The organism is Exiguobacterium sp. S22-S28, assembly GCF_043359615.1.
Lineage (GTDB): Bacteria > Bacillota > Bacilli > Exiguobacteriales > Exiguobacteriaceae > Exiguobacterium_A.
Window position 1 is genome coordinate 1 of record NZ_JBHFFC010000008.1, and the last position, 54,624, is coordinate 54,624.

At 46.7% G+C, this 54,624-nt stretch carries 70 protein-coding genes, 1 rRNA gene and 2 other annotated features (1 of these 73 only partly in view); of the genes, 1 reads left to right on the forward strand and 70 read right to left on the reverse strand.

Translation table 11 applies throughout. The features are described 5' to 3' along the window. The 4 genes from ACHA8N_RS02350 to ACHA8N_RS02365 form a co-directional block, all read right to left on the reverse strand. Positions 1-229: ribosomal RNA gene (locus tag ACHA8N_RS02350) — 16S ribosomal RNA — on the reverse strand; the annotation flags it as partial. Positions 230-569: 340 nt separating this feature from the next. After that, positions 570-1,175 carry a KinB-signaling pathway activation protein gene (locus ACHA8N_RS02355; protein WP_147512538.1) on the reverse strand — a complete coding sequence of 202 codons (606 nt, stop codon included), beginning with the start codon at positions 1,173-1,175 and terminating at the stop codon, positions 570-572. A 3-nt stretch (positions 1,176-1,178) separates the two neighbouring features. After that, the gene (locus ACHA8N_RS02360) at positions 1,179-2,210 is read right to left on the reverse strand and encodes a P-loop NTPase (protein WP_147512539.1); all 1,032 of its coding nucleotides are present in this window, start codon (positions 2,208-2,210) and stop codon (positions 1,179-1,181) included. A 167-nt stretch (positions 2,211-2,377) separates the two neighbouring features. Further along, on the reverse strand, positions 2,378-3,010 hold the full coding sequence (locus ACHA8N_RS02365; protein ID WP_393964595.1) for a M15 family metallopeptidase: 633 nt from the start codon (positions 3,008-3,010) through the stop codon (positions 2,378-2,380). A gap of 100 nt (positions 3,011-3,110) precedes the next feature. Here ACHA8N_RS02365 and ACHA8N_RS02370 point away from each other — a divergent pair, with 100 nt between their 5' ends. Then, positions 3,111-3,401, forward strand: a complete 291-nt coding sequence (locus ACHA8N_RS02370; RefSeq protein ID WP_393964596.1) for a hypothetical protein — start codon at positions 3,111-3,113, stop codon at positions 3,399-3,401. A gap of 165 nt (positions 3,402-3,566) precedes the next feature. Here the strand turns inward: ACHA8N_RS02370 and ACHA8N_RS02375 are convergent, their stop codons facing one another. The 66 genes from ACHA8N_RS02375 to clpC all read right to left on the reverse strand — a co-directional run. Then, positions 3,567-4,691 carry a hypothetical protein gene (locus ACHA8N_RS02375; RefSeq protein WP_393964597.1) on the reverse strand — a complete coding sequence of 375 codons (1,125 nt, stop codon included), beginning with the start codon at positions 4,689-4,691 and terminating at the stop codon, positions 3,567-3,569. Positions 4,692-4,703: 12 nt separating this feature from the next. Beyond that, positions 4,704-5,417, reverse strand: a complete 714-nt coding sequence (locus tag ACHA8N_RS02380; protein ID WP_393964598.1) for a hypothetical protein — start codon at positions 5,415-5,417, stop codon at positions 4,704-4,706. Then, the gene (locus ACHA8N_RS02385) at positions 5,414-5,977 is read right to left on the reverse strand and encodes a hypothetical protein (protein WP_393964599.1); all 564 of its coding nucleotides are present in this window, start codon (positions 5,975-5,977) and stop codon (positions 5,414-5,416) included. Before ACHA8N_RS02385 ends, ACHA8N_RS02380 begins: the two co-directional genes overlap by 4 nt. Positions 5,978-6,148: 171 nt before the next feature. Further along, positions 6,149-6,541 (reverse strand): 30S ribosomal protein S9, encoded by a 393-nt coding sequence (gene rpsI / locus ACHA8N_RS02390; protein ID WP_012369042.1) that lies wholly within the window; start codon positions 6,539-6,541, stop codon positions 6,149-6,151. A 24-nt stretch (positions 6,542-6,565) separates the two neighbouring features. Next, entirely contained in the window at positions 6,566-7,003 is a 438-nt protein-coding gene (gene rplM, locus ACHA8N_RS02395; protein WP_012369041.1) for a 50S ribosomal protein L13, read from the reverse strand. Between the two features lie 155 nt (positions 7,004-7,158). Then, positions 7,159-7,908 (reverse strand): tRNA pseudouridine(38-40) synthase TruA, encoded by a 750-nt coding sequence (gene truA / locus ACHA8N_RS02400; protein ID WP_393964600.1) that lies wholly within the window; start codon positions 7,906-7,908, stop codon positions 7,159-7,161. Next, the gene (locus ACHA8N_RS02405; protein WP_147512544.1) at positions 7,908-8,699 is read right to left on the reverse strand and encodes an energy-coupling factor transporter transmembrane component T family protein; all 792 of its coding nucleotides are present in this window, start codon (positions 8,697-8,699) and stop codon (positions 7,908-7,910) included. The genes truA and ACHA8N_RS02405 overlap by 1 nt, the downstream gene beginning before the upstream one ends. Beyond that, positions 8,696-9,553 (reverse strand): energy-coupling factor transporter ATPase, encoded by an 858-nt coding sequence (locus ACHA8N_RS02410; protein WP_393964601.1) that lies wholly within the window; start codon positions 9,551-9,553, stop codon positions 8,696-8,698. Before ACHA8N_RS02410 ends, ACHA8N_RS02405 begins: the two co-directional genes overlap by 4 nt. Continuing rightward, positions 9,541-10,371, reverse strand: a complete 831-nt coding sequence (locus ACHA8N_RS02415; RefSeq protein ID WP_147512546.1) for an energy-coupling factor ABC transporter ATP-binding protein — start codon at positions 10,369-10,371, stop codon at positions 9,541-9,543. Before ACHA8N_RS02415 ends, ACHA8N_RS02410 begins: the two co-directional genes overlap by 13 nt. A gap of 95 nt (positions 10,372-10,466) precedes the next feature. Next, positions 10,467-10,838, reverse strand: coding sequence for a 50S ribosomal protein L17 (gene rplQ / locus ACHA8N_RS02420; protein WP_012369036.1), 372 nt, complete (start codon positions 10,836-10,838; stop codon positions 10,467-10,469). Between the two features lie 33 nt (positions 10,839-10,871). Continuing rightward, positions 10,872-11,816, reverse strand: a complete 945-nt coding sequence (locus tag ACHA8N_RS02425) for a DNA-directed RNA polymerase subunit alpha (protein WP_012369035.1) — start codon at positions 11,814-11,816, stop codon at positions 10,872-10,874. 137 nt (positions 11,817-11,953) lie between these two features. Beyond that, entirely contained in the window at positions 11,954-12,349 is a 396-nt protein-coding gene (gene rpsK, locus ACHA8N_RS02430; RefSeq protein WP_012369034.1) for a 30S ribosomal protein S11, read from the reverse strand. A 16-nt stretch (positions 12,350-12,365) separates the two neighbouring features. Beyond that, positions 12,366-12,731: a 30S ribosomal protein S13 gene (gene rpsM, locus ACHA8N_RS02435; protein ID WP_012369033.1), complete on the reverse strand. Its 366-nt coding sequence runs from the start codon at positions 12,729-12,731 to the stop codon at positions 12,366-12,368. Positions 12,732-12,751: 20 nt separating this feature from the next. Then, positions 12,752-12,865 carry a 50S ribosomal protein L36 gene (rpmJ, locus tag ACHA8N_RS02440; protein ID WP_003156543.1) on the reverse strand — a complete coding sequence of 38 codons (114 nt, stop codon included), beginning with the start codon at positions 12,863-12,865 and terminating at the stop codon, positions 12,752-12,754. A gap of 33 nt (positions 12,866-12,898) precedes the next feature. Next, positions 12,899-13,117 (reverse strand): translation initiation factor IF-1, encoded by a 219-nt coding sequence (gene infA / locus ACHA8N_RS02445; protein WP_012369032.1) that lies wholly within the window; start codon positions 13,115-13,117, stop codon positions 12,899-12,901. Positions 13,118-13,267: 150 nt separating this feature from the next. Then, positions 13,268-14,020, reverse strand: a complete 753-nt coding sequence (gene map / locus ACHA8N_RS02450; protein ID WP_026834296.1) for a type I methionyl aminopeptidase — start codon at positions 14,018-14,020, stop codon at positions 13,268-13,270. Next, positions 14,020-14,667, reverse strand: a complete 648-nt coding sequence (locus ACHA8N_RS02455) for an adenylate kinase (protein ID WP_026834297.1) — start codon at positions 14,665-14,667, stop codon at positions 14,020-14,022. The genes map and ACHA8N_RS02455 overlap by 1 nt, the downstream gene beginning before the upstream one ends. A 72-nt stretch (positions 14,668-14,739) precedes the next feature. Beyond that, entirely contained in the window at positions 14,740-16,029 is a 1,290-nt protein-coding gene (gene secY / locus ACHA8N_RS02460) for a preprotein translocase subunit SecY (protein WP_147512547.1), read from the reverse strand. Further along, entirely contained in the window at positions 16,029-16,469 is a 441-nt protein-coding gene (gene rplO, locus ACHA8N_RS02465) for a 50S ribosomal protein L15 (RefSeq protein ID WP_147512548.1), read from the reverse strand. Before rplO ends, secY begins: the two co-directional genes overlap by 1 nt. 35 nt (positions 16,470-16,504) lie before the next feature. Beyond that, on the reverse strand, positions 16,505-16,690 hold the full coding sequence (gene rpmD, locus ACHA8N_RS02470) for a 50S ribosomal protein L30 (protein ID WP_012369027.1): 186 nt from the start codon (positions 16,688-16,690) through the stop codon (positions 16,505-16,507). 18 nt (positions 16,691-16,708) lie between these two features. After that, complete coding sequence (gene rpsE, locus ACHA8N_RS02475) at positions 16,709-17,209, reverse strand: 30S ribosomal protein S5 (RefSeq protein WP_012369026.1); 501 nt, start codon at positions 17,207-17,209, stop codon at positions 16,709-16,711. 22 nt (positions 17,210-17,231) lie between these two features. Then, on the reverse strand, positions 17,232-17,582 hold the full coding sequence (gene rplR, locus ACHA8N_RS02480) for a 50S ribosomal protein L18 (protein WP_012369025.1): 351 nt from the start codon (positions 17,580-17,582) through the stop codon (positions 17,232-17,234). A gap of 37 nt (positions 17,583-17,619) precedes the next feature. Then, positions 17,620-18,156 (reverse strand): 50S ribosomal protein L6, encoded by a 537-nt coding sequence (gene rplF, locus ACHA8N_RS02485; RefSeq protein ID WP_026826919.1) that lies wholly within the window; start codon positions 18,154-18,156, stop codon positions 17,620-17,622. Positions 18,157-18,187: 31 nt separating this feature from the next. Continuing rightward, positions 18,188-18,586 carry a 30S ribosomal protein S8 gene (gene rpsH, locus ACHA8N_RS02490; protein ID WP_012369023.1) on the reverse strand — a complete coding sequence of 133 codons (399 nt, stop codon included), beginning with the start codon at positions 18,584-18,586 and terminating at the stop codon, positions 18,188-18,190. 31 nt (positions 18,587-18,617) lie between these two features. Next, positions 18,618-18,887, reverse strand: a complete 270-nt coding sequence (rpsN, locus tag ACHA8N_RS02495; RefSeq protein ID WP_012369022.1) for a 30S ribosomal protein S14 — start codon at positions 18,885-18,887, stop codon at positions 18,618-18,620. A 14-nt stretch (positions 18,888-18,901) separates the two neighbouring features. After that, positions 18,902-19,441 (reverse strand): 50S ribosomal protein L5, encoded by a 540-nt coding sequence (gene rplE / locus ACHA8N_RS02500; protein WP_012369021.1) that lies wholly within the window; start codon positions 19,439-19,441, stop codon positions 18,902-18,904. Positions 19,442-19,472: 31 nt separating this feature from the next. Continuing rightward, complete coding sequence (gene rplX / locus ACHA8N_RS02505) at positions 19,473-19,784, reverse strand: 50S ribosomal protein L24 (RefSeq protein WP_012369020.1); 312 nt, start codon at positions 19,782-19,784, stop codon at positions 19,473-19,475. A gap of 34 nt (positions 19,785-19,818) precedes the next feature. Continuing rightward, complete coding sequence (gene rplN, locus ACHA8N_RS02510; RefSeq protein ID WP_012369019.1) at positions 19,819-20,187, reverse strand: 50S ribosomal protein L14; 369 nt, start codon at positions 20,185-20,187, stop codon at positions 19,819-19,821. 48 nt (positions 20,188-20,235) lie between these two features. Further along, positions 20,236-20,499: a 30S ribosomal protein S17 gene (gene rpsQ, locus ACHA8N_RS02515; protein ID WP_012369018.1), complete on the reverse strand. Its 264-nt coding sequence runs from the start codon at positions 20,497-20,499 to the stop codon at positions 20,236-20,238. Between the two features lie 31 nt (positions 20,500-20,530). Continuing rightward, complete coding sequence (gene rpmC, locus ACHA8N_RS02520) at positions 20,531-20,734, reverse strand: 50S ribosomal protein L29 (RefSeq protein ID WP_012369017.1); 204 nt, start codon at positions 20,732-20,734, stop codon at positions 20,531-20,533. After that, entirely contained in the window at positions 20,721-21,158 is a 438-nt protein-coding gene (gene rplP, locus ACHA8N_RS02525; protein ID WP_012369016.1) for a 50S ribosomal protein L16, read from the reverse strand. Before rplP ends, rpmC begins: the two co-directional genes overlap by 14 nt. Positions 21,159-21,191: 33 nt before the next feature. Beyond that, on the reverse strand, positions 21,192-21,848 hold the full coding sequence (gene rpsC, locus ACHA8N_RS02530; protein ID WP_012369015.1) for a 30S ribosomal protein S3: 657 nt from the start codon (positions 21,846-21,848) through the stop codon (positions 21,192-21,194). 12 nt (positions 21,849-21,860) lie between these two features. Next, entirely contained in the window at positions 21,861-22,193 is a 333-nt protein-coding gene (gene rplV, locus ACHA8N_RS02535; protein WP_012369014.1) for a 50S ribosomal protein L22, read from the reverse strand. A gap of 20 nt (positions 22,194-22,213) precedes the next feature. Further along, on the reverse strand, positions 22,214-22,492 hold the full coding sequence (gene rpsS / locus ACHA8N_RS02540; protein WP_012369013.1) for a 30S ribosomal protein S19: 279 nt from the start codon (positions 22,490-22,492) through the stop codon (positions 22,214-22,216). 63 nt (positions 22,493-22,555) lie between these two features. After that, positions 22,556-23,386, reverse strand: a complete 831-nt coding sequence (gene rplB, locus ACHA8N_RS02545) for a 50S ribosomal protein L2 (protein WP_147512549.1) — start codon at positions 23,384-23,386, stop codon at positions 22,556-22,558. Positions 23,387-23,418: 32 nt separating this feature from the next. Then, positions 23,419-23,703 (reverse strand): 50S ribosomal protein L23, encoded by a 285-nt coding sequence (gene rplW, locus ACHA8N_RS02550; protein WP_147512550.1) that lies wholly within the window; start codon positions 23,701-23,703, stop codon positions 23,419-23,421. After that, complete coding sequence (gene rplD, locus ACHA8N_RS02555; protein ID WP_012369010.1) at positions 23,703-24,326, reverse strand: 50S ribosomal protein L4; 624 nt, start codon at positions 24,324-24,326, stop codon at positions 23,703-23,705. Before rplD ends, rplW begins: the two co-directional genes overlap by 1 nt. Before the next feature lie 29 nt (positions 24,327-24,355). Continuing rightward, positions 24,356-24,982 carry a 50S ribosomal protein L3 gene (gene rplC, locus ACHA8N_RS02560; protein ID WP_012369009.1) on the reverse strand — a complete coding sequence of 209 codons (627 nt, stop codon included), beginning with the start codon at positions 24,980-24,982 and terminating at the stop codon, positions 24,356-24,358. A 68-nt stretch (positions 24,983-25,050) separates the two neighbouring features. Beyond that, complete coding sequence (gene rpsJ, locus ACHA8N_RS02565; protein WP_012369008.1) at positions 25,051-25,359, reverse strand: 30S ribosomal protein S10; 309 nt, start codon at positions 25,357-25,359, stop codon at positions 25,051-25,053. 318 nt (positions 25,360-25,677) lie between these two features. Beyond that, entirely contained in the window at positions 25,678-26,865 is a 1,188-nt protein-coding gene (tuf, locus tag ACHA8N_RS02570; RefSeq protein WP_026834301.1) for an elongation factor Tu, read from the reverse strand. A 117-nt stretch (positions 26,866-26,982) separates the two neighbouring features. Beyond that, positions 26,983-29,061, reverse strand: a complete 2,079-nt coding sequence (gene fusA / locus ACHA8N_RS02575; protein ID WP_147512551.1) for an elongation factor G — start codon at positions 29,059-29,061, stop codon at positions 26,983-26,985. A gap of 124 nt (positions 29,062-29,185) precedes the next feature. Next, positions 29,186-29,656: a 30S ribosomal protein S7 gene (gene rpsG / locus ACHA8N_RS02580; protein WP_026834303.1), complete on the reverse strand. Its 471-nt coding sequence runs from the start codon at positions 29,654-29,656 to the stop codon at positions 29,186-29,188. Positions 29,657-29,705: 49 nt separating this feature from the next. Beyond that, entirely contained in the window at positions 29,706-30,128 is a 423-nt protein-coding gene (gene rpsL / locus ACHA8N_RS02585; protein ID WP_012369004.1) for a 30S ribosomal protein S12, read from the reverse strand. A gap of 125 nt (positions 30,129-30,253) precedes the next feature. Next, a complete protein-coding gene (locus ACHA8N_RS02590; protein WP_012369003.1) occupies positions 30,254-30,505 on the reverse strand; it encodes a ribosomal L7Ae/L30e/S12e/Gadd45 family protein in 252 nt (83 codons plus the stop codon). Between the two features lie 80 nt (positions 30,506-30,585). Further along, the gene (gene rpoC / locus ACHA8N_RS02595; RefSeq protein ID WP_026834305.1) at positions 30,586-34,185 is read right to left on the reverse strand and encodes a DNA-directed RNA polymerase subunit beta'; all 3,600 of its coding nucleotides are present in this window, start codon (positions 34,183-34,185) and stop codon (positions 30,586-30,588) included. Positions 34,186-34,205: 20 nt separating this feature from the next. Then, positions 34,206-37,763, reverse strand: a complete 3,558-nt coding sequence (gene rpoB, locus ACHA8N_RS02600; RefSeq protein WP_147512552.1) for a DNA-directed RNA polymerase subunit beta — start codon at positions 37,761-37,763, stop codon at positions 34,206-34,208. A 230-nt stretch (positions 37,764-37,993) separates the two neighbouring features. Further along, complete coding sequence (locus ACHA8N_RS02605; protein WP_393964602.1) at positions 37,994-38,590, reverse strand: class I SAM-dependent methyltransferase; 597 nt, start codon at positions 38,588-38,590, stop codon at positions 37,994-37,996. 81 nt (positions 38,591-38,671) lie between these two features. Continuing rightward, positions 38,672-39,037, reverse strand: coding sequence for a 50S ribosomal protein L7/L12 (rplL, locus tag ACHA8N_RS02610; protein WP_026834308.1), 366 nt, complete (start codon positions 39,035-39,037; stop codon positions 38,672-38,674). A 76-nt stretch (positions 39,038-39,113) separates the two neighbouring features. Further along, positions 39,114-39,620 (reverse strand): 50S ribosomal protein L10, encoded by a 507-nt coding sequence (gene rplJ, locus ACHA8N_RS02615; protein ID WP_012368998.1) that lies wholly within the window; start codon positions 39,618-39,620, stop codon positions 39,114-39,116. 50 nt (positions 39,621-39,670) lie between these two features. Beyond that, positions 39,671-39,825 (reverse strand) — a sequence feature (ribosomal protein L10 leader region). 54 nt (positions 39,826-39,879) lie between these two features. Next, positions 39,880-40,566 (reverse strand): 50S ribosomal protein L1, encoded by a 687-nt coding sequence (gene rplA, locus ACHA8N_RS02620; RefSeq protein WP_147512554.1) that lies wholly within the window; start codon positions 40,564-40,566, stop codon positions 39,880-39,882. Positions 40,567-40,682: 116 nt separating this feature from the next. Beyond that, positions 40,683-41,108, reverse strand: coding sequence for a 50S ribosomal protein L11 (gene rplK / locus ACHA8N_RS02625; protein WP_012368996.1), 426 nt, complete (start codon positions 41,106-41,108; stop codon positions 40,683-40,685). A gap of 149 nt (positions 41,109-41,257) precedes the next feature. After that, positions 41,258-41,809: a transcription termination/antitermination protein NusG gene (gene nusG / locus ACHA8N_RS02630; RefSeq protein ID WP_014969139.1), complete on the reverse strand. Its 552-nt coding sequence runs from the start codon at positions 41,807-41,809 to the stop codon at positions 41,258-41,260. Between the two features lie 19 nt (positions 41,810-41,828). Continuing rightward, positions 41,829-41,999, reverse strand: a complete 171-nt coding sequence (secE, locus tag ACHA8N_RS02635; protein ID WP_012368994.1) for a preprotein translocase subunit SecE — start codon at positions 41,997-41,999, stop codon at positions 41,829-41,831. 44 nt (positions 42,000-42,043) lie between these two features. Continuing rightward, positions 42,044-42,190: a 50S ribosomal protein L33 gene (gene rpmG, locus ACHA8N_RS02640; protein WP_147512555.1), complete on the reverse strand. Its 147-nt coding sequence runs from the start codon at positions 42,188-42,190 to the stop codon at positions 42,044-42,046. 156 nt (positions 42,191-42,346) lie between these two features. Then, on the reverse strand, positions 42,347-42,988 hold the full coding sequence (gene sigH, locus ACHA8N_RS02645) for an RNA polymerase sporulation sigma factor SigH (protein ID WP_026826908.1): 642 nt from the start codon (positions 42,986-42,988) through the stop codon (positions 42,347-42,349). Between the two features lie 189 nt (positions 42,989-43,177). Continuing rightward, positions 43,178-43,708 carry an NYN domain-containing protein gene (locus ACHA8N_RS02650; RefSeq protein WP_147512557.1) on the reverse strand — a complete coding sequence of 177 codons (531 nt, stop codon included), beginning with the start codon at positions 43,706-43,708 and terminating at the stop codon, positions 43,178-43,180. Next, positions 43,705-44,496 carry a 23S rRNA (guanosine(2251)-2'-O)-methyltransferase RlmB gene (gene rlmB / locus ACHA8N_RS02655; RefSeq protein ID WP_393964606.1) on the reverse strand — a complete coding sequence of 264 codons (792 nt, stop codon included), beginning with the start codon at positions 44,494-44,496 and terminating at the stop codon, positions 43,705-43,707. The genes ACHA8N_RS02650 and rlmB overlap by 4 nt, the downstream gene beginning before the upstream one ends. A gap of 67 nt (positions 44,497-44,563) precedes the next feature. Next, positions 44,564-44,968, reverse strand: a complete 405-nt coding sequence (locus tag ACHA8N_RS02660) for a Mini-ribonuclease 3 (protein WP_012368989.1) — start codon at positions 44,966-44,968, stop codon at positions 44,564-44,566. Beyond that, complete coding sequence (cysS, locus tag ACHA8N_RS02665; protein WP_393964603.1) at positions 44,965-46,362, reverse strand: cysteine--tRNA ligase; 1,398 nt, start codon at positions 46,360-46,362, stop codon at positions 44,965-44,967. Before cysS ends, ACHA8N_RS02660 begins: the two co-directional genes overlap by 4 nt. After that, a complete protein-coding gene (epsC, locus tag ACHA8N_RS02670; RefSeq protein WP_147512560.1) occupies positions 46,316-46,999 on the reverse strand; it encodes a serine O-acetyltransferase EpsC in 684 nt (227 codons plus the stop codon). Before epsC ends, cysS begins: the two co-directional genes overlap by 47 nt. 45 nt (positions 47,000-47,044) lie before the next feature. Next, positions 47,045-47,261 (reverse strand) — a binding site (T-box leader). Beyond that, complete coding sequence (gene gltX, locus ACHA8N_RS02675) at positions 47,262-48,707, reverse strand: glutamate--tRNA ligase (protein ID WP_147512561.1); 1,446 nt, start codon at positions 48,705-48,707, stop codon at positions 47,262-47,264. A 45-nt stretch (positions 48,708-48,752) separates the two neighbouring features. Further along, positions 48,753-49,235 (reverse strand): 2-C-methyl-D-erythritol 2,4-cyclodiphosphate synthase, encoded by a 483-nt coding sequence (gene ispF, locus ACHA8N_RS02680; RefSeq protein ID WP_041261398.1) that lies wholly within the window; start codon positions 49,233-49,235, stop codon positions 48,753-48,755. A gap of 2 nt (positions 49,236-49,237) precedes the next feature. Then, positions 49,238-49,921 (reverse strand): 2-C-methyl-D-erythritol 4-phosphate cytidylyltransferase, encoded by a 684-nt coding sequence (gene ispD / locus ACHA8N_RS02685; RefSeq protein ID WP_393964604.1) that lies wholly within the window; start codon positions 49,919-49,921, stop codon positions 49,238-49,240. Positions 49,922-49,980: 59 nt separating this feature from the next. Then, positions 49,981-51,069: a PIN/TRAM domain-containing protein gene (locus ACHA8N_RS02690; protein WP_147512563.1), complete on the reverse strand. Its 1,089-nt coding sequence runs from the start codon at positions 51,067-51,069 to the stop codon at positions 49,981-49,983. A gap of 131 nt (positions 51,070-51,200) precedes the next feature. After that, positions 51,201-52,577: a DNA repair protein RadA gene (gene radA / locus ACHA8N_RS02695; protein ID WP_393964605.1), complete on the reverse strand. Its 1,377-nt coding sequence runs from the start codon at positions 52,575-52,577 to the stop codon at positions 51,201-51,203. An 80-nt stretch (positions 52,578-52,657) separates the two neighbouring features. Beyond that, positions 52,658-54,624 carry the 3' portion of an ATP-dependent protease ATP-binding subunit ClpC gene (clpC, locus tag ACHA8N_RS02700; protein WP_147512565.1) on the reverse strand. Its footprint extends 481 nt past the window's final position, so the window shows 1,967 of its 2,448 coding nt (coding positions 482-2,448); its start codon lies off the right edge, out of view; it ends in the stop codon at positions 52,658-52,660.

A 54,624-nucleotide genomic window follows, 5' to 3' on the forward strand; every position in this document is an offset into this window, starting at 1 on the left:
AGCGCCTTTCATCATCAGACCATGCGGTCTGAAGAACTATTCGGTATTAGCTCCGATTTCTCGGAGTTATCCCAATCCTTGGGGCAGGTTCCTTACGTGTTACTCACCCGTCCGCCGCTCATTCCCTTCACTTCCCTCCGAAGAGTTCCGTGAGCTTCCTGCGCTCGACTTGCATGTATTAGGCACGCCGCCAGCGTTCGTCCTGAGCCAGGATCAAACTCTCCATAAAGTGTTTGACTTGCTCGTTGTGTGACCGAGGTCACGTTGACGAAGCTTGCGCTTCATTCATTGTTTGTATCCGAAGATACGTTTTTTGCCTCATCGTTCAGTTTTCAAAGTCCGATATGCCGTTTGACGACTTTTAAATCTTACAGTAAAGTGCTAACTGATGTCAACAACTTTTTTATAAGTTATTTTCGTGTTTGGCGTGTCTGTGTGGCGTATGCCTCAGCGACATGTATTAATATATCAACTCTTCTTTTTCCCGTCAACTGTTTTTCTAAAAAAACATTAAAAAAAGATCGACGCTGTTCTTCCCCGTAAAAACCGGTAGAACAGCGTCGTGTTCTTTAAGCTCTTTTCCCTGAAGTTGCCTTTGTTACAGCAGGTTTTTCCTGCAGGCGGTGTAACATCAAAATCTGGTAGGCATTACATACGAGAAGTGTCGCAAGTGCTGCCCACAACATCCGCTTATCTTGTGTTGCCTGGAGAGCCGGAACCCACTCGATCAATGTAATGACTGTCATTAAAAAGAGAGTCGGTACGAATGCCGTGAAGTTCGTTTCCCGTGCTTTCGTCCGGGCGACAAAAAAGGCGATGAGCAACAGGACAAGCATTTCTACAATGTACAAGTTTGTCTTTTCGAATCCAAATGCAAGTCCCCGAAGGTAAATACCGTCAAATAGCGCAAACGCGATTAAGACGATTTGGACCCGGTCCCACAGCTTAGCTCCCCGGAAAATATCGAGCCCGACCCGGTGAAGGATCAAATACGAAAAGAATCCCATCAAACTGATAGCTGTCCATGTACTGCTGTAAGCCAAGGCCGTGACATATCCGCTGATCGATTGGTTACGGACATATCCCGGTTCCGCGACAAGGTTAAACACGAAGCCGGCGAGCGTTCCGATTAGGAGCGTCATCCAAAACAGCTTCAAAAATCCTCTAGTCTTCATTCATTATCCCTCTACTTTTTCGATGACACGCGCTGCGAGTTCATTATAATGTGTTTCAAATGGATGGTCGTCACGATAAATCGACGGTGCAAAGTCCGTGTCATTCGCATACGGCTGTCCAAGTGGAATCTTAGCTAGAATATCTGTTTTTAATGCTTCTGACAACTTCTCTCCGCCGCCTGAACCAAACACATACTCTTTTTCGCCGGTCGTCTTGCTTTCGAAATACGCCATATTCTCGATGATTCCGAGCAAGCGGTGGTTTGTTTTGATGGCCATTGCCCCCGCGCGTGCAGCGACGAATGCCGCAGTCGCATGCGGTGTCGTGACGATCAGTTCCTGACAACTTGGTAACATTGAATGAATATCGAGTGCCACATCTCCTGTACCCGGTGGTAAATCAAGCAATAAATAATCCAATTCACCCCACTCGACATCCGAAAAGAAATTATTTAACATCTTTCCGAGCATCGGACCACGCCAAATGACAGGTGCATTGTCTTCGACGAAGAAGCCCATTGAGATGACTTTGACGCCAAAACGTTCAGGCGGCACAATCCGGTCATTGACGACGGTCGGACGGGTTTCGATTCCCATCATATCCGGTACGCTGAATCCATAGATGTCTGCGTCAATCAATCCAACCTTTTTCCCCGCTCGCGCAAGTGCAACCGCCAAGTTGACGGAAACCGTCGATTTTCCGACGCCGCCTTTACCGGAAGCAATCGCGATGAAGGTCGTGCCCGACTCCGGTTTTAGAATCGACGGCGTCGTGGCCGCTTGGATCCCGTGATCACCAAGTGCTTCAAAGCGTAAGCCGACCGTCTTGAATCCTTTTTCTTTCAACTCTTTGACGATCTGTTGCTGTAACGTCAACTGTTCACCGGAACCCGCTTGGGCGAGGGCGATTTTCAGACTGACATAATCCCCCTTGATGCGGACATCCCGAATCCCGTTCGTATCTGAAAGCGAGCGTTCAATCGTCGGATCGATCAATTGCCCGACTACCTCGCGAATTTCTTGTTCATTCAACATAGTGCCTTCCCCCTGAGAACGTTCGATTTAATCCATTTCAGTATAACAAAAATAAGATAGCGCTTGCACATTTCGGCTCATAAAGCATGACATTTCCTTGTCTATCCGGATGAACGGCAAAAAAGAGATCGCCTTCTCGCTACCGCCAAAAGGAATCTCCCGACCTGTTAAAACATTCGATTCCAGGTCGCCGGTCCGACGACACCGTCAACCGCTAATCCTTGACGTGCTTGGTAGGCACGGACCTTTTCAACCGTCTCCGCATCAAATCGTTTCGTGACGGTTGCTTTGACCGCCCGTTGAATCCGCTCGATATCACGGCTGTTCATCTGAATGGCACCTCGATAGAGTGGCTGTCCCGGATAAGGCACTAAGACATCCGTCGTCACTTTATTTAATTCAAAGTGCGGATAATCCTTAAAACCGCTCCAGTCCCCGCCCCAGGAAAACCCTTGCCGTTTCATAGCCTGAACGATTTGCCGAAAGTTGGCATCGGTATTAAAGATCGCTTCCGTTCCGTCCATGGAGTATTGAAACAGATCAACGGCAATCCCCCGGTTATGATTGGATTGTCCCCCACGGGCGTTCGTGACAATCGCCCCCGGCGTCGTCCGTCCTTGCGCATATAGGTTCTCCTGCTCGGCATAGGAACGGAATCCTTGGGCCACCCCGATATAAATTCCTTTGACATGGAGCTCCCGGATGACTTGACGTGTCTTTCGGGCAACTTCCGGCGAGAGTCCTGGAACATTTAGTTTCCGATTGGCCCGTTCGAGCAACCAACTGACTGATAGTGTCATCTTTCACCACACTCCTTTCTCCTCTGTTCCCGAAAACAGAATCCGGTATACTTGATGATGGACTTATCCTCACCAAGTATTCGGAAAAAGGAGTTTTTTGATGAAAAAAATGTTCGCCTTCGCAGGCATCTTGACCGTTCTCTTACATACCGGTTATGCGTTCTACTTTTATACAACGTATGAAGCGAACGCGACTTATCAGCCTGCTCTCCCTGAAAACAGCACCGTGTTAAGTCAGGAAACATCATTTGTTGGAAAGGTCGGTCCGCAAACTGCGTTTGATCCGGCTGCTTTTTTACAGGACCTGTTCCTCTGGAGCATCCCACTGACGTTTGTTGCTCTCACAGCACTCTTATTCCTCATCCGAACAATACGACGACGTACGTTTTGAACGGCAGACCGTTGCTTGACCGCTTTTTTTTAATTAGAGAGCGGTCTTTTGGCATAAAAAAAATCTCCCCCCCGTAAGGATGAGAGATAAAACGATTAACGTTTTGAGAACTGAGGTGCACGACGTGCTGCTTTAAGATTATATATTTCATCCAAAAACTAGTTTTTATCTCTTGTCAGCATCATCTAGTAAATTCTTATCAGATTCTTCGCTTTCATCATCTATTGGTAGAATTTCTTCGTCATCTATTAGTTCTCTAACATCGTCTAAAGCTAGTTCTGATTGAGTATGCTTTAATTCACCAAAATCTACTGGCGGATTTTCTGGTACTTTTTCAATTCTATCCAAGACACTAGCGACTTCACGAGTTATACGTTCTCCAAGTCTTTTAATAAAATCAATCTTTAAATGCTTTGACCACGTTTCATTTTTTAAATTTTCATGATAACTTCGAACTAATAATGGAATAATGACTAAATTTACATAGAGAGCAAGCATTAGTTCTTTTCTTTTACCCTCTTGCTGTCTGTATTCTCGACCTCTATAAGAATTTCCCCACAATTTAAAAGTACCTGTCAAACCGATTTCAATAAGTAATTTTTCGTTACCATATTGTATTGTAGGTCTGATTGATTTTAATTCCTCGTTGTTAAACAGAAAGGCTAACGTACCTAAAATTACAGATATACCGTCTCCTTCACCTCTCATTGCATTCACTTTATCTCTAGTTTTTCCTACATAACTTTCTAAAGATGTTACATGAAGTTGTTCATCGTTTAATAAGGATTCTGCTGGAGTATCTATAAATCTTTTAAATATCCAATATAGAATGTCTTCGGAAATCTTAAAATCTTCAGTTATCATTTCATCTGATTGTAACTCAAAAGCATCTTTTAAAAGTGCTTTTACTCGATTAATACCAGCTGATCCTAAAGCATAAACATTACTATTCAATTCATAAATAATAAAATCAGCCTGAAAAGAATTAATTAAATCAATATTTGCTTTTAGTTGCCCGGTAGATTGTAGCCAATATTCAGGTCTTTTCGCTCTTTCTGTATAGATAGAAACTCCAGTACAACTTATAGGATTTCCATCCACTTGCAAATTCTCTGTCATACCGATATTGAAACCTTCAATCCCGAACAGGTTTGTAGCAAGATCCACTTTGTACGTTGCCTCACCGATAGTGCTAGTGGTTTCAGACGTTTTATTTGGACTTTCTCTAATAATTGTTAAGATACTTTCTAAACTACTAACACCTTCAATTTTCACAACTGCAAAGTTCACAATTAATCCCCCTTAGTTACTTCTCATTTCTATTTCATAGTCCTCGATTTTAGTATCAAAGAAAAGTGCAAAAAGAATTAAAACTAATTTTGATTCGACTAAGGTCAATACGATATTATCTTTTTCTGGATAAGACGAATTAGCTATTAATACGTAATGAATGTAAAATTCTTTTTTACTTTTAGATTCTTGCTCAAATAGATGATTCAAAGAAATTTTGTGGATTTTACTTTGCGGATAATCTATATATCTCAATACTGAAGGTTCATTGTCAATAGAAATATCTACCCAATCCGGATACTTAATTTGGATTTTTAAATTTGTGAAATTCAAAAACATCCATTTAATGATAATTGATTTAAACTCAATAGAACCATCTAAGTGAATTGAATGACTTCTATGCATAGCATCAGCGTCAAAGTGATGATTATTTTTCCTATTGTTATTAATCATTTTTATTTTTAAAACTCCAGGGGATTTAAAAATATTAATAAATATGTTACCTAATACAGTTAATAGAACTGTATTTAAAGTCAAAAGTAATCGGGGATTAGCAACAATCTTACTTTTAGTTTCTGGAGAAAACGATGTTAAGAAACTTATTAGATCAATATTAAATATAAAAACAAGTAATGCAATAATAGCTGGATTTAGAATCAATAACCATTTAGATAAGAATTTTCTAATCTCTTGAATAGCCGTAAAGAAGTCGTTGTTATAATTCAATTTGATGACCTCGTATTTTTTAATAATTTACTAAGAATCAAAACATCTTTTCGCGAAGCTAATACAGCAACTCCATTATTATATATTGATAATCTTTGATAAAGTCTAGTTTCTTGTGATTGATAATCAAACGAAATAGATTCTATATCTATACAACCATCTACGGCTAACCATTCTATTTCTGCTAACAAATTAGATAAATACTTATCAATTAAATTTTGTTTTTCATCAGCTGCATATATGCCCTCTATTTGTTTACTAACAAATTCTTTGCTGTCGTCTTTTAGTGGGTATACAAAATTAATTTTTTCCAAAGTAAATCTCTCTTTGACGAGATAGTTTATTGTTCCTAAAAACTTTTTAGACGTAAACAAGAATTGAGAGAGACCCACGCTTTTCGCAGTTTTAAGAATATCTATATATTCATGACTATCACCAAAATATTCAATTCCGATAAGATTTTCACTTAGTTCAAAAAATGTATCTTCTTTAAATTTTAATTTAAGTTCTGGTATAGAATACTTTGAATTTTCTGTGGAAAAAATCTTTAAATTCAGCATGAGTCTCCCTCCTTTTTATTTTTCATCCAATCAATTCTACTACTATTAATACCCATTTGGAAGAATTTTTATTTCTTTAATCTGATTTAAGTATATCTAAACTTAATAGCTTTATTTAAATTAGTAATAAACAAAAAAATCTCCCACCCGTAAGGATGAGAGATAAAACGATTAACGTTTTGAGAACTGAGGTGCACGACGTGCTGCTTTAAGACCGTATTTTTTACGTTCTTTCATACGAGCATCGCGTGTGAGGAAACCTTTAGCTTTAAGTGTGCCACGGAAGTCTGGATCCGCTTGAAGAAGAGCACGTGAGATACCGTGACGGATTGCGCCTGCTTGACCAGTGAAGCCGCCGCCTTTGACCGTTACCATGATATCGTATTTGCCTTCTGTTTCTGTGAGTACAAGTGGTTCTTTTGCAGTCATGATTAAAGTTTCATAACCGAAGTATTCGCTGATATCGCGCCCGTTAACTGTGACTTTACCGTCTCCAGCAACGAGGAAAACGCGAGCTGCCGCGTGTTTACGGCGACCAGTGCCGTAGTAACGTACATCTGCCATCGTGTAGTTCCTCCTAAATTCGTATTAACCGCGAAGTTCGTAAACTTCTGGTTGTTGTGCTTCTTGCTTATGAGTATCTCCAGCGTAAACGTGGAGTTTGTTGAACATTTGACGACCGAGGCTACCTTTTGGAAGCATCCCTTTGATCGCGAGTTCAAGCATACGCTCAGGTTTGTTAGCGAGTAAGTCGCGTGCGACAGTCTGCTTCAAGCCGCCTGGATGACCAGAGTGACGGTAGTAGACCTTTTTGTCGAGTTTGTTACCAGTTAAAACGATTTTCTCAACGTTGATGAGGATAACGTGATCCCCACAGTCAACGTGTGGTGTGAACGTAGGTTTGTGCTTACCGCGGAGAAGTGAAGCCACTTCGCTCGAAAGACGACCGAGTGTTTTGCCTTCTGCGTCGATAAGGAGCCATTTGCGTTCTACATCAGTAGCTTTCGCCATGAAAGTTGTGCGCATGTAAAATACCTCCTAAGGAATTTAAAAATTTCTTTTTTGATTTTTCATTTATTCACTGTTTGAATCTATCAGAATCTTAGGTGTACGGGGCTAAGATTGTGGTTTCATAATAAATGAAATGCCAATAAACATTGTATGTTTTTTAGCGGCTAATGTCAAATGCCTTTTTTAGACTCTGGGTAGAAAACTTCCCAAAGGTATAACCCGTGCGGTGGTGCCGTCACACCAGCGACGTTTCGATCCTTCGCTTCGAGCATCCGTTTGATGTCTTCCGGTGCAAAACGTCCGCGTCCGACATCAAGCAAGGTGCCGACCATGATCCGAATCTGATTGTAGAGAAAACCGCTTCCCTGAAAACGAAAAATCAGTTCTGCTCCTTGTTCGATCAGTTCGGCTTCATAGATCGTTCGAACACGATTGTCCGTCTCTGTCTTCGCGACACAGAACGAACTGAAGTCATGAGTCCCGACTAAATGCGCTAATCCCAGACGAACTTGCGCCACATCGAGCGAATACGGAATCAGCACGGATTGATGACGCCGAAACGCATCTTCCGTCTGACGCACGAAGTACCGGTATTCTTTCCCTACTACATCATACCTTGCTTCGAAGTCAGAAGCGACCTCTTTACAGTCCCGAACCCGAATATCGTCCGGTAATAACGTATTTAACGCTTTTACCATGCTTGCAGGCGCAATCGACAGCTCCGTGTCAAAATGGATCACCTGCCCCTGTGCGTGCACACGGGCGTCTGTACGACCGGAGCCGATGATCTTGACCGGGTGCTTATGCATCCGCTCCAGCGTCTTCTCGAGGACTTCCTGAATCGTCAGACCGTTTGGCTGCACTTGATACCCGGAATAGTCCGTTCCGTCATACTGAATCGTACATTTAAAGCGTCGCATCAAAATCCTCCCCGTAAATACACTAGAAGCAGTCCGAGTACGACAAGAAGTAGCATCAGTCCCGTATCCCGTCCTGTCCATTTGGACTCCCGGAGCCGTGTCCGCCCTTCACCGCCCCGGTATCCCCGGGCTTCCATCGCTGTTGCGAGATCCTCCGCCCGTTTAAAGGCCGAGATGAAGAGTGGAATCAACAGCGGAATGATTGCCCGCAACCGTTCTTTGATCGGACCTGCCGACAAATCGACGCCGCGTGCCTGTTGCGCCTTCATGATCTTTTCCGTCTCTTCTGCCAATGTCGGCAGGAAACGGAGTGAAATCGACAGCATCAAGGCAATCTCATGCGTCGGTACCCGGACGACCTTAAACGGTTTGAGTAATAATTCAATCGCGTCTGTCAGCTCAATCGGCGACGTCGTTAACGTGACGAGTGTCGTAATCGATACCAAATAAAAGAACCGAAGTGAGACGATGATGGCGAGACGCAATCCTTCTTCATAAATCTTGAACCAGCCAAATTCAAACAGAACGGCTCCTTCACGCGTAAACAACAGTTGAATGATAAACGTAAAGACGATTAAGAATAAGATCGGTCGCAGCCCCTTTAAGACGTAACGGATCGGTAATTTACTACTGGCTAACGCGAAAAACGTAAACAGAAGTAAAAAAATATTCGTTGTTGCATTGTTGGCCAAAAACACAAGGGGAATAAAACAAAAGGCAAAAATGATTTTCGCGACGGCAGACGAGCGGTGTAAATACGAAGTCCCTGGTATATGTTGTCCTACGATCATCGTCTATCCTCCCGTACACGCAAAATCCATTCAATCAATTCCGTTTCCGTCTGAAGCGACGGACGTGGTTGGTTCAACTGATCGGCCATGTTCCAGGCGAACGCCAAGACATGGGGTAAATCGAGATGGAATTGACGCAACAGCGTTTCTTGACGGAATAGACCCATTGGTTCTCCGTCATAGGCGACTTGTCCCTCTTCCATCACGACGACCCGGTTCGTATACTCAAGCACTTGGTCCATATCGTGTGTAATCAACAGCAAGGTCATCCCGGATTGCGCATGCAACTCAGCAAAGAGACGAAGCATCTGCTTTCGTCCTTGCGGATCGAGTCCTGCTGTTGGTTCATCGACGATCAACACGTCTGGTTGACTAGCGAGTACGCCCGCAATCGCAACACGCCTCATTTGCCCACCAGACAGGTCAAACGGAGAACGTGACCAAAAGACTTCATCGAGTCCTACGGTACGTAAGGCATCTTTCGCTAACCGTTCTGCCTCTGCCGGTGCATGACCGAAGTTCATCGGACCAAACATGACATCTTTCAAGACGGTTTCTTCGAACAATTGATATTCCGGATACTGAAAGACAAGACCAACCCGTTTACGCAACGCTTTTAAATCTTGTTTTCGTTTTGGTTCGATGATAATGTCATCGACCTGTACTTTACCGGCAGTCGGCTTCAACAAGCCATTGATATGTTGCACAAGCGTGGACTTCCCGGAACCGGTATGCCCCACAAACGCAACAAGCGCCCCTGACGGAATCTCAAGATTCACATCACGCAGCGCGACTCGTTCAAACGGACTATTGAGTTGGTACGTATAGTTTAATTCCTGGATTAAGATTGGCATAAGCGGTTCACCAAGTCTCTTTCATCTAGTATCGTGTCCTCATAAGTAAGACCACGTGCCGAAAGTTGCTCCTGCACCCGGACGACAAACGGAACATCTAGTCCAATCTGCTCAAGAAACGCGGATTGTGCAAACACCTCTTGCGGTGTTCCTTCTAATACGATTTGACCCGCATCCATGACAATGACACGACTGGCCCGTAAGACTTCATCGAGTTCATGTGTAATGGCAACGACGGCCATCGGATGTTGTTCATATAACTCTTGGACGGTCGACATAACCTCAGTTCGTGCAATCGGATCAAGCATCGATGTCGCTTCATCGAGCACGAGAACATCAGGGCGCATCGCAAGCGCCGAGGCGATTGCGACACGCTGCTTCTGTCCGCCGGATAGTTGATGGGGTTCCCGATCAACAAAATCCGTAAGGCCAACGCGCGCTAGACTGTCGTCGATACGACGAACCATTTCCTCGCGTGGCACACCCCAGTTTTCAAGGGCAAATGCCACGTCGTCGCGCACGGTCGTGCCAACGAATTGATTATCCGGATTTTGAAAGACGATACCGATTGCGCGGCGCATCTCCCACAGTTGCTCCGGCACTGCACTCGAGAAAGTCTCGTTGACAGTGACCTTTCCTTGTTCAGGAAGCAACAATCCGTTAAACAACTTCGTCAGCGTTGATTTTCCAGAGCCGTTGTGTCCAACGATCGCGACCCATTCCTGCGAATGAATCGAAAGAGAGACATTTTGCAAGGCTGGTTGTTCTTGTTCCGGGTAACGGTACGTCACCTGTTCCAACTCAATCAGCTTTGTCATGTCTGCTCCTCCTTCATCAAATCAAAATAATTTCATTTGTAACAAAAGGGCAGAAGCGAGTTACGCACTGCCCTTTTATTCGAATCATTTAAAAATTAAACGAGTTCGATGATGACCATTTCTGCGCCGTCACCACGACGTGGTCCCATTTTCATGATACGTGTGTAACCACCTTGACGCTCAGCAAAACGTGGAGCAACATCAGCAAACAATTTTTGGATTGCATCTTGTGTTTTACCAGCTTCGTTTTGACCAGCAGCTTCGCGACGAACGAACGATGCAACTTGACGACGAGCGTGGAGATCACCGCGTTTACCTAAAGTGATGAGTTTCTCAACGACTGGACGAAGTTCCTTCGCTTTTTGTTCTGTAGTTTGGATACGCTCATTGATGATGAGATCAGTCGCAAGGTCACGCAAAAGTGCCTTACGTTGTGAGCTTGTACGGCCTAATTTCGAGTATGCCATGGATGGATTCCCTCCTTCGTGCAATTAATAGTTTTAGTCTTCTTTACGTAGGCCCAATCCGAGTTCATCGAGTTTCGCTTGAACTTCTTCGAGTGATTTACGTCCGAGGTTACGAACTTTCATCATCTCGTCTTCGCTCTTGTTCGCGAGTTCTTGAACCGTATTGATGCCGGCACGTTTCAAACAGTTGTACGAACGAACTGAAAGATCGAGTTCTTCGATCGTCATTTCAAGTACTTTTTCTTTTTGATCTTCTTCCTTTTCGACCATGATTTCGGCATGGAGCGCTTCGTCCGTAAGACCAACAAAGATGTTTAAGTGTTCAGTCATGATTTTTGCACCGAGTGACACTGCTTCTTCAGGGCGGATTGAACCGTCCGTCCAAACATCAAGCGTCAATTTATCGAAGCTCGCATCTTGACCAACACGTGTTTTTTCAACTTGATAGTTTACACGTTGAATTGGCGTGTAAATCGAATCAATTGGGATAACGCCGATTGGCATATCGTCCCGTTTGTTATCTTCAGCCTGAACGTAACCACGGCCACGACGAGCTGTCAGACGCATATGAAGTGATGCACCTTCTGCAAGTGTTGCGATGTGCAGTTCCGGGTTGAGGATTTCGACGTCGCTGTCATGCGTAATGTTCGCAGCAGTAACAACGCCGGCGCCTTGAATATCGATCTCAAGTGTTTTCTCTTCTTCCGAGTAAACTTTGAGGGCGAGTTTCTTGAGGTTCAAGATGATTTGGGTAACGTCTTCTACAACGCCATCAATCGTCGAGAACTCATGAAGAACGCCATCGATTTGGACTGCAGTGACTGCAGCACCCGGAAGTGAAGATAATAGGATACGACGCAATGAGTTACCAAGCGTTGTACCGAATCCACGCTCAAGCGGTTCTACCACGAATTTACCAAACGTAGCGTTGTCGCTTAATTCGACCGTTTCAATCTTCGGCTTTTCGATTTCGATCATCTGAACCCCTCCTTGAATATCGTCATGTTGGCCATCGCGTTCAATCGCCAACCGTCTTGTGTACGTTTCTACTGCCTTGCTTGGTCAAACGATCAACGAAAGTCTACTCGAATTCCCGCTTTGCAGTACAAGACGGGTTACACGCGACGACGTTTTGGAGGGCGGCAACCGTTGTGTGGAACTGGAGTTACGTCACGGATCGCTGTTACTTCAAGACCGATTGCTTGAAGCGCACGGATTGCAGCTTCACGACCTGCACCAGGACCTTTAACGTTAACTTCTACAGTACGCATACCGTTATCCATTGCTGTTTTCGCAGCAGTTTCTGAAGCGAGTTGCGCAGCAAATGGAGTCGATTTACGTGAGCCTTTGAAGCCCATGTTACCTGCAGTTGCCCAAGAGATTGCATTCCCTTGCATGTCAGTGATCGTAACGATTGTGTTGTTGAATGTTGAACGGATATGCACGATACCAGATTCAATATTCTTTTTGACTTTACGTTTACTACGAACATTCTGTTTACGTTTTGCCATCTTAGTTTACCCTCCCTTACTTCTTCTTGTTCGCTACTGTACGGCGTGGGCCTTTACGAGTACGCGAGTTGTTTTTAGTGTTTTGACCACGAACTGGAAGACCACGACGGTGACGAACACCACGGTAGCAACCGATTTCGATCAAACGTTTGATGTTGAGTGAGATTTCACGACGAAGGTCACCCTCAACTTTTACTTTATCTAATCCATCACGGAGTTGGTTGAGTTGTTCTTCAGTCAATTCACGAGTACGAGTATCTTCAGAGATACCAGCTTCTTTCAAGACTTTCTGAGCAGTCGTTTTACCAACACCATAGATGTAAGTGAGTGAGATAACGATGCGTTTCTCACGTGGAATATCTACACCAGCAATACGTGCCATGTGTGCACCTCCTTGTTTAATTACCCTTGTTTTTGTTTATGCTTAGGGTTTTCGCAAATAACCATTACTTTGCCTTTACGGCGGATAACTTTACATTTTTCACAGATCGGTTTAACCGAAGGTCTTACTTTCATTGTGAATACCTCCTCCTGAAAAAATCGGAGTTTTTATTTGAAACGGTATGTGATCCGTCCGCGAGTCAAGTCGTATGGTGACAACTCAACCGTTACTTTATCTCCTGGTAAGATCCGAATGAAGTGCATCCGAATTTTTCCTGAGACGTGCGCGAGGACCGTGTGGCCGTTTTCTAACTCCACCTTAAACATCGCGTTTGGAAGCGGTTCGATAACCGTACCTTCCACTTCGATTACATCTTGTTTCGCCATCAATTATACCCCTTTCTCTATAAAGTTGATTGGGAGCCCAGACGATTTGTAGCGCTTAGGGGCTTTCTACAGTAGCCGTGAGAGAATCATCGGTCACAAACACGAGTGGATAGCGGCTTATAGAAAGGTGACACCAATAACGCGCACAGCTCACTCTGCATCGACCGTTAAGATCTCGTAGCCTTCGTCTGTGATGGCGATGGTGTGCTCAAAGTGGGCGCACATGCTACCGTCCACTGTCACTACCGTCCAATTGTCGGATAGCGTGCGAACATAGCGTTTTCCGACATTGACCATTGGCTCAATCGCCAAAGTCATGCCGGTTTTCAGGCGCGGCCCTTTCCCCGGTGGTCCATAATGTGGAATTTGCGGATCTTCATGCAAATTTTGTCCCACGCCGTGGCCCACATATTCGCGGACTACAGAAAAATTCGCTGCTTCAACATGTGACTGAATCGCATGCGAAATATCTGTCAGGTGCACGCCGGCTTTGGCGCGCTCCAATCCTTTATACAGAGATTCTTCAGTTACGTCAAGTAACCGCTTCGTCTCTTCAGAGATTGTACCTACCGGATATGTCCAGGCTGAATCTCCGTGATATCCGTTATACTCCGCCCCGATATCAATCGAGATGATGTCTCCATCGTGGAGTACGCGGTCACCCGGAATACCATGGACAAGTTCTTCATTTACTGACGCGCAGATGCTGCCAGTAAACCCATTATAACCTTTAAACGATGGTGTTGCCCCTTGACTTCGAATATACCGTTCAGCAATCGCATCGAGTTGCCCCGTTGTGATCCCTGGACGAATATGAGCTTTCAACTCTTTATGCGTCCGGGCGACGATTTGTCCCGCCTTCCGCATAATATCGATTTCACGCGGCGCTTTCGTAATGATCATTACTGACCACCAAGAAGTGCTTGAACATCGGAATAAACTTCATTAATCGGACGATCACCGTCCAAATTACGAAGATACCCTTTTTCAGCGTAAAAGTCAATCAAAGGTTGCGCTTGCGCGACGTTGACTTCAAGACGACGGCGAACCGTTTCCTCTTGGTCATCTTCACGTTGAACAAGTGCTGATCCGTCGATATCACAGACACCTTCCACTTTTGGCGGATTGTAGATGACGTGATACGTTGCTCCACATGTCGGGCAAATCCGTCGGCCTGTCAAACGAGGGACAAGTTTCTCCGGGTTCACACCGATGTGAATGACGTGATCGATTTGTTTGTTCAGATCCGCAAGCAATGCTTCAAGAGCGTCCGCTTGTTTCACTGTGCGTGGGAAACCGTCAAGAAGAAAACCATTTGCACAGTCTTCTTTGGCGAGACGTTCGCGTACGATGCCGATTGTGACTTCATCCGGAACGAGTTCCCCTTTATCCATGTACGATTTCGCTTCCTGCCCGAGCGGTGTTTGATCTTTGATCGCCGCACGGAACATGTCGCCTGTCGAGATGTGTGGAATGGCGTAGTCTTCGATAATTTTCGCAGCCTGCGTTCCTTTTCCAGCACCCGGCAAGCCCATCAATACAAGATTCATGTCGGTAGCCTCCACTTCTATAGACTCTATAGACACAACAGAAAGGAAAGGGATGGTCCCCTTCCTCCCGCCTTATCGGATAAAGCCTTTGTAGTGTCGTTTAACCAGTTGACTTTCAATCTGTTTCATCGTCTCAAGACCTACACCGATGACGATCAACAAGCTTGTTCCACCAATCTGCACCGAGTTCGGTAAACCAGCGAACTTAATAAAGAACGTTGGCGTCACCGCGATGACAGCGAGGAAGAGTGAGCCGAAGAATGTCAGACGATACAGGATCTTCGTGATGTACTGTTCCGTTTGCTTACCAGGACGAATACCAGGAATGTATCCGCCTTGTTTTTGAAGGTTCTCTGCCATTTGTTCGGGATTGACCTGAACGAATGTGTAGAAGTACGAAAACGCGATGATCAGTGCCACATAGATCGACATACCGATTGGACTCGTATAGTCAAAAATGTCACGGATCTTCGTCGCATTCTCCGGACTTGCAAAGAAACTTGCAACCGTTGGTGGCGTCACCATGAACGATACAGCGAAGATAACTGGGATAACACCAGCAGCATTCAGTTTAATCGGCAAGTGTGTCGATTGACCGCCTACTGGTGCACGGTTCACCGTACGCTTGGCGTACTGAATCGGAATCTTCCGGGCAGCTTGCTGCACATAGATGACACCGACGATGACCGCAATGATGATTAAAAGCAACAGTACGATATAAAGCACATTGACGAACAAAGCATCCCCTGCATTTTGGAGCTTTGTTTCATAGATCTGACGGAACGCGTTCGGGAAGCCTGCGACAATCCCAGCGAAGATGATCATTGATATCCCGTTACCAATGCCCTTCTCCGTGATGAGTTCACCGAGGAACATCAAGAATGCGGTACCCGCCGTCAAAACAAGTGCAATCATCACGTACGTCCAGGTGCCAAAATCTTCATTGACAAGACCTGGGTAGATACGGTTAAATCCAAGCGCGATTCCAAACGCTTGGACTAAGCCGAGTACGATCGTTCCATAGCGCGTTACCGTTGCTAACTTCTTACGGCCCGCCTCTCCTTGTTTTGCCCATTCGGCAAACTTTGGAACAACGTCCATCTGTAAGAGTTGGACAACGATCGAGGCCGTGATATACGGCATGATTCCCATCGCAAAGAGTGAGAAATTCTGCAAAGCATTCCCGCCGAAGGAGTTCAAGAAACCAAGAATACCATTCTGATCGATCTTGAATACTTCAGTGTTTACCATTGGGACTGGGATATGTGCACCGATACGGAACACAATAATCAGGGCCAAGGTAAAGAGAATGCGCCGACGGATGTCGGCTACGCGCCACATATTGGAGATCGCTTGAAACATTAGATCACCTCAACCGTACCGCCGGCAGCTTCGATCGCTTGCTTCGCAGCTTCGGAGAACTTGTGAGCTTTTACTGTCAGTTTCTTTTCAATCTTACCGTTAGAAAGGATCTTCACGCCATCCTTCATACCTTTGACTGCGCGAGTCTCGATAAGAAGTTCTGGTGTTACTTCCGTTCCGTCTTCAAAACGGTTAAGTGTGTCAAGGTTGATAACCGCGAACTCTTTACGAGTCGGGTTGTTGAAGCCGCGTTTTGGTAAACGACGGAAAAGTGGGTTTTGTCCACCTTCGAAACCTGGACGAACACCACCGCCTGAACGAGCTTTTTGACCTTTGTGACCACGGCCAGAAGTCTTACCGTTACCAGAAGACATACCGCGACCTACACGGTTGCGTTCTGAACGTGAACCAGTAGCTGGTTTCAATTCATGGAGTTTCATAGTGGGGCACCTCCTCATAAAATTATATCGAACTATTACTCTTGAATTTCTTTAACTGTCAATAAGTGTGACACGTGGTTAATCATCCCACGCATAGCAGCGTTGTCAGGTACGACAACCGTTTGGTGCATCTTACGGAGACCAAGCGTACGAGTAGTAACGCGTTGGTTCTCCGGACGACCGATCATGCTGCGTGTGAGGGTAACTGCGAGTTTCGCCATCTGTATTCCCTCCCTTTCTTAACCGCGAAGTTCTTCGACGGTTTTACCGCGGAGTTTCGCAACGTCTTCAGCACGTTTAAGTGAAGTGAGACCTTTAACAGTCGCACGAACCATGTTGATTGGAGTGCTTGATCCAAGTGATTTCGAAAGAATGTCGTTGATTCCCGCTAATTCGAGAACCGCACGAACTGGGCCACCAGCGATGACTCCAGTACCTTCAGAAGCAGGTTTCAAGAAGACGTGACCTGCACCGAAAATTCCGTTGATTTCGTGTGGAATTGTAGTGTTAACGATTGGAACGTTAACCATGTTTTTCTTTGCATCTTCGATTGCTTTACGGATCGCTTCAGGCACTTCCTGAGCTTTACCCGTACCGAAACCTACGTGACCATTCTTGTCACCTACGACGACGAGTGCAGCAAAACGGAAGCGACGGCCACCTTTTACTACTTTCGCGACGCGGTTTACAGTAACAACGCGTTCTTCGAGTTGATCCATGTTAATTTCTAACTGGCGCATGTAGAGGTTCCCTCCTTTTCTATTAGAATTTGAGACCAGCTTCACGAGCTGCTTCAGCTACTGCTTTAATACGTCCATGATAGAGATATCCTCCACGGTCGAAAACGACTGTTTCAATACCTTTTTCAAGAGCGCGTTCAGCTGCAAGCTTACCAACTGCTGATGCAGCGTCAGTCGTGTTGCCTTTTTCAAGGTCGAGTGATGATGCAGATGCGAGTGTTGCATGTGTTGCATCGTCAATGACTTGTACGTAAATGTTCTTGTTCGAACGGAATACATTCAAGCGTGGACGAGCTGCAGTCCCGATGATTGTACGACGTACACGACCATGACGCTTTTTACGCGTAGCATTTTTGTTTGCCTTTGAGATCATTTATGCCACTCCTTTCCGGTCAATTCGTATCAACGAATTACTTACCTGTTTTACCTTCTTTACGACGAACGACTTCATCACTGTAACGAATTCCTTTACCTTTGTACGGCTCAGGCTGACGGTACGAACGGATCAATGCAGCAACGTGTCCAACACGCTCTTTGTTGATTCCGCGGACGATGATTTGCGTATTCGTAGGAACTTCGACTTCAATGCCTTGTTCCGGAGTGTACTCGATTGGGTGTGAATAACCGAGGTTGAGTACGATTTTGTTACCTTGCTTTTGAGCACGGTAACCAACACCTTGGATATCGAGTGTCTTAGCGAAACCGTTGTTTACACCTTCGACCATGTTCGCGATAAGCGCACGAGTCGTTCCGTGGATTGTACGGTTAGCTTTCTCGTCGTTTGGACGAGTGACAGTCAATTCATTACCTTCTACGTTGATAGCCATAGTCGGGTTGAACTCACGAGTAAGTTCACCTTTAGGACCTTTTACTGTAACTGTGCTGTTTTCAACTGTTACTGTAACGCCTGCTGGGATAACGACTGGCTTTTTACCAATACGTGACATTTAAGACACCTCCGTTCTTTTTATGCGTGAATTACCAGATGTATGCGATCACTTCGCCGCCGACTTTTTGTTGGCGAGCTTCTTTGTCTGTCATAACACCTTTAGATGTTGAAACGATAGCGATTCCGAGACCACCGAGTACTTTCGGGATTTCATCAGCTTTCGCGTAAACGCGAAGACCTGGTTTCGAGATACGTTTGAGTCCAGTGATGACGCGTTCGTTGCTTGCGCCGTACTTAAGGAATACGCGGAGCGTACCTTGTTTGCTGTCCTCGAGATATTCAACATCGCGGATGAAACCTTCACGTTTGAGGATTTCAGCGACTTCACGTTTGATTGTAGAAGCTGGCATTTCCAACTTCTCATGGCGAACCATGTTTGCATTACGAATGCGTGTAAGCATATCTGCAATCGGATCTGTCATAACCATGCGATGTACCTCCTTTCACAACTTTAATGAATTACCAGCTTGCTTTTTTAACACCAGGGATTTGACCTTTATGAGCAAGATCACGGAACTTAATACGGCTGATACCGAATTTACCAATGTAACCGTGTGGACGGCCAGTGATACTGCAACGGTTGTGTAAACGAACCGCTGAAGAGTTACGTGGGAGTTTGCTCAAGCCGATGTAGTCGCCTTGTGCTTTCAATTCTGCGCGTTGTTCAGCGTAGCGCTCTACGAGTGCTTGGCGTTTTACTTCACGTGCGATCATTGATTTCTTAGCCATGTGTGCGGCCTCCCTTATTTTTGGAATGGCATGCCGAGTGCAGTGAGAAGCTCACGTGACTCTTCATCCGTATTAGCAGTTGTAACGATAACGATGTCCATACCACGGACTTTCGATACGCGATCGTAGTCGATCTCTGGGAAGATCAATTGTTCCTTCACGCCTAGCGTGTAGTTACCACGGCCATCGAATGATTTCTTCGATACACCACGGAAGTCACGTACACGTGGAAGTGACACGTTGATCAACTTGTCGAGGAACTCATACATGCGCTCTCCACGAAGTGTTACCTTCGCGCCGATTGGCATACCTTCACGAAGTTTGAAACCAGCGATTGATTTCTTAGCTTTCGTGATGAGTGGCTTCTGACCAGTGAGGAGCTGAAGCTCTTCGACTGCCATGTCAAGTGCTTTCGTGTTCGTAACAGCGTCACCAACACCCATGTTGATTACGATCTTATCGACTTTCGGCGCTTGCATTACAGAAGTATAGTTGAATTTCTCCATCATTACTTTGACGATTTCGTCTTGGTATTTAGCTTTTAAACGGTTCATCAGAAAGTGGACCTCCTTTCTTTAAATCTTCTTATTTATCTAAAGCTTCGCCCGATTTTTTAGCGATACGTACTTTCTTGCCGTCAACCACAGTGAAGCCAACGCGTGTTGGGTTTCCTGTCTTAGGGTCGATGAGCATAACGTTCGATACGTGAATCGGTGCTTCTTTCTCGACAATTCCGCCTTGCGGGTTGAGTTGAGAAGGTTTTGAGTGTTTTTTGATCATGTTAACGCCTTCGACGATAACGCGATCTTTTTTAGGCATAGCAGTAAGGACAACACCTTGTTTGCCTTTATCTTTACCAGTCATAACCTGAACTTTATCACCTTTTTTGACATGCATCGTTAGAGCACCTCCTTGTAGGAATTCTTTGGAATTAAAGTACTTCCGGTGCCAACGAGACGATCTTCATGAAGTCTTTTTCACGAAGTTCGCGTGCGACTGGTCCGAAGATACGTGTGCCACGTGGGCTTTTATCATCTTTGATGATGACTGCTGCATTTTCGTCAAAACGGATGTACGAACCGTCTTTACGACGAACGCCACGTTTAGTACGAACGACTACTGCGCGTACAACTTCACCTTTTTTGACAACGCCACCTGGTGTTGCTTGTTTAACTGTGCAAACAATTACGTCACCGATGTTAGCAGTTTTGCGACCAGATCCACCGAGGACTTTGATCGTCAAGACTTCACGAGCTCCTGAGTTGTCTGCTACTTTCAAGCGAGATTCTTGTTGAATCATACGATTGTACCTCCCTCCGGATGTTTATTCATCCGAACTAATTAGAGTTTAGATGATTACTGCTTTTTCGACGACTTCTACGAGACGGAAACGTTTGTCCTTAGAAAGTGGACGTGTTTCTTGAATGCGTACAACATCACCGATTTTAGCTGTGTTGTTTTCATCATGCGTTTTGTACTTCTTAGAGTAGTTTACGCGTTTGCCGTAGAGCTTATGCTTTACTTTAGTCTCAACTGTAACTACGATCGTTTTATCCATTTTGTCAGATACGACGCGTCCAGTTAACACTTTGCGGTTGTTAGTGCGTTCCATTGAGTGTTCCTCCTCTCAGAATCCGAGTGAATTATGCGTTGTTGATGCCGAGTTCGCGTTCACGAAGAACGGTTTTCGCGCGTGCAATCGACTTGCGCACTTCACGGATACGAGCAGGGTTCTCAAGCTGACCAGTCGCAAGTTGGAAACGAAGGTTGAACAACTCTTCTTTCCACGAACCGACTTTACCGTTGAGCTCTTCTGTAGTTTGCTGACGGAGATCAGTTGCTTTCATTCGTATCACCACCATTTTCTTCACGTTTTACGAACTTACATTTTACTGGAAGTTTGTGTGATGCAAGACGGAGAGCTTCGCGTGCGATCTCTTCCGATACTCCTGCGATTTCAAACATTACTTTCCCCGGTTTAACGACTGCAACCCAGCCCTCCGGAGCACCTTTACCTGAACCCATTCGGACTTCAAGAGGTTTTTTAGTGTATGGTTTGTGTGGGAAGATCTTGATCCACACTTTACCACCACGTTTCATATAACGAGTCATCGCGATACGCGCTGATTCGATTTGACGGCTAGTGATCCAGCTAGCTTCTTGAGCTTGGATACCGAACTCGCCGAAGTGTACTGTAGTACCACGTTTCGCTTTACCACGCATGTTGCCGCGGTGAACACGACGATATTTTACACGTTTTGGTAACAACATGTTGTGTTGCCTCCTTCCCTAGACGGATGTGGATTATTGTTCGTTAGATGCTGCTTTTTTCGTAGGAAGCACTTCACCGTGGTGGAGCCATACTTTTACGCCAATTTTGCCGTAAGTTGTATCAGCTTCAGCAGTACCGTAATCGATGTCTGCACGGAGTGTATGAAGTGGAACTGTTCCTTCTGAATACTTCTCTGAACGAGCGATATCAGCGCCGCCAAGACGACCAGAAACTTCAGTCTTGATTCCTTTGATACCTGAACGCATAGAGCGTTGGATTGATTGCTTCATTGCACGACGGAACGATACACGGCCTTCAAGTTGGCGTGCGATGTTCTCAGCGACAAGTTTAGCAACTGCATCCGGGTTTTTCACTTCAACGACGTTAACGTGAACGCGTTTGCCTTTTGCAAGGTTAGTGATGTCTGTACGAAGTGTTTCGATTTCAGAACCGCCTTTACCGATAACCATACCCGGCTTAGCAGTGTGAAGTGAGATGTTCAAGCGGTTTGCTGCGCGCTCGATTTCAACTTTAGAGACACTAGCGTCTTTAAGACGTTTTTCGATATATTCACGAACTACGTAGTCTTCATGAAGGAGATCAGCATAGTCTTTATCTGCGAACCAACGTGATTCCCAGTCTTTGATGATACCTACGCGAAGACCAGTTGGGTTAATCTTCTGACCCACGGTAATCCCTCCTTATTTTTCAGATACCACGATGTGAACGTGGCTCGTACGTTTGTTGATGCGGCTTGCGCGACCCATTGCACGTGGGCGGAAACGTTTGAGCGTTGGACCTTCGTTGACGTAAGCCTCTGTTACTACGAGGTTTTCGATGTTCATGTCGAAGTTGTGCTCAGCGTTCGCGATTGCCGATTTCAATACTTTCTCAACGATTGGCGTTGCTGCCTTGTTCGTGTAAGCAAGAATCGAAAGTGCTTCGCCGATTTGCTTCCCGCGGATTAAGTCTACTACGAGACGTGCCTTACGAGGAGCAATGCGAACCATATTAGCCGATGCTTTTGATTGCATAATGAGTACCTCCCCTCAGATTAACGTTTCGTTTTCTTATCGTTTCCAGCATGTCCTTTGTAAGAACGTGTTGGCGCGAATTCACCAAGTTTGTGACCGACCATATCTTCTGTCACGTAAACCGGTACGTGTTTACGACCATCGTAGACAGCGATCGTGTGACCGATGAACTCTGGGAAGATTGTAGAACGGCGTGACCAAGTTTTGATAACATGCTTGTCACCAGCTTCGTTGGCTTTGTCAACCTTAGCAAGCAAATGGTGATCTGCGAATGGACCTTTTTTCAAGCTGCGACCCATAGTTGTACCTCCCTTTGGCATGATTCAGGAACGGTTCCTGCGAACCGTTCGAAAATCACGTAATTATTTTTTAGAACGACGGACGATGTATTTATCGCTCGCTTTGTTTTTCTTACGAGTTTTGTATCCGAGTGCCGGTTTACCCCAAGGAGTAAGTGGGCCCGAACGACCGATTGGAGCACGTCCTTCACCACCACCGTGCGGGTGATCAACTGGGTTCATTACAGAACCACGAACTGTAGGACGTTTTCCGAGCCAGCGTGAACGACCAGCTTTACCGATATTGACGAGCTCGTGCTCTTCATTACCGACAGCGCCGACTGTTGCACGGCAAGTAGCAAGGATCATACGTGTTTCGCCTGATTGAAGACGAACGATCGCGTATTTACCGTCTTTACCGAGAAGCTGAGCAGAAGTACCAGCTGAACGAACGAGCTGACCACCTTTACCTGGCTTAAGTTCGATGTTGTGGATCAATGTACCAACTGGGATGTTTGAAAGTGGAAGAGCGTTACCGACTTTAATGTCAGCCTCAACTCCTGACATGACTTGCATGTCAACTTTCAATCCTTTAGGTGCGAGGATGTAGCGTTTTTCACCATCGATGTAGTGGACAAGAGCGATGTTTGCAGAGCGGTTCGGATCGTACTCGATTGTAGCGATACGGCCAGCGATGCCATCCTTGTTCCGTTTGAAGTCGATGATACGGTATTTACGTTTGTGTCCGCCACCTTGGTGACGTACTGTCAAGCGACCTTGGTTGTTACGTCCGCCCTTTTTCGTAAGCTTTTCAGTTAACGATTTTTCAGGACGTGAAGCCGTAATCTCAGCAAAATCAAGTGCAGTCATATTACGACGACCGTTAGTGGTCGGTTTAAACTTTTTAATTCCCATCGAGAGTTCCCTCCTTTTCTACAGAGTACCGATTAACCGAGGTAATCGAGTTCTTTGCTATCTGCAGTAAGCGTGACGACCGCTTTTTTGCGGCGTGCTGTGTAACCAGCGTGACGACCTACGCGTTTTGCTTTTGGTTTTGAGATAAGTGTGTTGATTTTTTCAACTTTAACGCCGAAGATCGCTTCAACTGCATCTTTGATTTGTGACTTAGATGCCTTTACGTCTACTTCGAACGTGTACTTTTTCTCAGCCATTTGGTTCACTGAGCGTTCAGTAATTACAGGACGTTTGATAATGTCGTGTGCGTTTGCCATTATGCAAGCACCTCCTCTACTCTCGCAACAGCATCCTTCGTGAAGATGACTTTGTCGTGTGCGACAAGATCAAGGACGTTTACTCCAGCAGCGTCAACGACTGTGACACCAGGAATGTTGCGTGTTGAAAGAACGACTGTCTCGTTGTAATCAGCTGTAACGACGAGGACTTTACGTTCGATTGAAAGAGCAGCGAAGACCGAAATCATGTCTTTTGTTTTCGGAGCATCGATTGTTAATCCTTCAAGAACGATGAACTCGTTGTTAGCGACTTTCGAAGAAAGAGCTGAACGTAATGCGAGACGACGAACCTTTTTAGGAAGTTTATAAGCGTACGAACGTGGTGTTGGACCGAAGACTGTTCCACCGCCAACCCATTGTGGCGAACGGATCGAACCTTGGCGTGCACGACCAGTACCTTTTTGTTTCCATGGTTTACGGCCGCCACCGCGAACTTCCGAGCGACCTTTTGTATCATGTGTACCTTGGCGACGTGAAGCTTGTTGCATGACGATTGCATCGTATACGACTGCTTCGTTTGGCTCGATTCCGAAAACGGCATCTGCGAGCTCGATGTCTCCAACTTGTGTACCTGTTTGGTTAAGCAAAGCTACTTTAGGCATTCGTTATTCCTCCTTTCCTTGCAAACAAATTAGTTGCCTTTTACCGCAGTTTTGACGACAACTTGGCTCTTACGTGCGCCTGGGATAGCACCCTTGACGAGGAGTAAGCCGCGTTCTACATCAACTTTTACGATTTCAAGGTTTTGAACAGTGACTTGCTCTCCACCCATGCGTCCTGGGAGCAATTTCCCTTTGAATACACGGTTTGGAGCGACAGGACCCATTGAACCTGGGCGACGGTGGTAACGCGAACCGTGAGCCATTGGACCACGTGATTGGTTGTGACGCTTGATTGCTCCAGCGAAACCTTTACCTTTCGACGTACCTGTTACATCAACCATTTCGCCTGCAGCGAAAGTATCTGCTTTAATCTCTTGACCGATTTCGAAATCTGTTACAGATGTACGGATTTCTTTAATGAAGCGCTTAGGTGTCGCACTAGCTTTCGCTGCGTGACCTTTTTGCGGTTTGTTTTGACGACCTTCTTTGATATCACCAAAGCCGAGTTGGACTGCTTCGTAACCGTCCACTTCCATTGTCTTCAATTGAAGAACAACGTTACCTTCTACTGAAACGACAGTAACTGGTACTACTTCGCCTGACTCGTTGAAGATTTGTGTCATACCGAGTTTAGTTCCTAAGATTCCTTTAGCCATGAGATACACCTCCTAATATTGAATGATTTTGATCTTCTGGCTAGTATCAACTATTTATAGAAGAAAAATTAAAGTTTGATTTCGATGTCAACGCCCGATGGAAGTTCAAGACGCATAAGCGCATCAACTGTTTTCGGTGTTGGGTTAACGATGTCGATCAAACGTTTGTGTGTACGCATTTCGAACTGCTCACGAGCATCTTTGTACTTGTGAACGGCACGAAGTACTGTGTAGATCGCCTTCTCCGTTGGGAGTGGGATCGGACCAGATACAGTAGCACCAGAACGTTTTGCTGTTTCGACAATTTTCTCAGCCGATTGATCAAGCACGCGGTGATCGTATGCTTTCAAACGGATCCGAATTTTTTCATTTGCCATGTTGTTTCCCTCCTTTTCGCCTATTTTGTAAATAGACATTCTCCGCGGAAATTTCCACACTAGCCATGGCAATGCCGCCTGGTGTGTCATAACCTCCCGCTTCATCGCGTTGTGTTTGTGACCAACATATTCTAGTGTACTTAATTCCAAGCAGGAAAGCAAGTAAAATAAAAATAGAATTTGTTTTCAAGTCTCTCACCACTCGCACAAACACTTTCCTCAGTATATAAGATGTCTGGTCATGTTGCAAGACTGTTTTCAAAGAAATGAAAAAAGGTCTTCCGTCACGGGAGACGAAAGACCTTTTTGTCTTAAAAATTACTCAACGATTTCTGTAACTGATCCAGCGCCTACTGTACGGCCACCTTCACGGATTGAGAAACGAGTTTCTTTTTCAAGAGCGATTGGCGCGATGAGTTCAACAGTCAATTCGATGTTGTCCCCAGGCATTACCATTTCAGTTCCTTCAGGAAGTTGGCACATACCAGTTACGTCAGTTGTACGGAAGTAGAACTGTGGACGGTAGTTACCGAAGAATGGCGTGTGACGGCCACCCTCTTCTTTTGAAAGGATGTAAACTTGCGCTTTGAAAGTTTTGTGCGGTGTGATTGTGTTTGGTTTCGCGAGAACTTGTCCACGCTCGATGTCGTCACGTGATACACCACGGAGAAGTGCTCCGATGTTGTCGCCAGCTTCAGCATAGTCAAGAAGCTTACGGAACATCTCTACACCAGTACATACTGATTTTTTAGTTTCTTCGTGAAGACCAACGATTTCAACTTCGTCGTTGACTTTAAGAACTCCACGCTCAACGCGGCCAGTAGCAACTGTACCACGACCAGTGATTGAGAAAACATCCTCAACTGGCATCATGAAGTCTTTTTCAGTGTCACGAGTTGGCTCAGGGATGTACTCATCAACAGCTGTCATGAGTTCCATGATTTTTTCTTCCCATTTAGCTTCGCCGTTAAGCGCGCCGAGAGCAGATCCTTGGATAACTGGGAGGTCATCGCCTGGGAAGTCATACTCAGAAAGAAGTTCGCGGATTTCCATTTCAACGAGTTCAAGAAGCTCTTCGTCGTCAACCATGTCGACTTTGTTCATGAATACTACGATGAAAGGAACACCTACTTGACGTGAAAGCAAGATGTGCTCACGTGTTTGTGGCATTGGACCATCAGTTGCAGAAACAACGAGGATCGCGCCGTCCATTTGTGCAGCACCAGTGATCATGTTTTTAACATAGTCAGCGTGACCTGGGCAGTCAACGTGTGCATAGTGGCGTTTTTCTGTTTCGTACTCGATGTGAGCTGTTGCGATAGTGATACCGCGCTCGCGCTCTTCTGGAGCACCATCGATTTGGTCAAACTTAGTTGCAGCTTTACCTTGTGCTTTTGCAAGTACAGCTGAGATAGCTGCTGTTAAAGTTGTTTTACCGTGGTCGACGTGGCCGATTGTACCAACGTTAACGTGCGGTTTAGAACGGTCGAATTTTTCTTTACCCATTCTGAATTCCTCCTCTATGTGTCTAATAATATTTTATAACTAGGAAGGTGAATCGTCGAATAACGTACACCTTCCTTAGCTTACACTAATCATAAAAGCGTGACAACCTGTGAAGGATTAGCCGTTTGCTTTTTTGATGATTTCTTCAGCAACTGATTTCGGTACTTCTTCGTAGTGATCGAAGTGCATCGAGTACGTTCCGCGACCTTGTGTGCGTGAACGAAGACCAGTAGCGTAACCGAACATCTCTGAAAGTGGAATCATCGAACGAACGACTTGAGCGTTCCCGCGAGCTTCCATACCTTCAACGCGTCCACGGCGTGATGTAACATCACCCATGATGTCTCCCATGTATTCATCTGGGATAACGATTTCAACTTTCATCATTGGCTCAAGGATAACAGCGCCGCTCTTATCTTTAAGTTGTTTGACGGCCATTGAAGCCGCGATTTTAAATGCCATCTCGTTTGAGTCGACATCGTGGTACGATCCGAAAACGAGTGCCGCTTTAACGTCAACTACTGGATAACCAGCAAGGATACCGTTTTGAAGCGCTTCTTCGATTCCGTGTTCAACCGCTGGGATGTATTCACGTGGAACAACACCACCGACGATTTTGTTGTTGAACTCAAAGCCAGCACCTTCTTCGTTTGGCTCGAATTCTACGACGACGTGACCATACTGACCACGACCACCTGATTGACGAGCAAACTTAGAATCGATTTTCGCCGCTTGGCGAATCGTTTCACGGTAAGCTACTTGTGGAGCACCAACATTGGCTTCGACTTTGAATTCGCGACGCATACGGTCAACGATGATGTCGAGGTGAAGCTCACCCATACCTGAGATGATCGTTTGACCAGTCTCTGGGTTTGTTTCAGTGCGGAATGTTGGATCCTCTTCAGCAAGCTTAGCGAGTGCTTGACCCATTTTATCTTGGTCAGCTTTCGTTTTTGGTTCGATTGCGACCGAGATAACTGGTTCTGGGAATGTCATTGATTCGAGAACGACGTTGTCTTTCTCTGCACAAAGCGTATCTCCAGTAGTTGTATCTTTAAGACCTACAGCTGCTGCGATATCACCAGCGAAGACCATTGGGATCTCCTCACGGCTGTTCGCGTGCATTTGAAGGATACGTCCAAGACGCTCACGTTTCCCTTTTGTTGAGTTCTTGACGTAAGATCCTGCCGAAGCTGTACCAGAGTACACACGGAAGAACGTCAATTTACCAACATACGGGTCAGTCATAACTTTGAATGCAAGTGCAGAGAACGGCGCTTCGTCAGTTGACTCACGAATGATCTCTTCATCTGTATCCATGTTAATCCCTGTGATTGCTTTTACGTCGACTGGTGATGGAAGGTAATCAAGGACTGCGTCAAGCATAAGCTGAACACCTTTGTTCTTGAATGCCGAACCAACGAGAACTGGGTAGAAATCAACTGTAAGTGTCGCTTTACGGATACCCGCTTTAAGCTCTTCAATTGTGATTTCCTCGCCCTCGAGGTATTTCATCATCATTTCTTCTTCGTAATCTGCAACTGCTTCGATAAGTGACGCACGAAGTTCTTCAGCTTCTTCTGCGAATTCTGCAGGGAAACCTTCAGTTTCTTCGATGTCCGTACCGAGGTCGTTACCGTACATGTATGTTTTCTTTTCAACGAGATCGATGATTCCTTTGAATTCATCTTCAGCGCCGATTGGGATTTGGATTGCGTGTGCGTTCGCTTGAAGGCGGTCGCGGAGCGTTCCAACCGAGTACAGGAAGTCTGCACCGATTTTATCCATTTTGTTAACGAAAACGATACGTGGTACGCCGTAAGTTGTAGCTTGGCGCCATACTGTCTCAGTTTGTGGCTCAACACCAGACTGAGCATCAAGTACTGCTACCGCACCATCAAGTACACGAAGTGAACGTTCAACTTCAACAGTGAAGTCTACGTGTCCAGGTGTATCGATGATGTTTACGCGGTTCCCTTTCCATTGTGCAGTTGTTGCTGCCGATGTAATCGTGATTCCACGCTCTTGCTCTTGCTCCATCCAGTCCATCTGTGAAGCACCTTCGTGCGTTTCACCAATCTTGTGGATACGACCCGTGTAATAGAGGATACGCTCAGTCGTTGTTGTTTTACCAGCATCGATGTGGGCCATGATCCCGATATTACGGGTGTTCTTAAGGGAGAATTCTCTTGCCATCTTTAAACATTCTCCTTTCGCATTTTAGTTTAGTGTCCGTGTGTTGCCACACGTCATGACTATACCCGAAAGCCACCTCATATTTCCATACAAAATGGCATAGATGAGGTGGTTAATTCCGGATTTACCAGCGGTAGTGAGCAAACGCTTTGTTCGCTTCCGCCATTTTGTGCATATCTTCGCGCTTCTTAACAGAAGCACCAGTGTTGTTTGCAGCGTCCATGATTTCGTTAGCAAGACGAGCATCCATTGTTTTCTCGTTACGGAGACGTGAGTAGTTCACGAGGTAACGAAGTGCGAGTGTCGTACGGCGCTCAGGGCGGACTTCGACAGGAACTTGATAGTTAGCTCCACCTACACGGCGTGCTTTAACTTCAAGAACTGGCATGATGTTGTTCATCGCCTCTTCAAAAACTTCCATTGCATCGCGACCTGAACGTTCAGCGATAGTTTCAAAAGCTTTGTATAAGATTTGTTGAGCAGTACCTTTTTTACCATCTAACATAAGACGGTTGATAAGGCGGGTAACGAGTTTAGAGTTGTAGATCGGATCAGCCATTACATCACGGCGTTCTACTTGACCTTTACGTGGCATTCCGAGTCCCTCCTTTCATATAGTGAGGTGATATCTTCTGATATCTAGATTATTTTTTTGCTGCTTTTGGACGTTTAGTACCATATTTCGAACGACCTTGCATACGGCCGTCAACTCCAGCTGTATCGAGTGCACCACGAACGATGTGGTAACGTACCCCTGGTAAGTCTTTTACGCGACCGCCGCGAATAAGAACAACACTGTGCTCTTGCAAGTTGTGGCCGATACCTGGGATGTAAGCTGTTACTTCCATTGTGTTCGTTAAACGTACACGTGCGTACTTACGAAGAGCCGAGTTCGGTTTCTTCGGAGTCATTGTACCTACACGAGTACAAACACCACGTTTTTGTGGTGAGCTGATGTCAGTACGAGCTTTAATGAAGCTGTTGTACCCTTTGTTCAGCGCTGGCGAATCTGATTTCACAACTTTTGATTGACGTCCTTTACGGACTAATTGGTTGATAGTAGGCATCTTTGAGATCCTCCCTTCCTGAATTCATGACAAGTTTCAAAACCACCGAGCCGGGTGGTTCATCGAAAGTCATAATGAAACGTTTTGCGTGGCTCAGGCATTCCATCGCCACACAAAACGTATTATCAAACTTTCTTAATGGCAACAGCAGTTGCAGCAACGTCGATTCCACAAGCCTTACCAAGCTCAAGCTTAGAAGGAACATTCACGACTGGAACGTTTGCTTGTTTCGCCGCGTCGAGCAATGCTTGCTTTACGTGTTCATCTGCGTCATCTGCGATGATCACTTCCGACGCCTTGCCAGATCGCAATGCTTTGAGCGTTTGCTTTTGACCGACAAACTTCAAATCTGCGCCGACTACTTTTTTGTAAGACATGAAGATATCCTCCAAAATAACACAGCCGGTTGGCAACACTATATCATAGTAGCACCGCCATACCGGCGTGTCAAGGCGTTTTATTCTACAGGAGAATCTGCTTCTACAGGTGTTTCGCCTGCTATTTCGAGACCGATTTGACGGTAACGTGTCATTCCTGTACCAGCTGGAACAAGTTTACCGATAATAACGTTCTCTTTCAAGCCGCGAAGGTAGTCGCTCTTCCCTTTAATCGCCGCATCCGTAAGGACACGAGTAGTTTCCTGGAACGAAGCAGCTGATAGGAATGAATCCGTTTCAAGCGACGCTTTTGTGATACCGAGGAGAACTGGTTTAGCCGAAGCGAGTGCTTTACCGGCACGGAGCGCTTCTTTACATGCTTCTTTAAACGTGCTGATATCGACAAGCGAACCTGGTAAGAGTGATGTCTCACCTGATTCGATGACGCGGACGCGACGGATCATCTGACGTACCATGACCTCGACGTGCTTGTCACCGATCTCAACCCCTTGCATCCGGTATACTTTTTGAACTTCTTGGAGAAGATAGTTCTGTACGCCTGATACACCTTTGACGTTCAAGAGTTCTTTCGGGTCGATTGAACCTTCCGTGAACACTTGTCCGGCTTTGACTTCTTCACCGAGTTGAACACGCAGACGCGATCCGAAAGGAATCGTGTATGTCCGTGTCTCGCTCAGACCTTGAATCGTCAACTCACGCTTGTCACGCGACTCCGTAAAGTCGATGACTTGTCCGTCGATCTCCGAGATGACCGCTTGACCTTTCGGGTTACGGGCCTCGAACAACTCCTGGATACGCGGGAGACCTTGTGTGATATCGTCTCCGGCAACCCCACCTGTGTGGAAGGTACGCATTGTAAGCTGCGTTCCTGGCTCACCGATTGATTGTGCCGCGATGATTCCGACTGCTTCGCCGACTTCGACGTCGTTACCAGTCGCAAGGTTACGTCCGTAACATTTCTTACAGACACCATGACTTGTGTTACATGTGAAGGCTGTACGAATCTCAACGTTGTCGATGCCTGCGTCCGTGATTGCACGCGCGATATCTTCGTCGATGAGTTCGTTTGTTGAAACGAGAACGGCACCTGTTTCCGGGTGAACGACTTTTTCAAACGCTGTACGGCCAACAAGACGGTCGTAGAGGTTTTCAATTTCTTCCGTTCCTTCACGAAGTGCTGTGACGCGGATACCACGATCCGTTCCACAATCATCTTCACGAATGATAACATCTTGTGCGACGTCAACGAGACGACGAGTCAGGTAACCTGAATCGGCAGTCTTCAAGGCTGTATCGGCAAGACCTTTACGCGCACCGTGCGTCGAGATGAAGTATTCCTGAACCGTCAGACCCTCACGGAACGAAGATTTGATCGGGAGCTCGATGATCCGTCCACTTGGAGCGGCCATGAGTCCACGCATCCCTGCAAGCTGCGTAAAGTTTGACGCGTTACCACGGGCACCGGAGTCACTCATCATGAAGATCGGGTTCAAACGGTTGAGGGATTTCATCAGACGAGACTGAATTTCATCCTTCGCGTCATTCCACGATTTAACGACACGCTCATAGCGCTCTTCTTCCGTGATGAGACCACGACGGTACGATTTCATAACGCGGTCAACATTATCTTGTGCCTCGACCAGGATTTCCTGTTTGTCCGGAAGTACGATGATATCGGCGATACCAACCGTAATACCCGCACGTGTCGAGTGTTTGAAACCAAGGTTTTTCATTCGGTCAAGCATGCGGCTCGTTTCAGTCGTTTCAAAACGCTTGAAGACTTCCGCGATGACATTTCCGAGGAATCCTTTTTTGAATGGTTCGATGATCGGACGGCTCTTGATTTCAGCAGCTACATCCGTTCCTTTTTCAAGGAAGTACTGATCAGGCGTTGCTTCCTGCAGATTGCTCATCGATGGTTCATTCAAGTATGGGAACGTCGTTGGGAGGATCTCGTTGAAGATCAACTTACCGACCGTCGTAACCAATAATTTCTCGTTTTGCGCTTCCGTGAATGTCGGGTTTTTGAGAACACCGGCCGGAACTGCAACACGTGTATGGAAGTGGACATACCCATTTTGGTAGGCAATCAACGCTTCGTTCACGGTCGAGAATGTTTTCCCTTCGCCGATTGCGTTTTCACGCTCAAGCGTCAGGTAGTAGTTACCGAGGACCATATCCTGCGATGGTGTAACAACAGGCTTACCGTCTTTCGGGTTCAAGATGTTTTGTGCAGCGAGCATGAGAAGACGGGCTTCTGCTTGCGCTTCTGCTGAAAGTGGTACGTGAACCGCCATTTGGTCACCATCGAAATCGGCATTGTATGCCGTACATACGAGTGGGTGAAGGCGAATCGCGCGACCTTCGACGAGTGTCGGTTCGAACGCCTGGATACCGAGACGGTGAAGAGTCGGGGCACGGTTCAAGAGAACCGGGTGCTCACGGATGACTTCTTCTAATACATCCCAAATTTCAGGTTGAACACGTTCGATTTTCCGTTTTGCACTCTTGATGTTTGGTGCGATGCCACGTGAGACAAGCTCTTTCATGACAAACGGTTTGAAGAGTTCAAGGGCCATTTCTTTCGGAAGACCACATTGATACATCTTCAGGTTCGGACCAACGACGATAACCGAACGACCTGAATAGTCGACTCGTTTACCGAGTAAGTTTTGACGGAAACGTCCTTGTTTCCCTTTCAGCATGTGTGAAAGAGATTTTAATGGACGGTTACCCGGTCCAGTAACAGGACGACCACGACGACCGTTATCAATCAAGGCATCGACTGCTTCTTGCAACATCCGTTTTTCATTCTGAACGATGATGTTCGGAGCGCCAAGGTCCAGAAGACGCTTGAGACGGTTGTTACGGTTGATGACACGACGGTATAAGTCGTTTAAGTCAGATGTCGCGAAACGTCCACCATCAAGCTGGACCATCGGACGGAGTTCCGGTGGGATGACCGGTAATACTTCAAGAACCATCCACTCCGGATTATTGCCTGAGTTACGGAACGCATCGAGGACTTCAAGACGTTTGATCGCACGTGTACGACGTTGGCCTTGAATCATACGAAGATCTTCGCGTAAACCGGCAACTTCTTTTTCGAGTTCAACGTCACGGAGCAATTTACGAACCGCTTCCGCACCCATTTCAGCAGTAAACGAACTACCGAATTTCTCACGGTAAGCACGGTACTCTTTTTCTGAAAGGAGTTGTTTTTTCTCGAGTGTCGATTCGCCAGGATCTGTGACGACGTATGACGCGAAGTAAATGATCTCTTCGAGTGCACGCGGTGACATATCAAGGACGAGACCCATACGACTTGGGATTCCTTTAAAGTACCAGATGTGCGAAACCGGTGCTGCAAGTTCAATGTGACCCATGCGCTCACGACGGACTTTCGACTTGGTTACTTCAACGCCACAACGGTCACAAATGATTCCTTTATAACGGATCCGTTTGTATTTCCCGCAGTAACATTCCCAGTCTTTCGTTGGACCAAAAATCCGTTCACAGAACAAGCCGTCTTTCTCTGGCTTGAGCGTACGATAGTTGATCGTTTCCGGCTTCTTCACTTCCCCGAAAGACCACGAACGGATCTTTTCTGGGGAAGCGAGGCCGATTTTCATATATTCAAATCTATTAACATCTACCAAGGGGTGGACCTCCCTTTCGCTTATTCCTCTTCAGTAACAACTGGTGCGACAGGCGCTTGAACTTCTTCGAGTGCTGGAGTCGCGTTCGGGATGTTGTCCTCGTCGTCGTCTTTCATTTCGATCTCTTCATCTTCAGCAGACATCATCTTAACATCCATACCAAGAGACTGAAGCTCTTTAATGAGAACTCGGAACGATTCCGGTACGCCCGGTTGTGGTACATTTTCGCCTTTAACGATCGCTTCATACGCTTTAACACGACCGATTGTATCATCTGACTTGATTGTCAGGATCTCTTGGAGCGTATAAGCGGCACCATATGCTTCAAGTGCCCATACTTCCATCTCACCGAAACGCTGTCCACCGAACTGGGCTTTACCACCGAGCGGTTGCTGCGTAACGAGCGAGTAAGGACCCGTCGAACGTGCGTGCAGTTTATCATCGACCATGTGGGCGAGTTTGATCATATACATGACACCAACCGAGATGCGGTTATCGAAGGCTTCACCAGAACGTCCATCATAGAGGATCGTCTTAGCGTCGCGGTCCATACCGGCTTCTTCAATCGTTGCCCAAACATCTTCCTCACGTGCACCATCGAATACCGGCGATGCAACTTTGATTCCGAGTTGGCGTGCAGCCATACCAAGGTGAAGCTCGAGCAACTGCCCGATGTTCATCCGTGATGGTACACCAAGTGGGTTCAACATGATGTCGATTGGTGTGCCGTCTGGCATGTACGGCATATCTTCTTCTGGCAGAATACGCGAGATAACACCTTTGTTACCGTGACGTCCCGCCATTTTATCTCCTTCGTGAATCTTACGCTTCTGAACGATGTACGCACGGATCAACTGGTTGACACCAGGTGACAGTTCGTCGCCGTTATCACGATCGAAGATTTTCACGTCAAGGATGATACCGTCGCCGCCGTGTGGTACACGGAGTGAAGTATCACGGACTTCACGTGCTTTTTCACCGAAGATTGCATGAAGCAGGCGTTCTTCAGCCGTCAATTCCGTTACGCCCTTAGGTGTAACTTTACCGACCAGGATATCCCCGTCTTTAACTTCAGCACCGACACGGATGATTCCGCGGTCGTCGAGGTTTTTCAGGGCGTCGTCGCCGACGTTTGGAATGTCACGAGTGATCTCTTCCGGTCCGAGTTTTGTATCACGTGATTCACACTCATACTCTTCAATGTGGATCGACGTGTAGACATCGTCTTTCACGAGACGTTCGCTCATGATGACAGCATCCTCGTAGTTGTAACCATCCCATGTCATGAAACCGACGAGTACGTTACGACCAAGCGCAAGTTCCCCACCGTCCATCGATGGACCATCTGCAAGGATCTCGCCTTTATCGACAGGATCGCCTACTTTGATGATTGGTTTCTGGTTATAGCACGTTCCTTGGTTGGAACGGATGAATTTTTGGATCTTGTAACGGTCCAGTTCACCTTGAACGATGTTGCCATCGACTTCCGTCGTACGACGGACAAGGATTTCACGAGCCGTTACACGCTCAGCGATACCTGAGTGTTTTGCAACAACGGCAGCACCTGAGTCTTTTGCAGACACGTACTCCATCCCAGTCCCGACAATCGGTGATTCCGGGTCAAGAAGAGGCACGGCCTGACGTTGCATGTTCGCTCCCATGAGGGCACGGTTCGAGTCATCGTTCTCAAGGAACGGGATACATGCCGTCGCCGCCGAAACAACCTGCTTCGGTGAAACGTCCATGTAATCGACACGAGGTGGTTCGACAGACAAGTTTTGTCCACGGAAACGTGACAAGACGTGTGTATCTTGGAACGTCTTCTCTTCCGTCAGTAACATGTTTGCCTGCGCGACGACGTAGAGATCCTCTTCGTCGGCCGTCATGTAGTGAATTTCATTCGTGACGACACCCGTTTCCGGATCGACACGACGGTATGGTGCTTCAATGAAACCATACTCATTGACTTTCGCGAACGAAGACAGTGAGTTGATCAGCCCGATGTTCGGACCCTCAGGCGTTTCGATTGGACACATACGGGAATAATGCGAGTAGTGAACATCTCGGACTTCGAAGCCGGCACGCTCACGTGTAAGACCACCGGGCCCAAGTGCAGAGAGACGACGTTTGTGCGTCAACTCGGCAAGCGGGTTCGTTTGGTCCATGAACTGTGACAACTGCGAGCTACCGAAGAACTCTTTAATCGATGCGATAACCGGACGAATGTTGATCAATGCCTGTGGCGTGATCGCATTCTGGTCTTGAATCGACATCCGCTCCTTGACGACACGTTCCATACGGGAAAGTCCGATCCGGAACTGGTTTTGGAGCAATTCACCGACTGAACGGAGACGACGGTTACCGAGGTGGTCGATATCGTCTGTCGTTCCCACTTCATGCAACAAGTTGAAGAAGTAGTTAATCGCAGCAATCATGTCAGCAGGCGTAATATGCTTGATGTCACGATCGATGTTACCGTTACCGATGATATTGATGATGCGTTCACCTTCAGCATCGTCCGGTGCGAACACCTTGATCGACTGCAGGTTGAAGGCTTCGCCTTGTGTTACGCCGCCAGTTGGCGTCGCTTCGATATAACCGACAGATCCTTCAAGGAATGGCAAGACTTTGTCGAGCATGCGACGGTCAAGAACTGTTCCTTCTTCTGCGATTACCTCTCCTGTTTCCGGATCGACAAGCGTTTCCGCAAGTTTCTGCCCGAACAGACGATTCTTCAAATGAAGCTTTTTATTGATTTTATAACGACCAACGTTTGCCAAATCATAACGTTTCGGGTCAAAGAAGCGCGACACAAGAAGTGCTTTCGCATTTTCTACAGTCGGCGGCTCTCCCGGACGCAGACGCTCATAAATCTCGATGAGGGCTTTTTCCGTCGTTTCTGTATTATCTTTTTCAAGGGAATTACGGAGGTATTCATCATCTCCAAGGAGATCGATGATTTCCTGATCCGTGCCGAAACCAAGAGCACGTAAAAGAACCGTTACTGGAATCTTACGCGTGCGGTCGATTCGGACGTATACGATATCCTTCGCATCTGTCTCAAGTTCGAGCCATGCTCCACGGTTCGGGATGACCGTTGCCGAGAATCCACGTTTACCGTTTTTATCTAACTTATTGTTGTAATACACACTTGGCGAACGAACAAGCTGAGAAACGATGACTCGTTCCGCACCATTAATAATGAATGTTCCCGACTCCGTCATAAGCGGGAAGTCACCCATGAAGACTTCTTGTTCCTTCAATTCACCCGTCTCTTTGTTTTGAAGACGGACTTTTACGCGTAGTGGTGCCGAATAGGTCACATCGCGCTCTTTTGATTCATCAATCGAATACTTCGGCTCTCCGAGCGAGTAATCGATGAATTCTAATACGAGATTTCCCGTGAAGTCGGAAATCGGCGAGATATCATGAAACATCTCACGAAGACCTTCCCGCAGGAACCATTCGTATGAATTCGTTTGAATCTCAATAAGGTTTGGAAGTTCTAAAACTTCGCTGATACGTGCATAGCTTCTTCTCTGACGGTGACGACCGTACTGAACAAGTTGACCAGTCAACTGATTCACCTCTCAGACCCAGTTCTTCTTCTTGAGAAGGACGGGTGTAATATCGAACATTGAAGCCATTTTTTGACCGATAAGCGCAAAAAAGCGACGTCTTGTCTACTCAATCATCTGTAGTCGAGAACGCCAGCTGCTTCAAACTGCTTATCCAAAAATCACTCCAATGGCATTTTATAATACTATCATAGACAATAGACAAGGTCAACGACAAATCACTCGATTTGTCAAGACCGAATTGATTTAAATATCAAATACCCTTTATCCCGGGCAACCGTTTCACACGAACCAAACACTTCTTCCATCAACTTCTTCGCTGATGGTCCGCCTTGTTTCTTTTGAATGACGACCCATAACGCTCCGCCGACTTCCAAATGATCATACGCTTCCCGTAAAATCCGGTGAACAACGGTTTTTCCTGCGCGAATCGGTGGATTCGTCACGATCGCTGCAAACGTCTGATCAACCACGCCAGCATATCCGTCACTTACACCGGTCGTCACGGAAACACCATTCGCACGTGCATTGTCAGCCGCAAGCTCAAGCGCCCGCTCGTTTACATCAACCAAAACCGCTTCCCGTCCCGTCGTCTTCGCAAGCGAAATACCCATCGGTCCGTATCCACAGCCGACATCTAGAATCGGTCCGGCTATCTCCGGCTCAACAAATGCTTCTATTAGAAGACGCGAACCAAAATCAACGCCGCCTTTTGAAAAGACACCATGATCCGATGTAAAACGGAATGTTTCACCGCGTAATATAAATTCCCACGACTTTGGATCCCGTTTCGAGGAGGGATCATTGGTGTAATAATGATCTGACATGTTTCCTTCCCCTCTCTGTTTAAAGTTGAAAACAAAAGAAGCCCGCAAAGCGAGCTTCTTTTGTTTTACGGAAGAAGAAAATTACTTAACTTCTACAGTAGCGCCAGCTTCTTCAAGCTTAGCTTTGATTGCGTCAGCGTCTTCTTTCGAAACGCCTTCTTTAACTGGAGCTGGAGTTCCGTCAACGAGTGCTTTCGCTTCTTTAAGACCGAGGCCTGTCAATTCGCGAACTGCTTTGATGACGTTGATTTTACCAGATCCTGCGTTTGTGAGGATAACGTCGAATTCAGTTTGCTCTTCAGCTGCTGCTGCGCCTGCACCTGCTGCTGCTACTGGAGCTGCTGCTGATACGCCGAATTCTTCTTCGATTGTTTTTACGAGTTCGTTAAGTTCAAGAACAGTCATGCCCTTGAGGTCTTCGATAAATTGCTCTTTGTTGAAAGCCATTATGGTTTTCCTCCTTTGATTTAACCCGCGTTGGGGTGTGAAAAATTGTGTGTTTGCCTATCCCGCTAAGCGGACATTAAGCAGATTGTTCTTCTTTTTGCTCTGCAATTGCGTTCGTTGCCACCGCAAGACCACGGATTGGCGCTTGAAGCACGCTGAGAAGCATCGAAAGGAGACCTTCGCGTGATGGAAGTTCCGCAAGGGCTTTGACATCTTCTACTGAAGTGACTTTGCCTTCGATGATACCACCTTTAAGCTCAAGAGCTTTGTGGTCTTTCGAGAAGTTGTTTAAGATCTTAGCTGGAGCGATAACGTCTTCATTGCTGAAGGCGATCGCAGTAGGACCTGTAAAGACTTCGTCAAGACCCTCAAGATTGCTTTGAACTGCAGCACGGCGGAGGAGACCGTTTTTGTAAACTTTGAATTCAACACCCGCTTCGCGGAGTTGTTTACGAAGTTCTGTTACTTCGTCTACTGTGAGACCACGGTAGTCGACGACGATTGTTCCAGCGCTCGCTTGCATTTTCTCAGCGATCTCAGATACGAGATCCGCTTTGACAGCGATAACTTTTTCGTTTGCCATTTCTGTTGCACCTCCTGGTAAATGGAATGTACCGGTGCGAGGGGCTGCTCGATTTCAAATAAAAAGCCTCCGTCTGCCAGGCAGAGGAGGCGTAATCGTCAAAAAGGATACCTGAACAAACAGGCTCTCTGAGCAAGAACACCTCGGAAGGGTTTATGCTCAATCGATGAGCACCTTCTGTCTACGGTATGTCGAATATATCAACGTTTTATACTGTAACAGCGTTCTTAGAACGTTGTCAAGTTCGTTTTAGACGAAATTATTTCGCGAAGTCAGCTGCAGATACTTTTACACCAGGACCCATTGTTGAAGCGATCGCGATGTTTTTAAGGTAAACACCTTTAGCAGTAGCAGGCTTAACTTTAACGAGTGTTTCGATAACTGTGTTGATGTTCTCAACCAATTTAGCGTCATCGAATGATTTTTTACCGACAGGAACGTGGATGTTACCTGATTTGTCGACACGGTACTCAACTTTACCAGCTTTGATATCGTTGATTGCTTTTGTGACGTCAAATGTAACTGTTCCTGTTTTCGGGTTAGGCATGAGGCCTTTAGGTCCGAGAACACGACCGAGTTTACCAACTTCACCCATCATGTCAGGTGTCGCAACGATAACATCGAAGTCGAACCATCCTTGTTGGATTTTAGTGATGTACTCAGAATCACCAGCGAAGTCTGCTCCAGCAGCTTCCGCTTCTTTTAATTTCTCACCTTTAGCAAAGACGAGAACTTTTTGTGTTTTACCAGTACCGTGTGGCAATACGACTGCTCCACGGATTTGTTGATCTGCTTTCTTCGGATCGACTCCGAGACGAACAGCAAGTTCGATTGTTTCATCGAATTTCGCAGTTGCAGACTTTTTAGTCAAGTCTACCGCTTCTGCGAGTTCGTATGAAACCGTACGATCGATAAGTTTAGCAGCTTCTTTATACTTCTTACCCATTTTAGGTTCCTCCTTTGTGGTTGTGCGGAAAATCCTCCCACATAATGAAAGGGTAGCAAGGCTTCAAGTAACTATCCGCCTGCGACCCTCATCGTTGTTCATTGCAATCAAAAGACTCAGTCTTCGATTACGATACCCATAGAACGTGCAGTACCTTCAACCATCAACATCGCTGTTTCAACAGATGCTGCGTTGAGGTCTGGCATTTTCGTTTCAGCGATTTCGCGAACTTTGTCACGTTTGACAGTCGCTACTTTCTTACGGTTAGGCTCGCCTGAACCGCTCTCGATTCCAGCTGCTTTCTTCAAGAGAACTGCTGCTGGTGGAGTTTTAGTAATAAACGTAAATGAACGATCTTCAAAAACCGTGATGACTACAGGAATAATCAAGCCGGCTTGGTCTTGTGTACGAGCGTTGAACTCTTTACAGAAGCCCATGATGTTCACACCTGCTTGACCGAGTGCCGGTCCAACTGGTGGAGCTGGGTTTGCTTTGCCCGCAGGAATTTGAAGTTTAACTAGTTTCATAACCTTCTTCGCCACGAGACACACCTCCTTAATTCTTTAATGTGGTTTAATTGGACGTTGCGCGTCCTCCCACTCATTCTATTCGACGAGTAATTTACCGAAATAAGCACAACATCAAACAGGAAAAATTGTACCATTAAAACAAAAGTTTCGCAATAGGAAACTTAATCTATTTTCTCAACTTGTGAGAAATCAAGCTCTACTTTCGTTTCACGACCGAACATATCGACAGAAACCTTCATTTTTTCCGTTTCCGTGTCAAGCTCTTCGACCGTTCCTTCCAAGTTCTCAAACGCACCTTCTTTGATCCGAACAATTTGTCCCATCGTAAAGTCGTAACGACTCTTCATGTCGACAAGTCCCATTGATCCAAGAATGTTTTCTGCTTCTTCCGGAAGAAGTGGTGTCGGTTTTGAACCGCCGCCGACCGAACCGAGAAAACCTGTGACGTTCGGTGTGTTACGGACGACATACCAAGAATCATCCGTCATGACCATTTCCACGAGTACATAACCCGGGAAGATCTTGATTTCACGTTCCTTGATTTTCGTTTCACCCTTTTTATTTGTTACTTCTTCCTGTACCGTTTCGATCGGAACGAGTACACGGAAGATCTTCTCGTCCATGTTCATAGACTCGATCCGACGCTCAAGGTTTGCCTTGACGTTGTTTTCGAATCCAGAGTACGTTTGGACAACAAACCACTGCTTATCCATGGTACGTCACCTCTTCTTTTTACTTAATCAACCAACTCATGAATGCGCTGAGCCCTGAATCGACACCGAAGATGAAGACACCCATGAAAATGACCATACCAATTACAGTCAGTGTATACTTCGTCAGTTCTTTTCGTTTTGGCCAGCTCGTCTTTTTCAGTTCATTCCATACGTCACGCAAAAATTTCATCGTACTTTCCCTCCAGGATGTATTAAATCGGGATAGATGAAGCCTTATTTCGCTTCTTTATGAATCGTATGCGCGTTACAGCGGCGACAGAACTTCTTCAGTTCCAAGCGGATGCTGACATCCTCTTTTTTCATCGTCGTGTAGTCGCGGGCACCGCAAATATCACAAGCAAGGCCTACTCTCTTCGCCATCTCAAACGACCTCCTTCTTTGCCACTCTTTCTCTTCAAGAAGAGAACCCTCTTCGAAAAAAGAGCGTAAAAAAAAACGCCTATGAGCGGCGTCTCGCTAGTAAGGCGCTATTTATACAGTAGCACACCCGGATTCAGTGGTCAATCCACCTCTCGGTCAGACCGTCAGTTTTCGTGCTTCGAGATACCGTTCCAGTTTTTTCTTTACTCGTTGAAGGGCATTATCGATCGACTTGACATGACGATCGAGATCATCCGAAATTTCTTGATAGGTTCTTCCGTCGAGATAAAGTGCCAGAACCTTTCGTTCAAGATCACTGAGAATCTCATCCATCTTATTTTCAATATCCGCATACTCTTCCCGGTTGACGATCAATATCTGTGGATCCGACGGTGCCGTCGACGTAATGATATCGAGCAGTGTTCGTTCCGATTCATCATCATAAATCGGTTTATCGAGCGAGATGTAAGAATTAAGCGGAATATGTTTTTGACGTGTTGCCGTTTTAATGGCTGTGATCATTTGCCGCGTGATGCACAGCTCGGCAAATCCTTTGAAAGAAGCCAGCTTATCCGTCCGGTAATCCCGTACCGCTTTGTATAGACCGATCATGCCTTCTTGAATGATGTCTTCCCGGTCTGCTCCGATTAAGAAGTAAGACCGTGCCTTTGCGCGCACGAAGTTCCGATACCGCTCGATCAGAAATTCAAGCGCATCACTGTTGTCAAATACCTTCGCTTGCTCTACAAGCGCCTCATCGGTCATGCACTCAAACTGGTCGAACGAAACCAAACTCATCCTTCATCCCTCCAACCTTCTCTAGCCAACTAATCGATTGTTTCTAATTATACAATAATTTCCTATCCTACGACAATTAAAATTGGCATGACCTCTTTTTGTCTGGTCCAATCGTGCACCGAAGTGATACGTGAAAGATTAAAAAAAAGCGGATTCTACGATTGAATCGTAAATCCGCTTCGAATTTCTTCATGAATCTGAATTTTTACGCCGCCGGATTTCTTCAAGACGTTCAATGACATCGGCCGGCAGATCGATTGTCGAACGTGGTTGTTTACTAGTCTTCGACGTAATCGTCTGCCCGCGGATGACTGCGACTGCTGCCTTCCAGTCCCGGCGTAATTCCTGCGCTGAGATGCGGAGAGCGCCAAGCGTGAAAATCACCCACTGCTCGGTGAAGTCGTTTGTCGCGACGGTCAACTTGACCCGGATATCCTGCAACCATTCCGCCGCTGTTTTTTCAATCCATTCATCCGCTGTTTCGTTTTCCCGTGTATAAATGACTTCGATGCCGCTTTTCTTGATTCGGGATTCTCGTCCCGGTTGCAAGTAGGCATCAAAGACAATCGTCACACTGATTCCTGTGACGGCTTGGTACTCGGCCATCGCATCGACCAATCGTTCCCGTGCTAATTCAAAATCCTGCTCCCGCAATGTCCGGAATTCCGGCCATGCGCCAATGATATTGTAGCCATCAACGATCAGACGGTCGTATTTCATCGCGAATACGGCTTTCTCGTCCGGTAGACCTCATACAACAATAACGAGGCTGCGACCGATGCATTGAGTGATGTGACGTGTCCTGCCATCGGGAGATGAACAAGGAAATCACATTTTTCACGGACGAGCCGGCTCATGCCTTTCCCTTCACTGCCGATGACGATTCCAAGCGGCATCGTTCCGTCGAGCGTCCGGTAGTCATCGCTCTCACGGGCATCCGTTCCAACGAACCAGATCCCTTTTTTCTTTAAGTCTTCCATCGTCCGGGTTAGATTCGTCACACGAACGACCGGAATGTGTTCGATTGCTCCCGTCGAAGCTTTTGCGACGACTTGTGTCAATCCGACAGACCGGCGTTTCGGAATAATGATCCCGTGGGCACCGACGGCATCTGCCGTCCGTAGAATCGATCCGAGATTATGCGGGTCTTCGAGTTCATCGAGTAAAATCATCAACGGCGTCTCGTCTTTCTTTTCCGCCAGTGCAAAAATATCATCAAGTTCCGCGTATTCGTATGCAGCAACGGCAGCCACGACACCTTGGTGGTTGTCACTTCCCGTCAGACCGTGTAATTTCGAACGTGGAACGATTTGTGTCTGGACACCTGCTTCTTTCGCCATCGCATGGATAACGGCAAGCGGTCCTTTTTGCTGTCCTTCTTGGATGAAGAGCTTGTTCATCTCACGACCTGTCCGCAACGCTTCGAGAACCGGATTACGACCGTATAAGAAATCTTGTCCTTCTTCGAGCGGTTCGATTACGATCGTCTCTTCTTGTTTTGGTTCAATTTTTTTCTGTTTTGCTTTTTCGCCATACGGCTTGTCGCCTTTCGGTTTACGCGCCGGTTGGAACGACTTATTTTCCGTCCGTTGCTTCGGCTTCGAGTAATTCGAACGCTTGTCCGATGAGTTCTTCAAGACGATCCCCTCCTTCTGCAAGATAGATATATCCTAACAAAGCTTCAAACGCCGTTGCGTAACGGTACGTATGGACGTCCGTACTTTTCGGAACGGAACCTGATTTAGCGTTCTTCCCGCGCCGGACGACGGCCTGTTCTTCTTCTGTTAACGTATTTTCATTTAACCAGTGTGTCACGACGAAAGCTTGCGCCTGCGCGCGGACATACCGGATGGCCGCTTGATGCAACTCACCCGGTTTAACGAATCCCTTTTCAAGCAACCGTTCCCGAACGTGCATTTCGTAGACGACATCACCCATATAAGCGAGCGCCAACGCATTTAATTGTTTGTAGTTCTTCATCCGCGCTTCCACCGCATCCCTTGCGCTGTATCCTCAAGCAAGATGCCTTGGTCGCGCAGTTGATCACGGATTGCGTCTGCCCGGGCGAAGTCCCGTTCTTTACGCGCCGTGTCACGATCACGAATCAACTGTTCGACTTCTTCATCAAGCAACCCTTTATCGACCGTCAATGTCACTCCAAGGACCGTCGACAGTTCTTCGAAAACAGCCAGGAATTGCTCCAGCACGTCGGTCGCCACTTGGTCTTCACCGAGATATAGATTCGCCTCTTTTGACAAGTCAAAGAGATCGGTCACAGCATTCGCCGTATTGAAATCGTCGTCCATCGATGTAATGAAATGTTGTTTGATTTCAGCAATGCGGTTCAGCCATTTCTCATTGGCTGTTCCGAGATTAGCCGTCATCGCCAAGCGATGTTCGATGTTTGCGACCGATTCCCGGATTCGTGCCAACCCGTTTGCTGCCTGATCAATCAATTCACGGCTGTAGTTGATCGGATGACGGTACTGGACCGACAGCATGAAGAAACGTAAGACCATCGGATCAACGGCTTGAATCGCTTCATGAACCGTCAGGAAATTGCCGAGTGATTTCGACATCTTTTCATTTTCAATGTTAAGGAAGCCGTTATGCATCCAGTAGTTCGCAAACTTCTGTGAATTGCAGGCTTCTGATTGAGCAATCTCATTCTCGTGGTGCGGGAATTTAAGGTCCTGCCCACCGGCATGAATATCAATCGTGTCCCCGAGATACTTTTTCGCCATCGCCGAGCACTCGATGTGCCAGCCGGGACGTCCTTCTCCCCACGGACTCGTCCATGCCGGTTCACCCGGTTTTGCCGCTTTCCATAACACGAAATCGAGGGGATCTTCTTTTTTCTCGCCGACTTCAATCCGCGCACCCGAGCGAAGTTCATCAATCGACTGTTGACTCAATTGACCGTAATCTTCAAAACTACGTGTCCGGAAGTAGACATCTCCGCTTGACGCATACGCATTTCCTTTTTCGACAAGCACTTCGATGAAGGCGATGATATCATCCATCGTTTCTGTGACCAACGGATGAATATCCGCTTTTTGGACATTCAACGCACCGGTATCCGCGTGGTAGGCTTCGATGAATCGTTTCGTCAAAGCGTGGTAATCTTCTCCGAGTTCATTCGCCGTCCGGATGATTTTATCATCGACATCCGTGAAGTTCGAGACGTACTTGACTTCGTAGCCCCGATACGTAAAGTAGCGGCGGACCGTATCAAACACGATGGCCGGACGGGCATTTCCGATATGGATGTAGTTGTAGACGGTCGGTCCACAGACATACATCTTGACCTTTCCTTCTTCGAGCGGCTTAAATGGTTCCTTCTTTCCGGTCATGCTGTTGTACAGTTGTATCATGGCGGTGTCCTCCTTTTATTCGTTCAATCTCACGTTTTAATTGTTCAAGTTCCAGTTCAATCCGTTCCTGGCATTCACGAACCGGATCAGGTAATTGATGATCGAGCGGTGCGTCGACTTTTATTCCATCTTGTATCACGACACGTCCGGGAATTCCGACGACCGTCGCATTTGACGGCACATCTTTTAAAACAACAGAGCTTGCTCCAATCTTGGATGAATCCCCAATCGTGATATCACCGAGCACTCGTGCACCGGCTGATACGAGGACACCGTTTCCGAGTGTCGGATGCCGTTTGCCCGTTTCTTTCCCTGTTCCCCCGAGTGTCACACCTTGGAATAAGGTGACATCATCACCGATAATCGCCGTCTCACCGATGACGACTCCCATACCATGATCGATGAATAAACGTCGGCCGATCGTCGCACCGGGATGAATCTCGATTCCTGTCAGAAACCGACTGAATTGAGACAGCATTCGTGCGGGTAAATGCAGATTTAGTTTCCACATCCGATGAGCCAGCCGGTGCATCCAGACAGCGTGCAACCCGGGATAGGTCAAGACGACTTCCGTCGCACTCCGGGCAGCCGGATCCTGCTTAAATACGTTGCGGATATCTTCGCGCATCCGTGTCATGTTTGTTCTCCTCTCCATAAGAAAAAGCGCCTCCGTGCATCGCTGCACAGAGACGCCAATCAGCGCGGTCCCACTCTGTTTGGATGAATCGATCATCCCTCTCCGGTCCGTTAACGCCGGAGATACGTCTACGCCTACTCTCACTGATTTCGGGCAGCACTCAGAGGGGCATTTCGAAACGCGTCTGTTCAAGCTCTCTCACCATTCAAGCTTGTCTCTGGATAACAGCCATCGTTTCTACTTTCCTCATCTACGCTTTATTTTATGCGTCTAGACGCGCAAGTACGCGGTCTTTTCCTAATAGTTGAATCGTGTTCGGAAGCTCTGGTCCGTGTGTATGTCCTGTCGTAGCGACACGGATTGGCATGAACAGATTTTTCCCTTTTTGTCCGGTTGCTTTTTGGGTCGCTTTAATGGCTCCCTTGATAGCTTCCGGTGTCCATTCTTCAAGTGTCCGCAACTGGTTTGCGAATTCACTCAAGACTGCAGGAACTGTTTCTCCTGCCAAGACAGTATTTGCTTCTTCATCATACACCAGTTCATCCTCAAAGAACATCTCTGAAAGCTCAACGATTTCTGCACCGTGTGTCATCTGTTCCCGGTATAATCCGACCAAATTTTGTGCCCAGACAAACTCTTCTTCCGTCGGTTCGCTTGAAACACGTCCCGCGTCTTGCAGGAACGGCAGGCTTGCTTCGAATACTTCTTCGAATGACTGGTGTTTCATGTATTGACCGTTGATCCAAGCGAGCTTTTGTTGGTCAAAGACAGCTGGACTCTTCGACAGACGAGAGGCGTCAAAAATTTCGATGAACTCTTCTTTTGTAAAGATTTCCTGTTCACCGACCGGCGACCAGCCAAGCAACGTCACGAAGTTGAGTAATGCTTCCGGCAAGTAGCCGAGATCTTTATACTGCTCGATGTATTGGATGATCGACTGATCACGTTTCGACAGTTTTTTGTGTTCTTCATTGACGATCAACGTCATGTGACCGAATGTCGGGTACTCCCAACCGAATGCATCATAAATCATCATCTGCTTCGGTGTGTTCGAGATATGGTCGTCTCCACGCAACACGTGACTGATAGCCATCAAGTGGTCATCGATGACAACAGCGAAGTTGTACGTCGGGATACCGTCTTTTTTGACGATGACCCAATCTCCGAAGTCTTTTGATTCGAACGAAACGTCTTCTTTGACGATATCATTCCACGTGTATGTGACGCTTTCCGGAACACGGATCCGAATCGACGGTGTCCGGCCTTCTGCCACAAACGCCTCTTCTTGTTCTTGCGTCAGATTACGGTGTGCACCTGAATAACGGGGTGCTTCGCCGCGGGCGATTTGTGCTTCCCGTTCTGCTTCGAGTTCTTCTGATGTCATGTAGCAGCGGTACGCTAATCCTTTTTCAAGTAACTCGTCTGTGTATTTTTTATACAGATCAAGCCGCTCCATTTGGAAGTAAGGACCATAGTCGCCACCGCGACCCGGACCTTCATCCCAGTCGATGCCGAGCCACTCCAGATACTTCATCTGACTTTCCACACCACCATCGATGTTTCGTTTCTGATCCGTATCCTCAATTCGTAAAATCATCTTGCCGCCTGCGTGTCGCGCAAACAGGTAGTTGAACAATGCTGTTCGGGCATTTCCAATATGAAGGTGTCCCGTTGGACTTGGTGCATAACGTACACGTACTTCTGCCATTACCGATCCACTCCTTTAGTCTAAAATTCGCTTAACTAGTATACCTTATTCTTCGATTCGTTTCAGCAAAATCACAGCCTGACATGCGATTCCTTCTTCGCGCCCGGTAAAGCCGAGCCATTCCGTCGTCGTCGCCTTGACATTGATCTGTTCGATATCCGCTTCAAGCAGTTCCGCAATTCGTGCCCGCATCGTATCGATATACGGACGTAATTTCGGCGCTTGAGCAATGACTGTCGCGTCTAAATTGCCCAGTTCATAACCTTGTGCTTTAACGAGCGCATAGACGTGTTGCAATAACTTCGCTGAATCCGCGTCTTTAAATTCCGGATCCGTATCCGGGAAGTGTTTCCCGATATCACCGGCTGCGATGGCACCGAGTGCCGCGTCAGCAATTGTATGTAACAGGACATCGGCGTCCGAATGACCGAGCAACCCTTTCGTGTGCGGAATCTCAATTCCACCTAAAATCAGTTTCCGATCCTCTGCAAAGGCATGTACATCAAAACCTTGTCCAATTCGAATCATCATCATTTCCCTCGTTTCGTTAGAATGGCTTCTCCAAATAATAAATCATCCGGTGTCGTCACTTTAATGTTCTCATATTGTCCGGTGACCCAGGTCACCGTTCCTCCGTCCCATTCTATCAAACTTGCGTCGTCCGTACCTATAAATTCCGTTGCCGCTTTTGCATGGGCGGTTCGAATCGTCTCTAATGTAAAGGCTTGTGGCGTCTGAGCTGCCAGCAACTGATCCCGCGGGACTGTCTCGACAATTGAGTCGCCCTCAACCCGTTTGACGGTATCCTTGATCGGAACACCTAAAATTGCAGCCCCGGTCTGTTCGGCTGCTTCGACGACCTGCTGAATCGATTCGATTGTCACGAACGGCCGTGCTCCGTCATGAATTAAGATGATACCAGGTTCCGTAACCGCCTCTAGTCCACACTTTACACTTTCCTGGCGTTCACGTCCGCCTGGAACGAGACGGATCGGCGTCTTGTATGGTTCAGTGATGCGTTCAAACCATGATTGCTCCGCTGGATTAATTGCAAGAATGATTTCAAGACAGGCAGGATCCTGTTCAAAGACATCGAGTGTCCATTCGATGATGGAACGGTTTCGTAACGTCAGCATCAACTTGTTTCGATCGGCGCCCATCCGCTTGCCTGCTCCGGCGGCCGGAATCACAATCCGATATGTGTGTTCTTTCATCTAGTTCCCTCTTTTCTCATAAGTAAAGACTGCCAAAATCATTTTTGGCAGTCTGTCGTTTATTTTTCTTGGGGTTTCGCAAAGATCATACGTCCTGCAGACGTCTGTAAAACACTGGTCACGACGACACCAATTGTCTTCGAAATCAAATGTTTTCCTTCTTCGACGACGACCATCGTCCCGTCTTCCAAATAAGCAATTCCCTGTTTTTGTTCTTTCCCCTCTTTGATGACAAGAACCGTCATCTCTTCACCGGGAATCACCACTTGCTTGACGGCATTCGCCAAATCATTGATGTTTAAAACACGAACGTTCCGGACTTCACACACTTTGTTCAAGTTATAGTCATTTGTCACGACGATACCTTTGATCAATTCAGCAAGCTTAATCAATTTGATGTCCACTTCCGGGACGTCTTCAAAATCACCGTCATAAATCTCGACTTCCATGCCGGGAATCGATTGGAGTTCTTTGAGGACATCCAGCCCACGCCGTCCGCGGTTTCGCTTCAGCGTGTCCGATGAATCCGCGATATACTGTAACTCACCGATGACGAATTGCGGGACAATCAGTTTGCCTTCGACAAATCCGGTTTTCGCAATATCGGTAATCCGACCGTCGATGATGACACTCGTATCGAGGACTTTACTGTTTGATTTTTCGACAACAACAGGCTCTGCCGCCTTTTTCTCTGTCTGATTATTATTGTTACGTAAGAAGACTTTTGTCAGTTCGTGACGCTTCCGGTAACCGACCGTAAATCCGAGATACCCGAACAGGACTGCGACAATCATGGTTAACACATTACTCAGTAACGGAATACCGACAAGTTCAATTAGCATACTGACGAGAAAGGCCATGACGAGACCAACTAATAAGCCGAATGTGCCGAAAAATAAATCGGCGACAGGTGCTTTCACTAACTTTTCTTCTAAAAACCGGAGAAGTCGAATCACAGAATCCGTAATGAATAATCCAATTAATAAAAATATGAGTGCACCAATCGTTCCTGTAACGTATGTGGTCATCAACCATTCCGGGAAAGCCATCTTCGTCGCTGCTTCAATCAGTTGAAATAATTCAGGAAGCAACAAGATACCAAGCGCAAGACCTAATAACGCAAAAAAGATCCTGATGACAATTTTCAATCTTCCCACCTCCTTTTATTATTTTAAGTTCATTGTAACATGTATTTATTTGAATCACCTACGGCTTAAGGTGGGGAAACTGTTTACAATTCCTTAACACCTTCCCCATCTTTTCCCGTAGTTGAAACTGTTTAGAAAGGAATGGTTTCCCGCAGTGCTTCATCTACACTCTCCACCCCGATTACCGTAATCCCGGGCGGATAGGTCCACCCACCAAGGTTGTTTTTCGGAATAATGGCACGGGTAAAGCCAAGCTTCGCCGCTTCAGCGACTCGTTGCTCGATGCGTGATACGCGTCTGACTTCTCCGGTCAATCCCACTTCCCCGATGACGACATCTGTCGGTCGGGTCGGTTTATCCCGGAAACTGGAGGCGACCGCGACACAAATTGCTAAATCGATGGCCGGTTCATCCAGTTTAACCCCACCTGCTGCCTTAAGATAGGCATCTTGCGTCTGAAGCAACAATCCTGACCGTTTCTCTAGGACAGCCATCAGCAAGGCGACTTTATTCTGATCGATACCTGTCGCCATACGACGCGGATTCCCGAACGAAGTCGGGGAAATCAGTGCTTGTAATTCCACCAAAACTGTTCGTGTTCCTTCCATTGAAGCTACAATCGTTGACCCGGATACACCGGACGTCCGTTCTTCGAGGAAAATCTCCGATGGATTCAAGACTTCTTCAAGCCCTGATTCCCGCATTTCAAAAATTCCGATTTCATTCGTCGAACCAAATCGGTTTTTAACCGCCCGTAAAATCCGGAACGTATGATGACGTTCCCCTTCAAAATACAGAACAGCATCTACCATATGCTCGAGTAGACGCGGTCCGGCAATCGATCCCTGTTTTGTCACGTGACCGACAATGAAGATGGCAATTCCGCGACTCTTGGCGATTTTCATCAGCATCGCTGTACACTCCCGCACTTGCGTGACACTGCCCGGCGCAGATTGAATTTCGTCAATGTAAACCGTTTGGATGGAGTCGATGATCAGGAAGGCCGGATTTTCTTCATCGACGACCCGTTCAATCATATTCATGTCCGTCTCACTCAAGACAAACAAGTCCTGCGTCGGCAACCCGAGTCGTTCCGCGCGTAATTTCGTTTGTTTAAGCGATTCTTCTCCTGAAATGTACAGGACTTTTTCTCCACGCGCCGCAAGACGTGCACTGGTCTGAAGTAAAATCGTCGACTTCCCGATTCCCGGATCACCACCGACAAGAACCATCGAGCCAGGTACGATACCACCGCCGAGGACCCGGTCAAATTCACCGCTGCCCGTGAAAACACGGCTTTCTTCTTGTGACAAGATATTAGATAAACGTTCCGGTTTTAACTGTTTTGTCGTCGTGTGCACGAAAGCAGAACCCCGCCGTGCCTTTTTCTCTTCGACAACTTCTTCGACCATCGTGTTCCATTCACCACAGCCGGAGCAACGGCCCATCCATTTCGGAGATTCCGTTCCACAACTCTGGCAGACAAATTTCGTCTTTAGTTTAGCCAAGTGATCCATCCTTTCTCTTTATCAAGAAAAAAAGTCCAGCTTTCGCCTCATACTTGCGAAAGCTGGACCCTGTTGATCAATTATTCGGTCGTTGCCGGTTCAGCTTGATGACGACGGACGATGAATTCTCCATCTTCGACATCAAGTGCCACCCGCTCACCTTTTTGAATATCACCGGCAAGCAAGGCTTCTGACAAACGATCCTCTGCTTCCCGTTGAAGGGCACGACGGATTGGACGGGCTCCGTATTCCGGATCATATCCGATATCCGCGATTTTCGAGAGCGCGGCCGGTGTCAACTCGAAGTGAACTTGTTGTTCAGCAAGTCGTTGTTCCAGTGTTTTCGCCATCAACTTCACAATTTCTTCGATGTGTTTCTTCTCAAGTGAGTGGAAGACGATTGTTTCGTCAATCCGGTTCAAGAATTCAGGACGGAAGGCTTTTTTCAGCTCATCCATGACTTTCCCCTTCATGTCTGTATACTCACGATCCGTATCATCCGAAACCGCAAAACCAACGTATTTGTTGCGTTTGAGTGCACTTGCTCCGACGTTTGACGTCATGATAATGATCGTATTTCGGAAGTCGACTGTCCGACCTTTTGAATCCGTCAAGCGACCATCGTCAAGCACTTGAAGTAGAATGTTGAAGACTTCAGGGTGTGCTTTCTCAATTTCATCGAGCAAGATGACGGAGTATGGTTTCCGGCGCACTTTCTCCGTTAACTGACCGCCTTCTTCATATCCGACATATCCCGGAGGAGAACCGACAAGACGACTTGTCGCGTGTTTCTCCATGTACTCGGACATATCGATCCGGATGATGGCGTCCTCGTCACCGAACATCGCTTCCGCGACTGCCCGGGCAAGTTCCGTTTTACCGACACCGGTTGGTCCGAGGAAAATGAATGAACCGATCGGACGTTTTGGATCTTTTAGGCCCGCCCGTGCACGACGGATGGCTTTTGAAATTGATTTAACAGCTTCGTTTTGACCGATGACACGTCCATGAAGAATTTCTTCGAGACGCAATAAGCGGTCCGTCTCTTCTTCTGCAATCTTCGTGACCGGAACACCTGTCCAGTTCGCGACGACTTGTGCGATGTCGTCTTTCGTCACTTCTAGTTTTTCATTGCCTTGCTTATTCTGCCATTCTTCTTTTAAGCGTTCCAATTCATCTCGTAATTTTTGTTCCGTGTCACGGAGACCGGCTGCTTTTTCGAATTCCTGACTTTGAACGGCTTCGTCTTTATCTTTACGAATCCCTTCAAGTTTCGCTTCTACTTCTTTTAAGTTCGGTGGTGCTGTATATGAGCGTAAACGGACTTTTGAAGCCGCTTCGTCAATCAAATCGATTGCTTTATCCGGTAGGAAACGGTCTGAGATATAACGGTCCGAGAGTGTTACAGCTTCTTGGATCGCTTCATCCGTGATGGTGACCCGGTGGTGGGCTTCATAACGGTCACGAAGACCAAACAAGATTTGTGTCGCTTCATTCGTCGTCGGCTCAGCGACTTGGATCGGTTGGAAACGACGTTCGAGTGCCGCATCTTTTTCGATGTATTTCCGGTACTCATCCAGCGTTGTCGCTCCGATACATTGGAGTTCACCACGAGCGAGTGACGGCTTGAGGATGTTCGAGGCATCAATCGCCCCTTCCGCTCCACCGGCACCGATTAACGTGTGCAACTCATCGATGAAGAGAATGATGTTTCCAGCCTGGCGAATCTCGTCCATGACTTTTTTCAAACGATCTTCAAACTCACCACGGTACTTCGTTCCCGCAACGAGTGTCCCCATATCGAGTACCATGACGCGTTTATTCCGTAACGTCTCCGGCACTTCGTTATTGATGATTTGTTGGGCAAGCCCTTCAACGACTGCTGTTTTACCAACACCCGGTTCTCCGATCAAGACCGGATTGTTTTTTGTGCGGCGACTTAAGACTTCAATGACCCGTTGGATTTCTTTGGCACGACCGATGACTGGGTCAAGGCGTGTCTCACGTGCCTGTTGCGTCAAGTCACGTGCTAAACCGTCAAGCGTCG

What these genes read in the sequence shown, in the direction of transcription:
- ACHA8N_RS02650 (WP_147512557.1), bottom strand. Translation starts at nt 43,708, where the DNA reads ATGAAATACGACCGTCTGATCGTTGATGGCTACAATATCATTGGCGCA.
- rpsM (WP_012369033.1), bottom strand. Translation starts at nt 12,731, where the DNA reads ATGGCACGTATTGCTGGTGTAGATATTCCACGTGAGAAACGCATCGTT.
- rplO (WP_147512548.1), bottom strand. Translation starts at nt 16,469, where the DNA reads ATGAAACTCCATGAATTGAAACCAGCTACTGGTTCACGTTCAGAACGC.
- ispF (WP_041261398.1), bottom strand. Translation starts at nt 49,235, where the DNA reads ATGATTCGAATTGGACAAGGTTTTGATGTACATGCCTTTGCAGAGGAT.
- rplJ (WP_012368998.1), bottom strand. Translation starts at nt 39,620, where the DNA reads ATGGCAAACGAAAAAGTTATCGCTGTCAAAGCGGATCTCGTATCTGAG.
- rpsI (WP_012369042.1), bottom strand. Translation starts at nt 6,541, where the DNA reads ATGGCAGATGTACGTTACTACGGCACTGGTCGCCGTAAACACGCGGCA.
- rpsS (WP_012369013.1), bottom strand. Translation starts at nt 22,492, where the DNA reads ATGGGTCGCAGCTTGAAAAAAGGTCCATTCGCAGATCACCATTTGCTT.
- rpsL (WP_012369004.1), bottom strand. Translation starts at nt 30,128, where the DNA reads ATGCCTACTATCAACCAATTAGTCCGTAAAGGACGTCAATCAAAAGTT.
- ispD (WP_393964604.1), bottom strand. Translation starts at nt 49,921, where the DNA reads ATGAAAGAACACACATATCGGATTGTGATTCCGGCCGCCGGAGCAGGC.
- rpmC (WP_012369017.1), bottom strand. Translation starts at nt 20,734, where the DNA reads ATGAAAGCAACTGATCTCCGTCAGCAAACTACAGAAGAGCTCAACGGT.
- ACHA8N_RS02425 (WP_012369035.1), bottom strand. Translation starts at nt 11,816, where the DNA reads ATGATCGAAATCGAAAAGCCGAAGATTGAAACGGTCGAATTAAGCGAC.
- rpmG (WP_147512555.1), bottom strand. Translation starts at nt 42,190, where the DNA reads ATGGCGAAGAGAGTAGGCCTTGCTTGTGATATTTGCGGTGCCCGCGAC.
- ACHA8N_RS02370 (WP_393964596.1), top strand. Translation starts at nt 3,111, where the DNA reads ATGAAAAAAATGTTCGCCTTCGCAGGCATCTTGACCGTTCTCTTACAT.
- ACHA8N_RS02365 (WP_393964595.1), bottom strand. Translation starts at nt 3,010, where the DNA reads ATGACACTATCAGTCAGTTGGTTGCTCGAACGGGCCAATCGGAAACTA.
- infA (WP_012369032.1), bottom strand. Translation starts at nt 13,117, where the DNA reads ATGGCGAAACAAGATGTAATCGAAGTGGAAGGTACGGTTATCGAACCG.
- rpsH (WP_012369023.1), bottom strand. Translation starts at nt 18,586, where the DNA reads ATGGTTATGACAGATCCGATTGCAGATATGCTTACACGCATTCGTAAT.
- rplE (WP_012369021.1), bottom strand. Translation starts at nt 19,441, where the DNA reads ATGAACCGTTTAAAAGCTAAATACCAAGACGAAATCGTCAAAGTAATG.
- gltX (WP_147512561.1), bottom strand. Translation starts at nt 48,707, where the DNA reads ATGGCAGAAGTACGTGTACGTTATGCACCAAGTCCAACGGGACACCTT.
- epsC (WP_147512560.1), bottom strand. Translation starts at nt 46,999, where the DNA reads ATGACACGGATGCGCGAAGATATCCGCAACGTATTTAAGCAGGATCCG.
- rplR (WP_012369025.1), bottom strand. Translation starts at nt 17,582, where the DNA reads ATGATCTCAAAGGCAAACAAAAATGCTACGCGTAAAAAGCGTCATGGT.
- sigH (WP_026826908.1), bottom strand. Translation starts at nt 42,988, where the DNA reads ATGAGTTTGGTTTCGTTCGACCAGTTTGAGTGCATGACCGATGAGGCG.
- rpsQ (WP_012369018.1), bottom strand. Translation starts at nt 20,499, where the DNA reads ATGGAACGCACTAACAACCGCAAAGTGTTAACTGGACGCGTCGTATCT.
- nusG (WP_014969139.1), bottom strand. Translation starts at nt 41,809, where the DNA reads ATGGATAAGCAGTGGTTTGTTGTCCAAACGTACTCTGGATTCGAAAAC.
- rplA (WP_147512554.1), bottom strand. Translation starts at nt 40,566, where the DNA reads ATGGGTAAGAAGTATAAAGAAGCTGCTAAACTTATCGATCGTACGGTT.
- ACHA8N_RS02410 (WP_393964601.1), bottom strand. Translation starts at nt 9,553, where the DNA reads ATGCCAATCTTAATCCAGGAATTAAACTATACGTACCAACTCAATAGT.
- ACHA8N_RS02415 (WP_147512546.1), bottom strand. Translation starts at nt 10,371, where the DNA reads ATGACAAAGCTGATTGAGTTGGAACAGGTGACGTACCGTTACCCGGAA.
- rpmD (WP_012369027.1), bottom strand. Translation starts at nt 16,690, where the DNA reads ATGGCGAAACTCGCAGTTACCCTCACACGCAGCATGATCGGTCGTCCG.
- rplQ (WP_012369036.1), bottom strand. Translation starts at nt 10,838, where the DNA reads ATGGCATACTCGAAATTAGGCCGTACAAGCTCACAACGTAAGGCACTT.
- ACHA8N_RS02660 (WP_012368989.1), bottom strand. Translation starts at nt 44,968, where the DNA reads ATGAAGAACTACAAACAATTAAATGCGTTGGCGCTCGCTTATATGGGT.
- rpmJ (WP_003156543.1), bottom strand. Translation starts at nt 12,865, where the DNA reads ATGAAAGTAAGACCTTCGGTTAAACCGATCTGTGAAAAATGTAAAGTT.
- rpsK (WP_012369034.1), bottom strand. Translation starts at nt 12,349, where the DNA reads ATGGCAAAACGTAAACAGAATGTTCGTAGTAAACGTAAAGTCAAAAAG.
- rplL (WP_026834308.1), bottom strand. Translation starts at nt 39,037, where the DNA reads ATGGCTTTCAACAAAGAGCAATTTATCGAAGACCTCAAGGGCATGACT.
- rplM (WP_012369041.1), bottom strand. Translation starts at nt 7,003, where the DNA reads ATGCGCACAACTTTCATGGCGAAAGCTACTGATGTAGAACGCAAATGG.
- rpsJ (WP_012369008.1), bottom strand. Translation starts at nt 25,359, where the DNA reads ATGGCAAATGAAAAAATTCGGATCCGTTTGAAAGCATACGATCACCGC.
- truA (WP_393964600.1), bottom strand. Translation starts at nt 7,908, where the DNA reads ATGCGACGCTTTAAATGTACGATTCAGTATGACGGAACGGACTATTCC.
- secE (WP_012368994.1), bottom strand. Translation starts at nt 41,999, where the DNA reads ATGAAATTTTTGCGTGACGTATGGAATGAACTGAAAAAGACGAGCTGG.
- rplN (WP_012369019.1), bottom strand. Translation starts at nt 20,187, where the DNA reads ATGATTCAACAAGAATCTCGCTTGAAAGTAGCAGACAACTCAGGAGCT.
- map (WP_026834296.1), bottom strand. Translation starts at nt 14,020, where the DNA reads ATGATCATTACGAAAGCGCCGCGTGAAATCGATATTATGCGGAAGGCG.
- rpsE (WP_012369026.1), bottom strand. Translation starts at nt 17,209, where the DNA reads ATGCGCCAGTTAGAAATTAACATGGATCAACTCGAAGAACGCGTTGTT.
- rplV (WP_012369014.1), bottom strand. Translation starts at nt 22,193, where the DNA reads ATGCAATCAAAAGCATCGGCTAATATGGTTCGCATTGCTCCTCGTAAG.
- rplW (WP_147512550.1), bottom strand. Translation starts at nt 23,703, where the DNA reads ATGGCAAACGCACACGACATTATCAAACGTCCTGTAATTACTGAACGC.
- fusA (WP_147512551.1), bottom strand. Translation starts at nt 29,061, where the DNA reads ATGGCAAGAGAATTCTCCCTTAAGAACACCCGTAATATCGGGATCATG.
- cysS (WP_393964603.1), bottom strand. Translation starts at nt 46,362, where the DNA reads ATGATACAACTGTACAACAGCATGACCGGAAAGAAGGAACCATTTAAG.
- ACHA8N_RS02355 (WP_147512538.1), bottom strand. Translation starts at nt 1,175, where the DNA reads ATGAAGACTAGAGGATTTTTGAAGCTGTTTTGGATGACGCTCCTAATC.
- secY (WP_147512547.1), bottom strand. Translation starts at nt 16,029, where the DNA reads ATGTTTCAAGCGATCTCCAATATGTGGCGCGTAGCCGACATCCGTCGG.
- rpsN (WP_012369022.1), bottom strand. Translation starts at nt 18,887, where the DNA reads ATGGCTAAGAAATCAATGATCGCACGTGAAGTAAAACGCCAAGCACTC.
- ACHA8N_RS02360 (WP_147512539.1), bottom strand. Translation starts at nt 2,210, where the DNA reads ATGTTGAATGAACAAGAAATTCGCGAGGTAGTCGGGCAATTGATCGAT.
- ACHA8N_RS02455 (WP_026834297.1), bottom strand. Translation starts at nt 14,667, where the DNA reads ATGAATCTTGTATTGATGGGCTTGCCGGGTGCTGGAAAAGGAACGCAG.
- rplD (WP_012369010.1), bottom strand. Translation starts at nt 24,326, where the DNA reads ATGCCTAAAGTAGCTTTGCTTAACCAAACAGGTACACAAGTTGGAGAC.
- ACHA8N_RS02590 (WP_012369003.1), bottom strand. Translation starts at nt 30,505, where the DNA reads ATGTCTTACAAAAAAGTAGTCGGCGCAGATTTGAAGTTTGTCGGTCAA.
- rplC (WP_012369009.1), bottom strand. Translation starts at nt 24,982, where the DNA reads ATGGCTAAAGGAATCTTAGGAACTAAACTCGGTATGACACAAATCTTC.
- tuf (WP_026834301.1), bottom strand. Translation starts at nt 26,865, where the DNA reads ATGGGTAAAGAAAAATTCGACCGTTCTAAACCGCACGTTAACGTTGGT.
- rpsG (WP_026834303.1), bottom strand. Translation starts at nt 29,656, where the DNA reads ATGCCACGTAAAGGTCAAGTAGAACGCCGTGATGTAATGGCTGATCCG.
- ACHA8N_RS02605 (WP_393964602.1), bottom strand. Translation starts at nt 38,590, where the DNA reads ATGTCAGATCATTATTACACCAATGATCCCTCCTCGAAACGGGATCCA.
- ACHA8N_RS02385 (WP_393964599.1), bottom strand. Translation starts at nt 5,977, where the DNA reads ATGCTGAATTTAAAGATTTTTTCCACAGAAAATTCAAAGTATTCTATA.
- rplF (WP_026826919.1), bottom strand. Translation starts at nt 18,156, where the DNA reads ATGTCACGTATTGGTAAAAAGCCAGTCGTTATCCCAGCAGGCGTTACA.
- rplB (WP_147512549.1), bottom strand. Translation starts at nt 23,386, where the DNA reads ATGGGAATTAAAAAGTTTAAACCGACCACTAACGGTCGTCGTAATATG.
- rplX (WP_012369020.1), bottom strand. Translation starts at nt 19,784, where the DNA reads ATGCATGTCAAAAAAGGTGATAAAGTTCAGGTTATGACTGGTAAAGAT.
- rplP (WP_012369016.1), bottom strand. Translation starts at nt 21,158, where the DNA reads ATGTTGTTACCAAAACGTGTAAAATATCGTCGTGTTCACCGCGGCAAC.
- ACHA8N_RS02405 (WP_147512544.1), bottom strand. Translation starts at nt 8,699, where the DNA reads ATGATCGTAGGACAACATATACCAGGGACTTCGTATTTACACCGCTCG.